The following is a 57,671-nucleotide window of genomic DNA, read 5'->3' on the forward strand; positions in this document are numbered from 1 at the left end:
ACGCGCATCCGGCGAGCTCCGGCTGAATTGACAGGGGAGAGCTGATGGCGTCCCGCCGGACCCGACCACCCCAGCCGCTGGCCCCGAACGGCCTGCCGGGGCATCTGGTCGAGTTTGTCGAAGCCCTTCGCGGTCAAGGCATCTCGGTGGGGCCGTCGGAGACCGTTGATGCCGGCCGGGTGATGACGGTGCTCGGTCTTGGCGACCGTGAGGCGCTGCGTGAGGGAATCGCCTGTGCGGTGCTGCGTCGCGCCGACCACCGTGACACCTACGACGCGATGTTCGACCTGTTCTTCCCGGCCGCGCTGGGGTCGAGGACGGTGCTGTCCGACGACGATTCGGCTGACGCGGGCGACCGTCCGGAAGGCTTGCCGCCCGATGACGTCGAAGCGATGCGGGCGGCGTTGGTCCAGCTGCTCGCGGACAACGAGGAGCTGGCGAACCTCGACGAACGCCTCGCGGCGATGATCGCGCAGATCGTCGAGGCCTACGGCCGCTACAACTCCAGCCGCGGCCCGTCGTACTCGTCATACCAGGCGTTGCGGTCCATGAGTCTGGACGATCTGGAGGGCCGCCTGCTCGCGGGGCTGCTCGCGCCGTACGGCGACGAGCCCACGCCGACCCAGGAGGAGATCGCCAAGGCGCTGGCTGCGCAGCGGATTTCTCAGCTGCGCAAGATGGTCGAAGCGGAAACCAAGCGACGCACCGCCGAGCAGCTCGGCCGTGAACACGTGCAGATGTACGGCGTGCCTGCACTGGCCGAGAACGTGGAATTCCTGCGTGCCTCGGGTGAGCAGCTGCAGCAGATGCGCCGGGTGGTGGCGCCGCTGGCGCGAACACTCGCGTCGCGCCTGGCCGCCCGCAGGCGCCGGTCGCGGGCCGGCGAGATCGACCTGCGTAAGACGCTGCGCAAGTCGATGTCGACCGGTGGGGTGCCGATCGATGTGGTGCTCAAGAAGCCGCATCCCGCGCGGCCGGAACTCGTGGTGCTCTGCGATGTGTCCGGTTCGGTGGCCGGCTTCAGTCACTTCACACTGCTGTTGGTGTCGGCGCTGCGGCAGCAGTTCTCGCGGGTCCGCGTCTTTGCTTTCATCGACACCACCGACGAGGTCACCGACCTGTTCGGCCCGGACGCCGACCTGGCGGTGGCGGTACAGCGCATCACCCGCGAAGCCGGCGTGTACACGCGTGACGGGCACTCCGACTACGGGCATGCGTTTGTCTCGTTCCTGGAGAAATATCCGAGCGTGCTCTCGCCGCGCAGCTCGTTGTTGGTGCTCGGCGACGGGCGTAACAACTACCGCAACCCGCAGAGCGAGCTGCTTGCGCACATGGTCTCCTCCAGCCGGCACGCGCACTGGCTCAACCCGGAACCCCGACATCTGTGGGGCAGCGGGGATTCCGCCGCACCGAAGTACAGCGACGTGATCGCCATGCACGAGTGCCGGTCGGCCAAACAGCTGGCCTCGGTCATCGACGGGCTGCTGCCTGCCTGAGCGGGACCGGGCCACGATTCGCGCCGGTTCAAATGCCCGTGGACGCTGCCGTAAGCTGGCTATTCGTGGCTTCTCGACGCAGGATAGGCGTGATGGGCGGGACGTTCGATCCTATCCACAACGGACACCTGGTTGCGGCCAGTGAGGTTGCCGATCTGTTCGAATTGGACGAAGTCGTGTTCGTGCCGACCGGACAGCCGTGGCAAAAGCATCACCGGCAGGTCACCGAGGCTGAGGACCGGTATCTGATGACGGTGATCGCCACGGCGGCCAATCCGCGGTTCTCGGTCAGCCGGGTCGACATCGACCGGGCCGGGCCGACCTACACCAAGGACACGCTGCGCGATCTGAGAAACCTCAACGCAGACGCTGATCTGTACTTCATCACTGGCGCCGATGCCCTGGCGTCGATTCTGTCCTGGCAGAACTGGGAGGAGCTGTTTTCGATGGCGAGATTCGTCGGCGTGAGCCGGCCCGGCTACGAGCTCGACGGTGAGCACATCGCGGCGGCCATGAAGGAACTGCCGCCCGATGCCCTGACCCTGGTCGAGGTGCCTGCGCTGGCAATCTCGTCCAGCGACTGTCGCAACCGTGCGCAGCAGGCCCGGCCCATCTGGTACCTGGTTCCCGACGGGGTGGTCCAGTACGTGACCAAGCGTGCGCTCTATACCGCGGACGCGAAGCAGAGCGTACGCAACGACCCGAGTGTTGCCCGATGACGGCGACGACGGAGGCCCTCGCGATGGCAGAAGTGGCGGCGCGTGCCGCGGCGGCCAAGCTCGCCGACGACGTGGTGGTCATCGACGTGTCCGGCCAGCTGGTCATCACCGACCTTTTTGTGATCGCATCGGCCGCCAATGAGCGCCAGGTCAACGCGGTCGTGGACGAGGTCGAGGAGAAGATGCGGGTGGCCGGATACAAACCGGCCCGTCGGGAAGGCACCCGCGAGGGGCGCTGGACGCTGCTCGACTACGTCGACATAGTGGTGCACATCCAGCATCAGGAAGAACGCAACTTTTACGCCCTGGACCGGTTGTGGCGGGACTGCCCGACGGTTCCCGTCGATCTGGGGGAGCAGGAGCCCTCCGAATGAGGGTTCGCCGGCTGGTGCTGTTGCGCCACGGTCAGACCGAGTACAACGCGGGCAACCGGATGCAGGGGCAGCTCGACACCGAACTGTCCGATCTGGGGCGTGAGCAGGCCGCCGCGGCCGCCGAGGTGCTGGCAAAACGCCAACCGTTGTTGATCGTGTCGTCGGATCTGCGTCGCGCCCTGGACACCGCGGTGACCCTGGGCGACCGCGCCGGTGTCGCCGTCCAGGTGGATGAGCGGTTGCGTGAGACCCACCTGGGGGACTGGCAGGGGTTGACCCATCTCGAGGTCGACGCGGCGGTCCCGGGGGCCCGGTTGGCTTGGCGAGACGATGCGCGGTGGGCCCCGCACGGTGGCGAGAGTCGCGTGGACGTCTTCGAACGCAGCATCCCGTTGGTGGCGGAACTCGTCGTCGGACAACATGATTGGGGCATCGATGCGCCGGAACGGCCCGTCGTTCTGGTGGCGCACGGTGGGCTGATTGCCGCATTGACGGCGGGGCTGCTCGGCCTGCCCGTGGAAAACTGGCCGGTACTGGGTGGCATGGGGAATGCCAGCTGGGTCCAGCTGTCCGGCCACTCCGAGGACGCGGGCGGTTTCGACGACATCCGGTGGCGTCTGGACGTGTGGAACGCTTCCGCGCAGGTGGCCAACGATGTCCTCTGAGGAGGCCGCCGGTCGCAAGTCGACCCTGCTGGTCTTCGCCGATTCACTGTCCTATTTCGGCCCGACGGGCGGTCTGCCGTCGGATGACCCGCGGATCTGGCCCAACATCGTCGCCGACCAGCTGGGCTGGGAGCTGGAGCTCATCGGCCGGATCGGCTGGACCTGCCGCGACGTCTGGTGGGCAGCGACCCAGGATCCCCGATCCTGGGCGGCGTTGCCCCGCGCGGGCGCGGTGATCTTCGCGACCAGCGGCATGGACTCGCTACCCTCACCGCTGCCGACCGCGCTGCGTGAATCGATCCGTTATCTCCGTCCGGCGTGGTTGCGGCGCTGGGTTCGCGACGGATACGGCTGGGTGCAACCACGACTGTCGCCGATCGCGCGCTCTGCGCTGCCGCCTCAGGTCTCGGTCGAGTATCTCGAAATGACCCGCAGTGCCATCGATTTCAACCGGCCGGGGATCCCCGTGGTGGCATCACTACCGTCGGTGCACATTGCCCAGACTTACGGGAAAGCCCATCACGGGCGCGAACCCACGGTGCGGGCGATCACGGCATGGGCCGCCGAGCGCGAGGTCCCGCTGGTGGATCTCAAGGCCGCTGTCGCCGACGAGGTGCTCAGCGGCCGCGCGAACCCCGACGGCATCCACTGGAATTTCGAGGCACATCGGGCGGTGGCCGAACTCATGATCAAGGCACTTCTGGAAGCGGGTGTATCACAAGAGAATTCGGCTCACTGAGATGGCCGTCGTGGTGGTGACCGACTCATCGTCGCGCCTTGAACCCGATCAGCGGGTGCAGTGGGCGATCCGGCAGGTGCCGCTGCACGTGCTTGACGACGGCACCGATCTCCGTGACGGCGTGGATCGGATGCCTCACGACATCCACGACCGGGCCAAAGTCACCACTGCGGGGGCGACGCCGGTGGAACTGGCCGAAACCTATCGGCAGGCATTGGTCGACAGCGATGGCGAAGGTGTTGTCGCGGTGCATATTTCCGCTGCCTTGTCGAGCACCTACAGTTCGGCGGTGCTGGCAGCCCGCGAGTTCGGTCCAGCGGTGCGGGTGGTGAACTCCCGGTCGGCGGCGATGGGGGTCGGCTTCGTGGCGCTCGCCGCGGCGAGATCCGCGCACGCCGGCGAGGGTCTGGATGCGGTCGAGACTGCGGCGCGCGCCGCGGTGCCACGTGGGCACGCGTTCATCGTGGTGCACCGGTTGGACAATCTGCGTCGCAGCGGCCGGATCGGCACCGCGGCATCCTGGTTGGGTACCGCGCTGTCACTCAAACCGCTGTTGTGCCTTGACGTCGACGGTCGTCTGGTGCTGTCCCAGCGGATCCGTACCGCATCGAAAGCCCAGGCCGCACTGATCGACCAGGTCGCCGAGGTGATCGGCGAGGGGCGCGCGGACGTGGTGGTGCATCACGTCGACAATCACGATGCGGCTGACCAGATCGGCGCGGCGCTGACGTCCCGGCTGCCGCAACTGCAGTCCCTGTCGGTCACCGAGATGGGACCGGTGCTGGGCGTGCACGTCGGCGCGGGTGCGGTCGGGGTGTGTCTGTCTGTCAGCCGCTGAAACGTCCGGTGATCGGCGGCAGGTCGGCGAGCGTGACGATGCCGGGCGGGGCGGCAACGACCGCGGGCACCGCATTGGTGACCGGCAGCGCGGTGTAGATCATTCCCAGTCCCATGAAGCCGGGCTCGGTCCAGTCTTTCGGCGGCAGGCAGTGCAGCACCGTGCGCATGTTGGGCAGCCCGAAAACCTGGACGACGTGGCCGTGCTCAAGGGGTTTGGGTGGGGTGACGTGATCGCCCATGGTCCAGTTGAACCCGACGCTGACCACATTCTTCTCGCCGACCCAGCCGCGGTGGTAGCCGTGCACACCGGCCACGGTGCCGGTCGGGATCTGCATGAACCCGAGGTCGGAATCGCCGGTGGCGGGCGTGAAGGTGACGTCGAAGGTCATCCGGTCCAGTTTGGCGCCGATCGCGTCCGCCATCATCGCCGCGGCTTCGGCAAACACCTCGCTCTCGCGGCGCACGTTCTCGGCCAGTCCGGGGGTCTCCGGTGATTGCGAAAAGCCCATTGCGGTTTGCGTTTCGGCGGACTCGTAGGTGGAGCAGTCCACCGACTCGGTGATGCGGATCTCGTCGACCCGCTCACAGGCCCCCGACAGCACCATGCCCACCAGGTTCGACATGCCGGGATGGGCACCGCTGCCGAAGATGGTGGAATTGCCTGTCTCACATGCCTTGCGGATACGCGCCAGGTCCTCGGGGGACTGCTTGCCGCCGGTGATCCAGGCGGCGCTGGAGCACACGTTCACCCCGGCAGCGAGCAACCGGGTCAGCTCGTCGATATCGGGCCACAGGGGGTTGTAGCAACACGCGTCGGGTTTGAGCGCGATCAGTTCGTCGATGGAATTCGTAGCCAGCACGCCGGTCGGCTCCGGCCTGCCTGCCAGTTCGGCGGCGTCGACACCGACCTTGTCGGCCCCGTGCGCGTACACCCCCACCAGTTCCATGTCGTCACGGCCGATGATTGCGTGCAGGGAACGCCTGCCGATGTTGCCGGTGGTCCATTGGATGACGCGGATCGGTTTATGCGCTGCGGTCATGGATCGTCTCCTCGATGAGCCTGCACTTGCGGTAGACAGTAGCGAGGATCTGTTCAGTGCTGCTGGGCGGGGCGTCGGCGCCTGTCCTGGCGGGAGTCCCTCTGGCGACGCACAATCGGAATGTGGGGTCCGCAGAGACTCCATGAATCGAGGGCAGATCATGAACATGCTCTATTCACTCGCGGTCACCGCGGCCGCCGTGTCCGCTCTGGCCTGGTTGTGGGTCGCGAACATCCGTGTGGTCAGGCAGTACGAGCGCGGTGTGGTGTTCCGCTTCGGCCGGGTCCGCAACAGTGTCCGCCAGCCCGGGCTGACGATGTTGATTCCGGTCGCGGACCGGCTGCAGAAGGTCAACATGCAGATCATCACGATGCCGATCCCGGCACAGGACGGCATCACGCGCGACAACGTGACGGTACGGGTCGATGCGGTGATCTACTTCAGCGTGGTGGACCCGGTCCGGGCCGTCGTCGACGTGCAGGACTACATGTCGGCCATCGGTCAGGTCGCACAGACGTCGCTGCGGTCGATCATCGGCAAGAGCAACCTCGACGACCTGCTGTCCAACCGCGAGCGGCTCAATCAGGGCCTGGAATTGCTGATCGACAATCCCGCGGTGGGCTGGGGCATTCACATTGACCGGGTCGAGATCAAGGACGTGGTGCTGCCGGATTCGATGAAGCGGTCGATCGCCCGCCAGGCCGAGGCCGAGCGGGAGCGGCGGGCGCGGGTGATCACCGCCGACGGCGAACTCCAGGCATCTGAGAAGCTCGCCGCGGCCGCCGATGTGATGTCGGCCGAGCCCGCGGCCCTTCAGCTTCGACTGCTGGAGACCGTCGTCGAGGTCGCCGCGGAGAAGAACTCCACGGTGGTGCTGCCGTTCCCGGTCGAATTGCTGCGGTTCCTTGAGCGGGTGACGCCCGAGCGGCCGGCCGGGACCTGATCAGGCAGGTCCTGGTCATGGAGAGTGGCACCGACCGTTCGGTGACCGGCTCGTGACGAGTTATCCCCAAACCCGCTTTTGTCCACAGCCCGGCACTGCTGCGCTGCTGGCGACCCCGAAACGTCCGCATTCCCACCTACCGTCGGGCACATGCGAACCGAACTGCCGGCGCAGCGGCTGCGCCGTCGACTCGGCGCCGAGGACGACCGCGACGACGCCGACGCCGACACCGAGATCGAGACCGACACCGACCCGTCCGAACCGGCCGACACCACGTTGTCGCGATGGCTGCCGGACACCACGACCGGTAACGGCTCCGGCTGGCTGGCGACGGTGCGGGCCGATCCCGGCCGTGCGGGGGTGCTGGCTCTGGCAGCGGTGGGCGTGTTGGCTGTGCTGGTCACGGTCTTCACGTTGATCAGGGATCAACCACCGCCGGTGAGTGCAGCGAATCTTCCTCCGGTACAGATGGTTTCATCGGCAGGCCCGACGCCGTCGGGTGCCGCCCCCGGCGGGCCTGTTGTGGTCAGTGTGGTCGGTCTGGTGCACAAGCCGGGACTGGTGACGCTCAAGGAGGGGGCCCGGATCGCCGACGCACTCGAGGCGGCAGGCGGGCCCCTCGACGGTGCGGATCTCATCGGATTGAACGCGGCCCGCCGCGTCGCCGACGGTGAACAGATCGTGGTGGGTATCGCTGCACCGCCGGGGCAGCCGACCACCATGGGAAGCTCCGTCGCCGGCGAAACCCCCGCACCGTCCGGCACCGCGCCAGCGGATGCCCCGACTGCTCCGGTGGACCTCAACGCCGCGTCCGCCGAGCAACTGGACACGCTGCCGGGGGTCGGACCGGTCACCGCCGCGGCCATCGTCGCCTGGCGGGACGCCAACGGCCGATTCGGCAGCGTCGACCAACTCGGCGAGGTCGACGGGATCGGCCCGGCACGGCTGGAGAAACTACGGGAGCTGGTCCGGGTGTGACGACGCCGCAGCCCGAGGAGGAGGGCCTCGATCTGCGTCTGGTCCCGGCGGCGCTGACCGCGTGGGCGGTCACCGCAGCCGGAATAGTGTGGTGCACAGCCGGTTCGGTCGTCACGGCACTGGTGGCGGTGATGCTGGCCGCGGTGACGGCCGCCCGGTTCAAGACGGGTTCGGGCACCCCGATCTGGGCCGCGGTACTGGCGGTGGCGGTCGTCGGTACCGGATTCGCCATCGCGGTGGGCTTGCGAACCCACCAGCTGCGCCAGCACCCGCTGACCAGCCGGTACGGCAGTACGGTCACCGTGGTGGTCGCCGCGAGTGAGAGCCCACGGGTGCTGAACGGCGGCCGGATGATGTTCCGCGGCGTGCTGGCCGAACTCGACGGCACGGCGATATCGGGGCGGGTACTGGTATTCACCCCGGCCACCGGATATGCCGACCTGACCGCTGGACGTCCGGCCCGGTTCCGGGCCGCCGTCGCCCGGCCCGCCCGCCGGGACCTCAGCGTCGCGACCCTGGCGGCGGTCGGACGGCCGGTACTGGGCGAAGCTTCGCCGGTGCAACAGGTCGCCCAGACGGTCAGGGTCGGCTTCGCCGATGCCTCGCGTGCGGCGCTGCCGGTTGACGAAGCGGCGATGTTGCCCGCGTTGGTGCTGGGGGACACCTCTACTGTGAGTGGTCAGCGCACCGCACAGTTCCGGGCCGCCGGTCTGACGCATCTGACCGCGGTTTCGGGCGCCAACGTCACCATTGTGTGCGGCGCGTTGCTGTTGGCCGCGGGGTTGGTGGGCCCGCGGATCGCGGTGGTACTGGCCGCGCTCGGACTGCTCGCGTTCGTCGTGGTCGTCGAACCGTCGGCGAGTGTGCTGCGGGCGGCGATCATGGGCGGGGTCACCCTGCTCGCCGTGCTGACGCACCGGCGGCGCCGGGCGATCCCGGCCCTGGCCGCCAGCGTCATCGTTTTGATGACCGCCGCGCCGGAGTTGGCTGTCGACGCCGGTTTCGCGTTGTCGGTGTGTGCGACAGCGGGAATCGTCGTGATCGCCCCGGTGTGGACTCGGCGTTTGGAATCGCGTGGCTGGCCGCGCCCGTTGGCGGCCGCCGTCAGCGTGGCGGTGGTCGCCCAGTTGGTCACCGCCCCTCTGGTGGCCGGGATATCGGGCACCTTCAGTGTGGTGGCGGTTGCGGCGAACCTTGCCGTCGCCCTGGTGATTCCGCCGATCACTGTGCTGGGCACCGCGGCGGCGGCGATGTCGGCGGTATGGCCGGCCGGTGCACACCTGCTGATCCGGTTCACCGGCCCCGAACTGTGGTGGCTGCTATCGGTCGCGCGGTGGGCGTCCGCGTTGCCCGGGGCTGCGGTGCCGACGCCGTCGGGGCTGCCCGGCGTGCTGCTGGTGGCCGTCGGCGGTGTCGCGTTGACGGTGATGTGGCGGCGGCGCTGGACACGTCACGGCCTGACGGGGCTGGCGGTGTGCCTGTTGGCGTGGACGGTGGCGGGTGCACTCCAAACCTGATTGCCGGTGCTGTCGGGCCGTCATGAAACGATCATGGGCGTGAGTCAACAGGCCGACGGGCTGCACCTGGTGCTCGGTGACGAAGAACTACTGGTCGAACGCGCAGTCGGAACCGTGCTGCGAGCGGTACGCAAGCAGGCCGGGGTGGACGACGTGCCGGTGGACCGGATGCGCGCCGGCGAGGTCAGCACCAGCGAGCTTGCCGAGCTGCTGAGCCCGTCGCTGTTCGCCGACGAACGCATGGTGGTGCTCGAGGCGGCGGGTGAGGCGGGTAAGGATGCCGTCGCGCTCATCGCCGCGGTCGCCGCCGATCTGCCGCCCGGCACCGTCCTCGTGGTCATCCACTCCGGTGGCGGTCGTGCAAAGGCGCTGGCCGATCAGCTCAAAAAGCTTGGCGCCCAGGTACATCCGTGTGCGCGGATCACAAAGCCCGCAGAGCGCGCCGATTTCGTGCGTCGCGAGTTTCGCAGCCTGCGGGCCAAGGTGTCCGACGACACCGTCACCGCGGTGCTCGACGCGGTCGGATCGAACATCCGCGAATTGGCCGCGGTCTGCTCGCAGCTGGTCGCCGATACCGATGGCGAGGTGAACGCCGCAGCGGTGCGGCGCTATCACAGCGGCAAAGCGGAGGTGAAGGGGTTCGACATCGCCGACAAGGCGGTCGTCGGCGACATCGCGGGCGCCGCAGAGGCGCTGCGGTGGGCGATGCTGGCCGGGGAACCCCATGTGGTGCTGGCCGATGCACTTGCCGAGGCCGTGCACACGATCGCGCGGGTCGGTCCACTCTCAGGGGATCCGTACCGGCTGGCCGGTGAGGTCGGCATGCCGCCGTGGCGAGTGCAGAAGGCACAGAAGCAGGCACGCCGATGGTCGCGTGAGTCGGTCGCCGAGGCGATGCGGGTGGTGGCCACGCTCAACGCAGACGTAAAGGGCGCAGCGGCAGATGCCGACTACGCCCTTGAGGCGGCGGTGCGCAAGGTTGCGCAGCTCGCCGCCGGGTGAGCGATCAGAGCTTGTTGAACGCCAGGGTCAGGGCCGACTTCTTGTTCGCGGCCTGGTTCTGGTGGATGACGCCCTTGCTGGCGGCCTTGTCGAGCTGACGGTTCGTCGTCGCGAGCAGCTCCGCGGCCTTGTCCTTCTCGCCGGCGTCGACGGCCTCGCGGAAGCCGCGGACGGCCGTGCGCAGCGACGACTTCACCGACTGATTGCGCAGCCGACGACGCTCGTTGGTGCGGATGCGCTTTTCCTGCGACTTGATGTTGGCCACGTAGAAGTTCCTTCTTGATTCTCTCGCTGGGGTTACGAAGTCTGTGCGCTCACCCGTACAGCGGGTAGCGACTGTTCAGGGTACCAGCGCGACGTCTCATCTCCCAAAGCGGCGGCCGGTGAATCCCTCACCTCGGACACTGTTCTACCACGTCAGCCGGGCCGCCGGCGAGATCACCCGGTGGGCTTATTGCACACGCCGGGATGGACTTCGACGCGGAGCAGGTCATCGCCCAGTTCGATCTGACGCTCGAACTCCGCGGCCGCCAGCGCCCGCCACTGGTCTTCGGTGCCGGGGGCGATGCCCGGCACATAGTGGGTGAGGATGAGGATCCCGACACCGGCCCTGGTGGCGGTTGCCGCAGCTTCACCTACCGACGAGTGGTAGTCGCAGATGTCACGGATTCGTTGCTGAGGAAGCGCTTCGATCAGGTCCTTGCGGATGACGGTGTGCACCAGTGCGCCCGCCCCTGCCGCCAGCGCGTCAAGGCTGGCACACGGCACGCTGTCGCCTGCGAGTACCACCGATGCGCCGGCATGCTCGACGCGGAACCCGATGGTGGGTGCTACCGGCCGATGATCGGTGGGGGCCACCCGGATGTGCACTCCGTCGTCGTCCCACACCACCCCGTCGGTGTATTCGTGAACCTCGACCGGTGGCGGGGCGGTCAGGTCGGCGTGGTGGGCGATCCGGTATCCGATGTCGAAGCCGAACGCCTTCAAAGTCGCGTCGACCACCGCGGCGGTCCCCGGCGGTCCGATGATCGGCAGCGGCGGCGCATCGGGGGTGAACGTGCTCACCCAACGCGAGATGATCACGTCGCCCAGATCCGCGATGTGGTCGCTGTGCAGGTGCGTGAGCAGCAGTGCCGTCAACGCATTTGCGCTCACCCCGATCGCCGCGGCCCGCTGCAGCACACCGCGGCCCGCGTCGACGAGGAACGTCTGGTTGCCGGCCCGCACCAGGGTCGACGGGCCGGCCCGGTTCGGATCGGGAATGGGGCTGCCGGTGCCGAGCAGGGTGACCTCGATCATGGCCCAGGTATACCTGGCCGGGCAGGGGCGGCGTGGTCGAATGGCGCCCCAGGGCGTCGCGTGCGAGGAGACCCCTTTCGCGCAGGCCGCCGCCGCCTTAGCCTGGTGTGAGGTGGATCACGATCGGAGGCGGCGATGCGGATCGCGGACGTGCTGAAGAACAAGGGCGCGGCGGTGACGACGATATCTCCGGAGGCCACAGTGGCCGAACTGTTGGCCGGCCTCACCGAGATGAACATCGGCGCCATGGTGGTGATCGGGCCGGGCGGGCGGCTGGCCGGCATCGTCTCGGAGCGAGACGTGGTGCGCAGACTTCACGAGCGGGGCAGCAGCCTGCTCGCCCAGCCGGTGTCGGAGATCATGTCGACGGTCCTTGCGACGTGCACACCGCGCGACACCGTGGACCACCTCAGCGTGTTGATGACCGAAAACCGGGTGCGTCACATCCCCGTGCTCGACGACGGCAGGCTCGCCGGAATCGTCAGCATCGGCGACGTGGTCAAGACCCGGATGGAGGAGCTGGAAGCCGAACAACAGCAGCTGCAGGCATACATCACGCAGGGGCGTTGACCGGAAGTACCGTTGGCGGCCATGACCATTGATGTGTCCGCTGCGCGACGAGGCGAGATCGCCTCATTGGCCGCAACGTTGGGCCGAGCCTTCTACGAGGACCCCGTCATGGTGTGGATGATGCCCGGCGACGCGCGTCGCGGACGCGGGCTGTCCCGGATGTTCGCCACCATGACGCGGCACCATTTCCTGGCCGCCGGGGCCGCCGAGGTGGCCCACCGGGACGGTGCGCTGGGAGCGGCGGCGTTGTGGGACCCGCCGGGACGCTGGAAGCACACGCGACTCGAAGAGCTGTTGATGATGCCGGGTTTCGTACGTGCACTCGGGCGCCGGGTCACCCGTGGTCAGCGGCTTGCCGAGCTGATGAAGGAGCACCACCCCGAGGAGCCGCACTGGTATCTGTCGGTGATCGGCAGTGATCCCTCGGTGCGTGGCGGCGGGTTCGCGCAGGCGCTGCTGCATTCGCGCCTCGACCGGGTCGATGCCGAGCACGCACCGGCCTACCTGGAATCGAGCAATCCCGACAACGTCGGGTACTACCAGCGGTTCGGCTTCGAGGTGACTGGTGAGATCGCTGTGCCCGACGGGGGACCCCTCATGACGGCGATGTGGCGGCAGCCACGGTAGGGCAGATGTGGCGGCAGCCAGCGGTGATCTGCCCTAACCGAACACTCCCGACATATTGAGGATGAGCAGCACGCCCGTCGCGACGAAGAGCACAACGAGCACTGCGAGGGCGACCAGGCCCGTGACCGATGTCGGCGTGAGCTTTCGTCTCGGGCGGGGTTCGGGCTCCCCAAGTCCCGAAGTCTGCCCGGAGTCCGGTGGCGTGGCACCGGGTGCAACGCCACCGCCGGGCTCCAGGTCTGGAGTATTAGCGGGGTCGGGATCGGGTGGCACAGCGGTCATGGGCTAGGGATGCCCGATCGTGCCGAATTAATGCCACCCGCCGGCTCAACTCCAGGCGTATTCGGCCCGCAGTCGCGCCGCGACCACTTCGAACCGGTCGCGGGCCAGGATCGCGCCTTCGCGGCGGATCCCCTCCTCGGGCACGTCCAGCACCCGGTCCAGCCGCACCCAACTAGGCCGGGCGTCGTAGTCCCAGTCGCCGCTGCCGATGCCGACCCAGTCGGGATCCATGTGGTGGTAGTCCTGGCTGGACAGCATCAGCCCGAGCAGGGTGTCGTGGTCGCGGCCGACCACAAGCACCGGGCGGTCCTTGCCCCTGGTCGGGTCGTCTTCGTAGACGACCCAGGTCCACACAATCTCCCCGGGATCGGCACGACCGTCCAGGTCAGGGGCGTACACGAGCTTGCGGGCCCGGTGAGCGGTGGGCACGCTGTGCTCTGAGACGGGCCGACCGGCAGTGATCGCCGGGGTGGTGTTGGCAGGTCCACCGGCCAGGACCTCGAAACCCAGCTTGATGCCTTGTTGAATGCCCTGCTGCACGGTGCGCGGCATGTTCTCCGGCTTCTGCAGTTGGCGGACGAACTTCGGCGCCTCGTTGAAGACGAGGTTCTCCGCGAAGCGCTGGAACGCCTTCCACTGCGACGCCATGTGACGAGCATATGTCAGCGCCCCACCCGGCGATTGTGTCGCGACGGTCCACCCTGGATACCCTGGAGTCGCACAACACGTGCGCGCCACACACGCTCACCAGGAGATTCCCATCAGCAGTTTCGCCGACAAGACCTTCACTGCGCCGGCGCAGATTCGGAACTTCTGCATCATCGCGCACATCGACCACGGCAAGTCGACGCTGGCCGACCGGATGCTGGGCATCACCGGCGTCGTCGCCGACCGTGACATGCGGGCCCAGTACCTGGACCGGATGGACATCGAGCGCGAACGCGGCATCACCATCAAGGCGCAGAACGTGCGGCTGCCGTGGCGGGTCGGCGACGAGGAGTTCGTGCTGCACCTGATCGACACCCCGGGCCACGTCGACTTCACCTATGAGGTCTCCCGCGCCTTGGAGGCCTGCGAGGGGGCGGTGCTGCTGGTGGATGCCGCGCAGGGCATCGAGGCGCAGACGCTGGCGAACCTGTACCTGGCGCTGGACCGCGACCTGACGATCATCCCGGTGCTCAACAAGATCGACCTGCCTGCCGCCGATCCGGACCGGTACGCGGGCGAGATCGCGCACATCATCGGCTGTGAACCGTCCGACGTGCTGCGGGTGTCGGGCAAGACGGGCGTCGGTGTGCGCGAGCTGCTCGACGAGGTGGTGCGGCTGATTCCGGCACCGGTCGGCGATGCCGACGCGCCCGCGCGGGCGATGATCTTCGACTCGGTCTACGACATCTACCGCGGCGTGGTGACCTATGTCCGCGTGGTCGACGGCAAGCTCAACCCGCGCGAGAAGATCAAGATGATGTCCACCGGCGCCACCCACGAGTTGCTGGAGGTCGGCATCGTCTCGCCCGACCCGAAGGCCTCCGACGGGCTGGGTGTCGGCGAGGTCGGCTACCTGATCACCGGGGTGAAAGACGTCCGTCAGTCCAAGGTCGGCGACACCGTGACGACCGCGCGCCACGGCGCCGCCGAGGCGCTGACGGGCTACCGCGAGCCCAGGCCGATGGTGTATTCGGGTCTGTACCCGGTCGACGGCTCGGACTATCCCGTGCTGCGCGAGGCTCTTGACAAGTTGCAGCTCAACGACGCCGCCCTGACCTATGAACCTGAGACTTCGGTGGCGCTGGGGTTCGGGTTCCGCTGTGGCTTCCTCGGGCTGCTGCACATGGAGATCACGCGGGAACGCCTGGAGCGCGAGTTCAACCTCGACCTGATCTCCACGGCACCCAACGTCGTCTACCGGGTGATCAAAGAAGACAATTCGGAGATGACGGTGACCAATCCGTCGGACTGGCCGGAAGGCAAGATCCGCGCCGTTTTCGAGCCCGTGGTGAAGACGACCGTCATCGCGCCCAGCGAGTTCATCGGCACCATCATGGAGTTGTGCCAGAGCCGCCGCGGTGAACTCGGCGGAATGGACTACCTGTCGCCTGAACGCGTCGAGCTGCGCTACACGTTGCCGCTGGGCGAGATCATCTTCGACTTCTTCGACTCGCTGAAATCGCGCACCCGCGGCTACGCCAGCCTGGACTACGAGGAGGCAGGCGAGCAGGAGGCCGACCTGGTCAAGGTGGACATCCTGCTGCAGAGCGAGGCTGTCGACGCATTCTCGGCCATCGTCCACAAGGACGGTGCGGCAGCGTACGGCAACAAGATGACCACCAAGCTCAAGGAACTCATTCCGCGACAGCAGTTCGAGGTGCCGATTCAGGCGGCGGTCGGATCGAGAATCATTGCACGGGAGAACATTCGGGCCATCCGTAAGGATGTGCTCTCGAAGTGCTACGGCGGTGATATCACCCGTAAGCGCAAGCTGCTGGAGAAGCAGAAAGAGGGCAAGAAGCGCATGAAGACCATTGGCCGCGTCGATGTTCCGCAGGAAGCGTTCGTCGCCGCGCTGTCCACCGATGCCACCGCGGACAAACCCAAGAAGTAGCCGTCAGCACGCGGTGGCCGAGGCAACCGGCCGTGGCCGCCGCAACAGTTCGCCCCAGGCGACACAGGTTTCGGTGTGCTGCGGTGAAGGACGGCCTGCGGCCAGCGCGACCAGAGCCGAGGCGGTGGTGCCGATGCCGACTCCGGTCTGTTTGACCACGTCGACCAGTTCCTCGAACGCCTCGCCTTCCGAGCAGCCCTGCAACCCGACGAGGATGCCGATTGCGACGTCGATGACGCGGCGTGAGGTGTCGGGCCCGGTGTGGTGGCTCATCGATTCTCCTTGGGGGTGAAAGGGTGTGATGAGCCCTGGATACACCGTGAAGCTGAGACTTGGCTTGGTGTGGCGGTCAGCCGACGCGCAGCACCGCCTTGCCCGCGACCTTGCGGTTCAGCAGGGCCTCGGCGGCGGCGGAGATGTTCTCCCACGAGTCGCGCAATCCGATCTGCGGGTCGAGTTCGCCATCGGCGAGTAGACCCAGCAGGTAGCGCAGGTCGTCGTGAAAGGGTGCCCGAACGGTGAACGGTTCCAGGCGCTTTCGCCTGCCGAGCCGACGTTCCTGTTCGAAATTGATCGTGGTGGGTTCATTGGAGGCCATGCCGATCGACTGCACCGATCCACCGTCATCGACCAGGCTGAAGGCCTGTGCCAATAGTTTTCCGCCGACGTTGTCGAGCACGCCGAACACCGGGTCGGTCACGTCGTCGAGCCCGACGAGGACTTCCGCGGCACCCAACTCTGCCAGGCCCTCGCCCCGGGCGGGACTGCCGACTGCGGCGAGCACGTGCGCACCGGCCCGGGCCGCAAGCTGAACGGCGAAACGTCCGACCCCACCGGATGCGCCGGTGACCAACACCCGACGCCCGACGACGGGACCGAGGGCCCGCAGCGCCTGCAGGGCGGTGACCCCCGCGACAGGAAGGGCCGCGGCTTCATCGAATTCGACGAACTCGGGCAGTTCCACCAGATTCTCGGTGGACACGGCGCGCCGTTCGGCCCAGCCGGCCTCACCGCTGAAGCCGACCACCCGGGTGCCTGCGCACGGACCGGATCCGTCGGCCGCGGCCTGCGCGACGATCCCCGCGCTGTCCCAACCCGGCACCTCACCGGGCCGGCGCATGTGTTCGATGAAGTGCAGCTCGCCGAAATTGAGAGCGATGGCATGCACGTCGATCAACGCTTGCGACTCGGCCACGGGCGGTTCGGCCACCTCGTCGAATCGCACATTGGCACGGGCTTGCGGGTCGTAGACGATGGCACGCATGCCCTGGCAAACCTCCGCGGCCCTCGGGCCTATTCCCGGCGCTCACAATTTTCGTAAGGTGCGGTGGTGAGCCTGCAGGATCGGATCGACTGGGATGCGACGTATCGGGCGCGCCCGCCGGCCGCGGGCGATGGGCCGCCACGCAGTTTTGCGCCGCATGCGGGCGCCTTCCCGGTGGCGGGAACAGCGCTCGACGTGGCCTGCGGGCAGGGTCAGGCTTCGGTGTGGCTGGCCAAACGTGGCCTGCAGGTCTGGGGTGTCGACGTGTCGCCCGTGGCCGTCGAACAGGCTGCGGCGCTGGCCGCCCGCGAGGCGGTCGCCGATCGCTGCCGTTTCGACGTGGTCGAACTCGACGAGGGCCTGCCGCCGGGACCGTCGGCCGACGTCGTCCTGTGCAATCGATTCCGTGACCGGAGGCTGGACGGCGCACTCGTCGAGCGCCTCGCCCCGGGCGGTGTCCTGGCGATCTGTGTCCTCAGTGAGGTCGGCGGCCCGGTGGGACGGTTCCGCGCCGCGCCCGGTGAGCTGGCCACCGCCTTCGCCGGACTCACGGTGATCGCGGCCGACGAAGGCGCCGGCGAGGCCTGGCTGCTGGCACGAAAGTAGCCGCCCCGAGCCGACCCCGCGCTACATCGGGGCGTTGGCGGGCTGGAAGATGCCGGTGCTGTCGGCCTCCTCTTCGGCGCGGATGACGTGCACCACGGCGTTGATCAGCGCCAGGTGGGTGAACGCCTGCGGGAAGTTGCCCAGGTGGCGCCCGGTGCGCGGTTCGATTTCCTCGGCGTAGAGGTGCAGTGGGCTGGCGAACGACAACAACCGCTCGCACAGCCGCTTGGCGCGGCTCACCTCGCCGATCTCGACCAGCGCAGAAACCAGCCAGAACGAACAGATCGTGAAGGTGCCCTCTTCGCCGGCCAGCCCGTCGTCGGTCTCCTGGACGCGGTAGCGCAGTACGAGACCGTCCTCGGTGAGCTCATCGGCGATGGCCAGCACGGTGGCCCGCACGCGCGGGTCATTGGCAGGCAGGAACCGGGTCAGCACGGCCAGCAGCAGTGACGCATCGAGCGCGTCGTCGCCGTAGCGCTGGGTCAGCACACCGCGCGAGTCCACTCCGCGGGCCAGAATGTCGGCCCTGATCTCCTCGGCGATCGCCCGCCACTGTTGGGCGTAGCTCTTCTCACCCTGCAGCTCGGCCAGCTTCGAGCCGCGGTCCAGCGCCACCCAGCACATGATCTTGCTGGAGGTGAAGTGCTGCGGTTCGCCGCGCACCTCCCAGATTCCGCGGTCGGGTTCCTTCCAGTGTTTGATGGCCTCCTCGACCTGATTCTTGAGCACCGGCCACAGTGCATCGGGAATCTGCTCGCGCGACTTGGCATGCAGGTACACCGAATCCAGCATGGTGCCCCAGATATCGTGCTGGCGCTGGTTGTAGGCGCCGTTGCCGATGCGCACCGGGCGGGCGTTGTCGTAACCCGACAGGTGCAGCAACTCCTCCTCGACCAGGCTGCGCTCGCCACCGACCGCATACATCACCTGGAGCGGGTGCCGCTCACCGTTGTTGGCACCCGACACATCGGCGATGAACGAGAAGAAATCGTCGGCCTCGCGGTCCAGCCCGAGCGTGTAGAGACCCCACAGTGCGAATGTCGAGTCCCGGATCCACGAGTAGCGGTAGTCCCAGTTGCGTTCGCCCTGCGGGGTTTCCGGCAGTGAAGTGGTGGGTGCGGCCAGCAGCGCGCCGGTCGGGGAGTAGGTCAGGCCCTTCAGGGTCAGGGCGCTGCGCTGCAGGTATGACCGCCACGGGTGATCGGGGAAGTCACCGACGTTGATCCACTGGCGCCACGACTCACTGGCCTGCCACATCTTGTCGGCCGCCTCGTCGAAGGTCTGCGGCGCGGGATGCTTGGACCAACTGAGCGCGACGAAGACGTTGTCGCCCTCTTTGAGGCGGGTCCTGGCCCGCGCTTCGCGGCCCTCCAGGCCGATGCGCAGGTTCGTGGTGAGGCGCAGCGTCGGATGCGAGTCGGGATTCTTGCTGGCACGGGCGATGGCCTCGCCGTAGGCCGGGCCCGAGTACTCCCAGGTCGCGCTGGCCCGGTGGTAGTCGAACGCCGGTTCGCAGTTCATCACCATCTCGACGGTGCCGCTGACGCACTTCACGGTGCGCAGCAGGATGTGCTCGGCATCCCAGTCCATCGGGGTGCGCCGGTGCGTGCGCGACCGGGTTTCGATGTCATGCCAGGGGCCCATCACCAACGCGTCCCGCACGATCACCCAACCCGTGTGGGTTTGCCAGGTGGTTTCCAGAATCAGGCTGCCCGGCAGGTATCGCCGCGCGGCAGGCACGCTCACCCCGTACGGCCCCAGCCGGAAGTGACCTGCGCCGCGGTCGAGGATCGACCCGAACACGCTGGGCGAGTCCGGTCGCGGCACGCACATCCATTCCACCGAACCCGCCGACGAAATGAGGCAGGTGTTCTCGCAGTCGGACAGGAACGCATAGTCGGCGATCGGCGGGAAGGGGTTTCTCAGCGAGCTGATCGGCGTGTACGCCGGCGCTGTGACGGTCAGCGGAGTCTTCGACTCCGATTCGGCCTGACCGGACGCGCCGTCGGTGGTCTCAGTTTGTTGCAGAACCATGCGCACATCATCAACTGCCGGTGCGTCCTGCGTCTACCCGGCGGGAGCGTGTCGAACGTTACCGGTCACCGGGGATGAATTCGGCCCCGTCGCCTAGGCTGACCAGGTGGGCGGAATCCTGAGCTGGTGGGACGGGGTCGAGCTGTGGCTGACCGGGCTGCCGTTCGTGGTCCAGACCGCGGTGGTGATGCCCGTGGTGCTGATGCTGGCCTACGGCAGCGCGCTGCTGCTCGACGGCGCGCTGGGGCGTGGCATCAACGGCATCCGTCTGCTGCGCGGGGCCGGCGCCGACGGGCAACCCGACGAAGTGCCGGCCTTTGTGGACGCAGAATGACCGGTATGCCCCGTTCACGTGTCACATTGGTCTTGCTGCTGTTGGTGGTGCTTGTCATCGTGATGTGGTTGCTGACCCGCTGACCCGATCGCTGCGGAGGTGAGGACACCAGACTCTGTTATTCTTCGCGCTGTGTACGCAGCGTCCGGCAGCACGGGTAGCCACATCCTGGCACTCCTCGCCGTGGGTTCATGCGCTGTTGCTGACGTCGACTGTTGTCGCTGACTCCAACCCGTCCGCGGTTTGGTGTCGGTAGCGGCCATTCGTGTGCCCGATTATTGATCCATCGCCTTCCCGCCTGACGGACCACCACTGTCCGCATGTCTTAAGGAAAGGTCATCAATGCCACGCTTTGGGCCCAACACCATCGGCAAGTTCTGGAGAAACGCCGCCCTCCTGGCGACGACTGGAGTGCTGGCCGTCGGCTGCGGTGGCGGCGCCAGTGACGTCGTCGGTGGTGGCGATGCGACCGGCGGCGCGGACACCAAGCTGACGCTGGTGGCCTACGCGGTACCGGAGCCGGGATGGAGCAAGATCCTTCCGGCGTTCGCCGCCACCGAGGAAGGCAAAGGCGTCGGCGTGACCGCGTCCTACGGCGCCTCCGGCGACCAGTCACGGGCCGTCGTCGACGGTAAACCCGCCGATATCGTCAACTTCTCCGTCGAACCCGACATCACCCGGCTGGTCAAGGCGGGCAAGGTGGCCGAGGATTGGAATGCCGGTAACACCAAGGGCATTCCGTTCGGTTCGGTGGTATCGCTGGTTGTCCGACAGGGAAATCCGAAGGGCATCAAGGATTGGGACGATCTGCTGCAGCCCGGCCTCGAAGTGGTCACCCCGAGCCCGCTGAGTTCAGGCTCGGCCAAGTGGAATCTGCTGGCGCCGTACGCGGCGAAGAGCAACGGCGGCAAGGATTCGGCGGCCGGCCTCGATTTCGTCGACAAGCTGGTGACCGAACACGTCAAGACCCGCCCGGGTTCTGGACGGGAAGCCACCGACGTGTTCTTGCAGGGCACCGGTGACGTGCTGATCAGCTACGAGAACGAGGCGATCAACGTCGAGCGGCAGGGCAAGCCCGTCGAGCACATCAATCCGCCGCAGACCTTCAAGATCGAGAATCCGGTGGCGGTGGTCGACACGAGCCCGCACGCCGCGGCGGCGCAGGCACTGGAGAACTATCTCTACACGCCCGAGGGGCAGAAGTTGTGGGCCGAAGCGGGATTCCGGCCGGTCGATCCGGCGGTGGCGGCGGACTTCGCCAAAGACTTCCCGACACCGGAGAAGCTGTGGACGATCGACGACCTGGGTGGCTGGAGTGATGTCGACCCCGCGTTGTTCGACAAAGACCACGGTTCGGTCACCGAGATCTACAAGAAGGCGACTGGATGACCGCACCCGCGGAGACTTCGCCCGCGCCTGCCGCGGTGTTTCCCGGCGCGGGGCACAACCGCTACGGCGGCAGCTCGTTGCGTGTCGGCGCCGCGTCCATCTGGTTGAGCGTGATCGTGTTGCTGCCGTTGGCCGCCATCGTGTGGCAGGCCGCGGGCGGGGGATGGGACGCGTTCTGGGCAGCGGTGACATCCAACGCCGCACTGGACTCGTTTCGGGTCACGTTGACCATCTCGGCCGGGGTCACCGTGATCAACGCGGTGTTCGGCCTGCTGGTCGCGTGGGTACTGACGCGCGACGAGTTCCCGGGTAAGCGCCTGGTGGATTCCGTGATCGACCTGCCGTTCGCGTTACCGACAATAGTGGCCAGCCTGGTGATGCTGGCGCTGTACGGGCCGGCGAGCCCGATCGAACTGCATCTGCAGCACACCAAATGGGGTGTCGGGATCGCGCTGTTGTTCGTCACGTTGCCGTTTGTGGTGCGGTCGGTGCAGCCGGTGCTGCTCGAACTCGACCGGGAAACCGAGGAAGCGGCGGCCTCGCTGGGGGCCAGCAACCGGGTCATCTTCACCAGAGTGGTGCTGCCCGCACTGCTGCCCGCTCTGCTGTCCGGCGGCGGGCTGGCGTTCTCGCGGGCGATCGGCGAATTCGGTTCGGTGGTGCTGATCGGCGGCGCGGTACCCGGTGAGACCGAAGTGTCGTCGCAGTGGATCCGCACCCTGATCGAGAACGATGACCGAACCGGTGCGGCCGCGATCTCGATTGTGCTGCTGCTTATTTCGTTCCTGGTGCTTTTCGTGCTGCGGGCGGTGGGATCGCGCGTGGCCAAACGTCAGGAGCTGGAGGCGTGACACTCTCACCGTGGGCGCGCAACCTCGCCCGGTACGTGGCGCTGGCCTACATCACCGTCCTCGTGGTCGTGCCGGTCGGCTTGATCCTGTGGCGCACATTCGCCCCCGGTCTCGGCGCTTTCTTCGCCTCGGTCAGCACACCGGCGGCGATTTCGGCGCTGCACCTGTCGCTGCTGGTGGTGGCGATCGTGGTGCCGCTCAACGTGCTGTTCGGGGTGCCGACGGCGCTGGTGCTGGCACGCAACCGGTTCCGCGGTAAGAGCGCGCTGCAGGCCGTCATCGATTTGCCGTTCGCGGTCTCACCGGTGGTGGTGGGTGTTGCGTTGATCCTGCTGTGGGGATCAGCCGGGCTGTTCGGCTTCGTGGAGAACAACCTGGGTCTGAAGATCATCTTCGGCTTTCCCGGCATCGTGCTGGCCAGCATCTTCGTGACCATTCCGTTTGTGATCCGCGAGGTCGAACCCGTTCTGCACGAGATCGGCACCGACCAGGAGGAGGCCGCCGCCACGCTGGGTTCCAGCTGGTGGCAGACGTTCTGGCGGATCACCCTGCCCTCGATCCGGTGGGGGTTGACCTACGGGATCGTGCTGACCGTCGCCAGGACCCTCGGCGAGTTCGGCGCCGTGATCATGGTGTCGTCGAACTTGCCGGGCGCGTCTCAGACGCTCACGCTGTTGGTGGCCGACCGTTACAACCGCGGCACCGCCGAGTCGGTGTACGGCGCGTACGCCATCTCGACATTGTTGATGGTCGTCGCAGTGGTTGTCCTGGTCGTCCAGGTGGTCCTCGACCGGCGCCGTGGCCGGGCGCAGCAGTAGGCCGCGAGAAGGAGTTAGAGGTATGACTGACGCGATCGTGGTGCGGGGCGCCAACAAGCATTACGGCGAGTTCGCCGCACTCGACAACATCGACTTCGAAGTGCCGTCGGGATCGCTGACCGCGCTGCTCGGGCCTAGTGGTTCCGGCAAGTCGACACTGCTGCGGGCCATCGCCGGACTGGACCAGCCCGACACCGGGACCGTGACGATCAATGGCCGCGACGTCACCGGGGTCCCGCCGCAACGGCGCGGCATCGGATTTGTGTTCCAGCACTACGCGGCCTTCAAGCACCTGACCGTGCGCGACAATGTCGCGTTCGGCCTGCGGATCCGCAAGCGGCCCAAGGCCGAGGTTGCCGAGAAGGTGGACAATCTCCTGGAAGTGGTCGGCCTCAGCGGTTTTCAGACCCGTTATCCGAATCAACTGTCCGGCGGCCAACGCCAGCGCATGGCGTTGGCGCGCGCGCTGGCGGTCGATCCGCAGGTGCTGCTGCTCGATGAGCCGTTCGGTGCCCTTGACGCCAAGGTGCGCGACGACCTGCGGACCTGGTTACGTCGTTTGCATGACGAGGTTCACGTCACCACGGTGCTGGTGACCCACGATCAGGCCGAGGCGCTCGACGTCGCCGACCGCATCGCGGTGCTCAACAAGGGCCGTATCGAGCAGATCGGTTCGCCGACGGAGGTGTACGACGCACCGGCCAACGCGTTCGTCATGTCCTTCCTCGGTGCGGTCTCGGAACTCAACGGAATCCTGGTGCGCCCGCACGACATCCGGGTGGGCCGCAACCCCGAGATGGCTATCGCCGCCGACGACGGCACCGCGCAGGTCACCGGGGTGCTGCGGGCAGCCATCGCGCGCATCGTGATGTTGGGTTTCGAGGTGCGGGTGGAGCTGATCAGTGCCACCAACGGGCAACCGTTCACCGCCCAGATCACCCGCGGTGATGCCGAGGCGCTCGGCCTGAAAGAAGGCGACACCGTTTACGTGCGGGCCACGCGGGTGCCGCCGATCGCGGGCGCCCGCCAAGATGAGCGGGCTCACGCGCCCGACGCGGTGACCGTCACCTGACGCCGACCGTCGGGGTAGTCAGGCCAGCGCCAGGAACAGCTTCTCCAGTTCGGCGACGTCCATCGGTTCGGCGCCTTCACCGGTGACACATTCCCGTAGACCCGTTGCCACGATCTTGAATCCGGCACGGTCGAGCGCGCGCGAGACCGCGGCAAGTTGGGTCACGACATCCTTGCAGTCGCGGCCCTGCTCGATCATCGATATCACTCCCGCGAGCTGGCCCTGTGCCCGGCGCAGCCGGTTGAGGACAGCGGCGATGGCCTCCTGGTCACCAACCATCATGTGTGCCTTTCGAAGCCGAAGTCGTTGTCACTTGAGATTGTACCCATGGGGGTATCTGGTCCGGGTCAGGCGAGTTGGCCCGCGGATGCCCAGGCTCCATAGCCGCCCAGGATGTCGCTCACATCGGTGAATCCGTGCCGGCGCAGCAGGCTGGCCGCCACCGAGGAGCGGTACCCGCCGGCGCAGTACACGACGGTCGGCAGGTTCGGATCGAGCTCGCCCACCCGCTCCGGGAGCAGGCCCACCGGAATGGTGAGTGCACCGGGGATCGTTCCGCCGCTGGTCTCGCCGGGATTACGCACGTCCACGATCTGAAGGTCGGTGATGTCGGTGGCCCGTTGCGTGAAGGCCTCGGCGGTCAGCCGGGATGCCACCTGAACGTCATCGCGATGCTCGAACATCGTCTGTTCCGGCGCATCGAGATAGCCGACGACACGGTCGAATCCGATGCGGGCGAGCCGATTCCTGCCCTCGATCTCCTGACCCGGGTCCGTGACCAGGACGATGTCCGTCTCTGGCTTGACCACCGAGCCCGCGAACTCCGCGTACCGTCCGCCCAACCCGATATTGAGCGCATCGCGCAGATGTCCCAGCGCGAACGCTTCGGGACTGCGGCCGTCGAGTAGCACTGCGCCGGCGGCGACCGCGTCGGTGGCCTGGCGGTAATTCATGGCGGGCGGCGCGACATCCTCGTCGAGCAGTGCGCGGTCTTTGCGGTTCAGGATCGCGTCGTATACGAAATAGCTTGGGGCAGGCTGTTGCCCGGCGGTAACGAGATCGACGAACGACTGTTTGTCCGGTGCCTGCAATGCGTAGTTGGTTCGCTTCTGCTCACCCATGGTCGACCACAAGTCGGTGGAGAGGTTCTTGCCACACGCCGAGCCTGCGCCGTGTGCGGGATACACCCGGGTTGGATCGGGGAGCGTCATCAGCTTCTCGTGCAGCGAGTGGAACAGCTTGTCGGCCAACTCGTCGCGGGTGAATCCGATCGAAGCCAACAGGTCGGGCCTGCCGACGTCGCCGATGAACAGGGTGTCCCCGGTGAGGACACCGTAGGGCACGGCATCGCCGGCGTGCTCGTAGACCACGATGCTCACCGATTCGGGGGTGTGGCCGGGGGTATGCCGGAATTCGAGGGTGACCTCGCCCAGTGAATAGCGTTGGCCGTCCTCGACACCCATGAAATCGAACTCAGGCTGGGCCACGGAGGAGTACACGATCGTCGCACCGGTTGCCTCGGCCAGTTCGAGGTGGCCAGAGACAAAGTCGGCGTGAAAGTGGGTCTCGATGACCAGTTCGATCCGCAGGCCGAGATTCGCGGCATCGGCCACGTACTCCGAAACGTCGCGTTGCGGGTCGACGACGACCGCACGCCCGGTCGTTTCGTCGCCGACCAGGTACGACGCGTGTGACAGACAGTCCAGGTAGTACTGGATGAACTTCATGTCGGCTCCTTTGCCTTGCGCAGAGATATACCCGAGGGGGTATATGCAGGATTCCAATATACCCCCATGGGTATATCCGTCAAGGTAGGTCACCATGCGCGAGCAGACAGCTAGGTACCGGAAAAAGCGTGCTGGGGGGTACCTAGCTGTCTGCTCGCGGGGGAAATCAGGCGGCGAAACCGGCGCTGCGCGCCGCGATCGCATCTTCGTAGCGATCGAGCACTGTGGCTGCGACCAGTCGGTGCGGGCCCAGTGGCTCGGTCATCGGAATGCCTGCGGCCCGGGCGAATTCGGCAACCCGGTCGGTGATCCTGCCGTGTGCCAGGAACCACGGTGCGATCACCAGTCGTTCGGCGCCGTTGGCGCGCAACCGTTCGACGGCCTCGGGAACCGAGGGGGTCTGGCCGGTCGCGAACGCGACCTGCACACCGGCCCAGCGGGTCCCCTCGGCCAGAGTGTCCGCCAGCGCGGCAGTACGGGCATTGGCGTCCGGATGTGACGAACCCACGCTGGTGAGCACCACACCCAGCCCGGCGTCGAATCGCGAGACTCCCTGCGCCGCCAGTCGTTCCCGTATCACCTGCAGTAGGCGGGGGTCTTCGCCGAGCACGTCGGCCTGGCACACCTCGGCCCCGGATTCGGTGATCAGCCCGGGGATGTCCGTCCGCGCGTGGTAGGCACTTGCCAGCAAGAGCGGCGTCACCACCGAACCGGCCGGGGCCTCTGCGAGCACGTCAGCCAGATTCGGTGTGTTCTGCTCACAGAACGCGACCCGCACCTCGGTCTCCGGCAGCAGCCGCCGCAGATGTCCTGCGATGGCATGCGCATTCGCCGACGAGCGCGGGTCCGCGCTGCCGTGTGCGGTGAGAATCAGTGCCACCGGAACCTCACGAGGCGTGCAAACCGCATTCGGTCTTGGCCTGGCCGGCCCACCGACCGCTGCGCGGGTCGGCGCCCTCGATCGGCTTGCTGGTGCACGGCGCGCATCCGATGGACGGATATCCCTCGTAGACAAGGGGATTCACCAGGATGTCGTTCGCGTCGATGTAGGCCTGCATCTCTTCATCGGTCCACGCGGCGATCGGGTTGATCTTCACCAGACCGAAGGCGGCGTCCCAGCTGATCAGCGGTGCATTGGCACGCGTCGGCGCTTCCACCCGGCGGATACCGGTCACCCAGGCCGAATACTCCTTGAGTGCCTTGCCCAACGGCTCAACCTTGCGCATCCTGCAGCACTCGGCGGCCTTGCTGGCGAACAGGTTCTTGCCGTGCAGTTCATCCTGCCTGGCGACGCTGTTCTCCGGAGTGACGTTCACCACGCGCACGTCGTAGACCGCCTCCACCGCGTCACGGGTGCCGATGGTCTCGGCGAAGTGGTAGCCGGTGTCGAGGAACAGCACGTCCACGCCCGGGCGCACCTTGGCGGCCATCTCGACCAGCACGGCGTCCTGCATGTTCGACGCCACCACGTACTCAGGTCGATTGGCCGGCCCGCCGGCGCCACCGAAGTGCTCATCCGTCCAGCGCAACAACTCTTCTGCGCCGGCCCCTTCCAGTTCGGCAGCTCCACGCTCCGCCAGTTCGCGAAGGTCGGACTCCATCTGCAGATCAGTCACCAGCTCACCTCAAATCGGCTTCATCGGCCCGCACGGCCCACTGGGCGAAACGCTCATCGGCGTCGCGTTGTTTCACGAAGTTGCGAACCACACGTTCGATGTAGTCGCCGAGCTCGGTGGCCAGCACCTTGTGCTGGCGCAACTTGCGTCCGAAACCGCTGTCCAGGCCGAGGCTGCCGCCCAGATGGACCTGGAATCCTTCCTCGGGTCCGTTGCCGTCGTCGACCATCTGGCCCTTGAACCCGATATCGGCGACCTGGATGCGTGCGCACGAGTTCGGGCAGCCGTTGATGTTGACCGTGACCGGAACGTCAAGTTCGGAGTTGAGGTCACCCAGCCGGGCCTCGAGTTCGGGCACCAGTACCTGAGCCCGGCCCCTGGTGTCGGCGAAGGACAGCTTGCAGTATTCGATGCCGGTGCAGGCCATCAGGTTTCGGTGCCAGTGCGACGGTCGGGTGTTCAGCCCCAGTGCCGCCAGGCCGTCGCGCAACGCGTCCAGCTTGTCGTCGGGCACATCGAGCACGATCAGCTTCTGATAGGCGGTGAACCGTGCCCGGTCCGAACCCGCGGCCTCCATCAGATCGGCCACCTTGGTCAGGATGCTGCCCGACACCCGACCGGCGATCGCGCTGGCGCCCACGGCGTTGAGCCCGTTCTTGGTCTTCTGCACGCCGACGTGGTCGACGGTGTGCGGCACCTTTTCGGGCGCGGGACCGTCCAGCAGGGGGCGCTTCAGGTATTCCTGCTCGAGAATTTCCCTGAACTTTTCCACGCCCCAGTCCTTGACCAGGAACTTCAGCCGCGCCTTCGACCGGAGCCTGCGGTAGCCGTAATCCCGGAAGACCGATGTGATGCCTTCCCACACCTCGGCCACCTCGTCCAGCGGTACCCAGGCACCGAGCCGCTGGGCCAGCATCGGGTTGGTGGACAGGCCACCACCCACCCACACGTCCAGGCCGGGCCCGTGTTCGGGGTGATTGACCCCGATGAACGACACGTCGTTGATCTCGTGGGCGACATCCTGCAGGCCCGAGATCGCCGTCTTGTACTTGCGGGGCAGGTTGGAGAACTCCGGGTTGCCGATGTAGCGCTGCTCGATTGCGCGCAGCGCCGGCGTCGGGTCGAGCACCTCGACCAGTGAGTCGCCGGCCAGCGGGGAACCCAGCATGCCGCGCGGGCAGTCGCCGCAGGCCTCCATGGTCTGCAGGCCGACCTCGTCGAGGCGGCGCCAGATCTCGGGGATGTCCTCGATTCGCAGCCAGTGGTACTGCAGGTTCTCCCGGTCGGTGATGTCGGCACTGTCCCGTGCGAAGTCGACGGAGATCTGGCCGAGGGTGCGGACGGCCTGGGCTGACATGGCTTTGCCGTCGGTGCGCACCCGCATCATGAAGTACTCGGCCTCCAGCAGATCGGCGTTGTCGTCGCCGGTCCAGGTGCCGTCGTAGCCTTCGGTGCGTTGGGTGTAGAGACCCATCCAGCGGAAACGGCCGCGCAGATCATCCTTGGCGATGCTGTCGAAGCCCTGCTTGGAGTAGACGTCGATGATGCGGTCGCGGACGTTGAGTGCGTCGTCTTCCTGCTTGAACGTCTCAGGATGGTTCAGCGGCGCGCGGTTGCCCAGCGCCCACTGACCTTCATCGCGGGGACGCTTGGCCGGCCGCTCGGGCTTGGTGGATGCCTCGGGAGTGGACACTGTTGGTGCTCCTTCGCGGAGGAGCTGGCGTGAGGACCGCGCTAATCACCGGTGGGGCTGTCCGGCGGCGCAGATCCGGCGGCCAGCTGAGATTACAGGTGGGCAGGTCTACGGCGTCAAGGCAGACAGCAACAGCTACAAACACGCTTGAAATCGACATGCCGCCGGGCCACCAGCATTACGCGGGTGGTGCTGTTGCGGGCGGAGGTCACGCCTGACATTCTGCCACGACTGGCGCCACCAGCCCTAACCGGGCCAGATTTGCGCTCGCGGTGAGTAAAAGTCTCCGCTGGACAGTGGAGGCAAAATGAATCTTATGACCACCCGCACCGCGCCCGCAGGCCAGCCCGATCTGGCCCCGGTGCCGGGGCGTCCCTTCGGTATCTACATTCATGTCCCGTTCTGTGCCACCCGGTGCGGGTACTGCGACTTCAACACGTACACCCCCGCCGAACTCGGGGGCGCCAATCCCGACGGCTGGCTGGCCGCGCTGCGCGTCGAACTGAGCCTGGCGGCCGAACGCGTGGGCGCGGTTCCGGTGCAGACGGTGTTCGTCGGCGGCGGCACGCCGTCGCTGCTCGGTGGTGCGGGCCTGTCCGCCGTGCTCGACGCGGTCCGTGAGCACTTCGATCTGGCCGCTGACGCCGAGGTGACCACCGAGGCCAATCCGGAGTCCACCTCACCAGCGTTTTTCGCGACCCTGCGCGAGGCCGGCTACACCCGGGTGTCACTCGGCATGCAGTCGTCGGCGCCGCAGGTGCTGGCGGTGCTGGACCGTACTCATTCTCCCGGCCGTGCCCCGGCGGCGGCCGCGGAGGCCGGTGCGGCCGGGTTCGAGCACGTGAGCATCGACCTGATCTATGGCACCCCTGGGGAGACCGACGACGACCTGCGACGGTCGATCGACATCGCGGTGGGTGCCGGCGTCGACCACGTGTCGGCGTACTCGCTGATCGTCGAGGACGGCACGGCCCTGGCCCGGCGGGTGCGCCGCGGCGAGATCGACCGGCCCGACGACGATGTGCTCGCGCAGCGTTACGAGCTGCTCGACTCCCAGCTGTCGGCGGCAGGATTCGGCTGGTACGAGGTGTCGAACTGGAGCCGCCCCGGCGGTGAATGCCGGCACAATCTCGGCTATTGGGACGGCGGTGAATGGTGGGGTGCGGGCCCGGGGGCCCACGGCTTCCTCGGCACTACGCGATGGTGGAATGTCAAGCACCCCAACGCCTATGCCGAATCGCTGGCGGACGGGAACCTGCCGGTGGCGGATTTTGAGGAACTCGACTCCGCGGCACGCCACACCGAAGAGGTGATGCTGCGGCTGCGGTTGCGGAGCGGTTTGGCGAGCCGTGATCTGAGCGCGGCGGAGGTCTCCCGGGTGCCCGCGCTGGTCGATGACGGGCTGCTCGGGATGCGCGACGAGCGGCTGGTGCTGACCGACCGGGGCCGGTTGTTGGCCGACGGTGTGGTGCGGTCGCTGCTGGCATAACGCGCATCACACCCGCAGCTCGGGGCGTAGTCCGCCCAGTTTAGCTAGGTTAGGCTACATTTACTTTCCGTGCCGAAGGTGAGTTTCGAGACTACGTCCCAAGATGCCGAGTCGATCGTGCTTTTGTTGCCGCCCGGCGTGAACCCTGTCGACCTGGTAGCCGAGCTGGCCCAGGCGCTTCCCGAACGTGACGGCGAGGACTACGTCGTCTACGAGCGCGACCGCGAGTGGACGCTGGCGCTCGGAGTGCAGGGGGTCATCGAACTGGACTCCGACGAGCTGCGGGTGATCCAGGACGGTGTGGTGCAGCGCCAGCTCTGGACCGGCCGACCCGGCGCCGCGCTCGGCGAAGCCGTGGACCGGTTGCTGCTGGAGACCGACAGCCTCTTCGGCTGGGTGGCCTTCGAGTTCGGCACCTACCGATTCGGCTTGCAGCAGCGGTTGCAGCCGGGCACCCCGCTGGCCCGCATTCTCTGGCCCCGTACGCGATTCGTAATCTCCGAGACCCATATCCAGCTGATCGGAGCCGATGACCGGCAGATCGAGACGCTGCGCGGGGTGCTCTCCGATGGCGTCGGGCAGGCCGCGCCGGCCACCGCCGTCGACGTTCGCGACGACACCAGTGACTACCGCGATCGGGTCGCCGCCGCGATCGCCGAGATCGTCAGTGGCCGCTACCAGAAGGTGATCCTGTCGCGTCGGCTCGACGTGCCGTTCCCGGTCGACTTCCCGTCGTCATACCGGGTTGGCCGACACAACAACACTCCCGCCCGGTCGTTTCTGCTGCACCTCGGCGGGATCCGGGCGCTCGGCTACAGCCCGGAGCTGGTGGCGGCGGTGCGTGCCGACGGCACGGTGCTGACCGAGCCGCTGGCAGGTACCAGGGCGCTCGGGCGTGGGGCCGACCGCGACCGTGCCGCCCGCATCGATCTCGAGTCGAATCCGAAAGAGATCGTCGAACACGCTATTTCGGTCCGCACCTCAGTGCAGGAGATCAACGAGGTGGCCGAATCGGGCACCGCGGTGGTGACGGACTTCATGACCGTGCGCGAGCGCGGCAGCGTCCAGCACCTCGGCTCCACGGTGGGCGGACAGTTGCATCCGTCGAAGGACCGCATCGACGCGCTGGAAGCCTTGTTCCCCGCCGTTACCGCCTCGGGCATTCCCAAGGCTGAGAGCGTCGATGCCATCCTGCGTCTCGACGAGTCGCCGCGCGGTTTGTATTCCGGTGCGGTGGTCACGTTTTCCGCTGACGGCGGGATGGACGCGGCCCTGACACTGCGTGCGGCCTACGAATCCGGCGACAAGACCTGGCTGCGGGCCGGCGCAGGCATCATCGCCGAGTCCACGCCGGACCGCGAATTCGAGGAGACCTGCGAGAAGCTCACCACGCTCGCGCCCCATCTGGTGCCGCGCGGCTGAGGTTCCCCACGCCGAGAGCAACGAAATGGCTGCTGCGACAACGGTGATTGCAGCCATTTCGTTGCTCTCGCGTTAGAGCTCACACGGTGAGCTGCGCCAGGATCGCCTTTTTGTCGACCTTCCCGACCGCGGTCATGGGCAGCGTCGCCATCGGCACCAACACGTCGGGCCGCGCATGGGCGGCCACACCACGCTGCTCGAGATGGCTGTGCAGATCGGCAAGTGCGACCGGTGCGCCACTGAAAACTACTGCAATGCAGATCTTTTCACCGAGATACTCATCGGGTAGCGGCACCGCCGCGGCCGACCAGACCGACGGGTGGGTGTGCAGATGCTCCTCCAGGTCCAGCGCCGAGACGTTCTCGCCACCGCGCACGATCACGTCCTTGACCCGTCCTGTGACCTCGATGTAGCCGGCCCGTGGGCCATCGGCGAACCGTCGTACCCGGTCACCGCTGCGGTAGAAGCCGTCCGGGCTGAAGGAGCGCTCATTGGCGCTCGCGGCGTTGAAGTACCCGTTGATCGTGTAGGGCCCACGCACCAGTAACTCACCCTCCACACCGGGTGCGACGTCGGTGCCGTCCTCGTCGACGATGCGGACCTCGTCCTCGGCCGACAGTGGCCGGCCCTGGGTGGATTCGAGCACCTCGGCCGGATCGCCGATCCTGGTGTAATTCAGCAGGCCCTCGGCCATGCCGAACACCTGCTGCAGGCCCGGTGTCAGCGCAGTCCGCACCAGCCGGGCGTCGTCGGCGCCCAACTTCGCGCCGCCAACCTGAAGCAACCGCAGCGACTTCGGCGCCAGGGGCTCCCAGTCGCAGGCCTGCGCCCACAGCTTGGCCAGTGCGGGCACGAGGGCGACGACGGTGACGCCGTGGCGGTCGATGGTGGCGAACGCCGCCTCCGGGCTGGGATCGACGGTGAACACCGTGGTGGCACCGACGCTCAACGCGCCCAGCAGCCCGGGGCAGGCCAGTGGGAAGTTGTGGGCCGCGGGCAGCGCGACCAGGTACACGTCGTCGCCGGTGAGCTCGCACAGGGCGGCACTGGCCGTGCAGTTGTAGAGGTAGTCCTGGTGCGTGCGGGGGATGAGCTTGGGGGCCCCGGTGGTGCCACCGGACACGAGCAGCAGCGCCGGGGAAGCCGGATCGGGGTCGATCTGCGGGAGCTGCCCCGACGTATCGCGTGACACCGCCGACCACGGCTGGAATTCCTCCGGATCTCCGTCGACCAACACGTAGCGCAGCGCGGGATGGGCAGCGACCAGCTCACGCGCCATCGGCCGATAGTCGAACCCGCCTGCGGTATCGGCGATCACCAACGCGACCGCGCCGCTGACCGCGGCGAAATGGGTGAGTTCGGCGAGACGGTGCCCGGGCAGGCACATCACCGGGACGGCCCCGGCGCGCAGCAGGGCGAACAGGGCGATGGCGAACTCGCACGAGTTGGGCAGCTGAACCAGCACCCGGTCACCGGGGCGGATGCCGAGACCGGCGAGACCGGCCGATGCACGGTCGGCCAGCGTGTCCAGTTCGGCGAAGGTGTGCCTGCTTCCGGCGTCGACGACAGCAACGTGGTCGGGCCACCGGGTGGCGGCCTGCCGCAACACCGAGTCCAGTCGCTGATCAGTCCAGTAGCCGGCGTGGCGGTAGGCCTCCGCGCGGTCGGCGGGAAAACCGGTGAAGCCCTGCTGCAAGGTCGATTGAGCTGGGGATTCGGTTGACTGTCCAGTGGGCAGAGTCACGGCGGGCACCTCGGGGTAGGCGTATTCGGTCACCCGAATATAGGGTAGCCTCCACGAAGTTAGGACAGCCTGTGCTAATCGTTCGGGAGGCCATTGTGAGCGATATCGCAATCGCGAATTCGCAGACCATTCACGAGGAAGTGGCGGATCTTCTCGGTGTCAGCAGCGACACCCTCGATCCGCACGCCGATCTGATCGGCCAGGGTCTGGACTCCATCCGCATGATGTCACTCGCCGGACGCTGGCGTCGGGAAGGAATCGACGTCGACTTCGCCGCACTGGCCGCCGCGCCGACGTTGTCGGCATGGTCGGAGCTGGTGTCCTCGCGCACCGGAGGGGCGGCGAGCCTGGCTGCGGCGCAGACTGATTCGTCGTCCCCGTCGCCCGAGGACGCCGACGACGAGCCGTTTCCCTTGGCGCCGATGCAACACGCGATGTGGGTGGGCCGCGAGGGCGACCAGCAACTCGGCGGGGTGGCGGGACACCTGTATGTCGAATTCGACGGTCGCGACGTCGATCCCGAGAGACTGCAGCGCGCGGCCACCGCACTGGCCGACCGGCATCCGATGCTGCGCGTGGAATTCCTGCCCGACGGCACCCAGCGCATCGCCGCGCCGGCACCTCAGTACCCGGTCACCGTCGAGGATCTTCGCGACATGGCCCCCGAGCAGGTGCGTGAGCGGCTCTCCCTCATTCAGCACGCCAAGTCGCATCAGCAACTCCACGGTGAAGTCTTCGAACTGACCCTGTCACTGCTGCCCGGCGGAGCCACCCGGTTGCACGTCGATCTGGACATGCAGGCCGCCGACGCGATGAGCTACCGCACCCTGATGGCAGACCTGGCGGCCCTCTATGCCGGATCCGAGCTGCCACCGCTCGGCTACACCTACCGCGAATACCGGCTGCGGACACCCGTGGGCAGTGCTACCCACGAAGCCGACCGGAAGTGGTGGGCCGAGCGGATCGCCGACCTGCCCGACCCGCCGCGGCTGCCATTGGTCCCCGCGGCCGAACAGACGGACCCGCACCACACCACGCGGCGTCACCACTGGCTAAACCCGCAGACACGCGACGCCCTGTTCGCCGCGGCGCGCAAGCGCGGCATCACCCCGGCCATGGCGCTGGCCGCGTCGTTCGCGGACACCTTGGCCGGATGGTCGGCAGATTCGCGGTTCCTGTTGAACGTGCCGATGTTCGGCCGGGAACAGCGCCACCGCGACGTCGACAAGCTCGTCGGTGACTTCACCTCGTCGCTACTGCTGGGCATCGACCTGGCGGGCACCGCCAGTGCGACCGAGCGGGCCAGAGCCGTGCAGGACACGTTCCACGCCGCCGCCGGCCACGCGAACTACCCCGGACTGTCGGTGCTCCGCGATCTGGGTCGCCACCGCGGCACGCAGGTGCTGGCGCCGGTGGTCTACACCAGTGCGCTGGGCCTCGGCGAACTGTTCACCACCGAGGTGACCGATACGTTCGGCAAGCCGGTGTGGATCAATTCCCAAGGGCCGCAGGTGCTGCTGGATGCGCAGGTCACCGAATTCGACGGCGGGGTGCTCGTGAACTGGGACGTGCGCGAGGACGCGTTCCGGCCCGGCGTCATCGATGCGATGTTCGAGCGCCACATCGGCGAACTGCAGCGGCTCGCCACCGACGACACCGCGTGGGAGGCCTCGCCGCAACCGCTGCTGACCGAGTCGCAGCGCGCAGTGCGTGACGCCGCGAACGCGAAAACGGCTGCACCGAGCGGCTATGCGCTGCACGGGGGTTTCTTCGCCCAAGCCGCTGCCCGTCCCGACGCAGTCGCGGTGATCGGGTCCAACGGACAGCTCACCTATGCCCAACTGCGCGAGCAGGTGCTCGCTGTCGCGGCCGCGCTCAAAGTCGCGGGCATCCGCACCGGCGAAAGCGTCGCGGTGATGGGGCCCAAGGGTCCCGACCAGATCACCGCACTGCTGGCGATCCTGGCCGCCGGCGCCGTGTACGTGCCGGTCGGTGTGGACCAGCCCGCCGAGCGGGCCGAGCGGATGCTCAAAAATGGCGACGTCCGCATGGCGTTGTTCTGCGGCGACGGGCCACCGACCTGGCTGCCCGCTCTGACGGTCTCCGAGGCGATCCGCGTCGGCTCCCGCGCGGGCGCGACCGAGCCTGCGGCAACCGCTCCCGACGAACTTGCCTACATCCTGTTCACCTCAGGCTCCACCGGTGAACCGAAGGGCGTCGAGGTCACCCATGACGCCGCGATGAACACGATCGAGGCACTCAACACCTACTTCGGTGTCGGCCCGGCCGACAGCGTGCTCGCGTTGTCGCATCTGGAATGTGATCTGTCGGTGCTCGATGTGTTCGGCACGCTGACGGCGGGCGCCACGATCGTGGTGGTCGACGAGGCCGACCGCCGCAATCCGGATCACTGGGTGGCCGAGATCAACGCGCACGGCATCACGGTGCTGAACTTCCTGCCGGGATGGCTGGAGATGCTCGTCGAGGTCGCCGGATCGGCAGGCGGTGGGCTGCCGTCGGTGCGTGCGGTGCCCACCGGCGGAGACTGGGTCCGCACCACGATGGTGCGCAAGTTGCAGGCGCTGGCCCCGGGCGTGCGTTTGACCGGGCTCGGTGGTGCGACGGAGACCGCGGTTCACGCAACGCTTTTCGAGGCAGGTGCGCTGCCCGACGAATGGGCGGCGGTGCCTTACGGCACGCCGTTCACCAACAACGCCTGCCGCGTGGTCAACGCTGCCGGTGACGACTGCCCGGACTGGGTGCCCGGTGAGCTGTGGTTCGCGGGACGCGGTCTGGCGCGCGGATACCGCGGCAGGCCCGATCTGACCGCCGACCGTTTCGTGTCGTATTGCGGCCGGACGTGGTACCGCAGCGGAGATCTGGCCCGTTACCGGCCGGACGGGACGTTGGAGTTCGTCGGTCGCGCCGATCACCGCGTCAAGATCAGCGGTTACCGCATCGAACTCGGTGACATCGAGGCCGCGTTGCAGCGCCTGCCCGGCGTACACGCCGCGGTCGCAGCCATCGTCCCGGTGTCCGGTGGGGACATGCTGGCCGCGGTCGTCGGACTCGACGGGGCGAGCGCAGCGACGGGAAAAATCACGGTGGCCGACCTGCGCGCCGGAATCGCGGAACTCGTTCCACCGCACATGGTTCCGCGGCACTTCGAGCTGCTTGACGCGATCCCGTTCACCGTCGGCGGCAAGACGGACCGGCGCGCGGTGGCCAGGATTCTGACCGCGGCTGTCGAAGGCGGGCAGCGCATCGGTAGGCGGGCACCGGCGACGGCGCTGGAGCGGGCGCTGATCACGATCATGAGTGAGTTGCTCGCCGTGGACGAGCTCGGTGTCGACGATGACTTTTTCGAGCTGGGAGGTGATTCGGTGCAGGCGACCGCGGCCGTCGCGCGTATCCGGGACTGGTTGGACACCCCGACGGTGATGGTGCCCGACGTGTTCGCGACCAGAACGGTCGAGAAGCTCGCGATCCGGCTGACCGCGCGGGAGGCCGGTAGCGGCCGCCTCGAGCAGGTCGCCGAGCTGTACCTGGAAGTCACGGAGATGGACGACGACACCGTGATGTCAGCTCTCGACACCGCCTCGGCATCGTGACCGGATCGGGCACGCAGCTCACCTTGAAACCCTGGATCAAGAGGTATCCGGCGCAGGCTCACGACGCCAAACCGACGCTGGTGTTCCCGCACGCCGGCGGCGCCGCGCTGGCGTACCGAAACCTCGGGATGGGTTTGGCCGCAGCTGGATCCGACGCCTACGTGATGCAGTATCCGCAACGCGGCGATCGGTTGACCCATCCCGCGCCGGTCACCGTCGGCGACCTGGCAAGAGACCTGTTCGAAGCGGGGGACTGGTCCGGGGTCGGCCCGTTGCGCCTGTTCGGGCATTGCATGGGTGCCGTGGTGGCCTTCGAATTCGCCCGGATCGCCGAGCGTCGCGGTGTCGAGATCAGCGCCCTGTGGGTGTCGGCAAGCGAAGCGCCGGCGACGGTCGCGGCCTCGCCGGATCTGCCGACCGCCGAGTCCGAGATCATCGCCGAAATGGTGGACCTCGGCGGCACTGATCCACAGTTGCTTGCCGACGAGGACTTCGTCGAGCTGCTGCTCATGGCGGTGCGCGCCGATTACGAGGCCTTCAACCGCTATGCGTGCGACGCGGAGGTGACGATCGCCGCCGACATCTACGCGCTCGGCGGCCGGTCCGATCACCGGGTCAGCGAGGGCATGTTGCGCCGCTGGGAAGCTCACACCGACGGTGTGTTCACGTGCTCGATGTTCGACGGCGGCCACTTTTACGTCAACGACCACATCGCGGACGTCGCGGAGTTGGTCAATGAGTTCTAGCGGGCCTCGACCCCATCCGGACGCCACCGATCCCGTGGTGATCGTCGGGATGGCGCTGGAGGCGCCCGGCGGTGTCGACACCGCCGACGGCTACTGGTCGCTGCTGTCCGAACAGCGCGAGGGTTTGGGACACTTTCCCGCCGACCGCGGATGGTCGGTGCGCGACCTCCTTGAGGGCTCGCGGCGTGATGGCTTCAAACGGATCCATGACCTGGGCGGGTTCCTCTCCAGCGCAGCCTCATTCGATCCGGCGTTCTTCGGGATCTCGCCACGGGAGGCCGTCGCGATGGACCCGCAGCAGCGCGTCGGGCTGCGCATCGCGTGGCGTGCACTGGAGAACAGCGGCATCAACCCAGACGACCTCGCCGGCCACGATGTCGGCTGCTACGTCGGGGCCTCCGGCCTGGAGTACGGGCCGGAGCTCTCCGAATTCTCAAACCACAGTGGTCATCTGATCACCGGCACATCGCTCGGGGTCATCTCCGGGCGCATCGCCTACACCCTGGACCTCGCCGGTCCGGCCCTGACCATCGACACCTCCTGCTCATCGGCGCTGACCGCGTTCCACACCGCGGTCGGTGCGGTGCGGGCCGGGGATTGCGATATGGCGTTGACCGGTGGGGTCTGCGTGATGGGTACGCCCGGTTACTTCGTCGAGTTCTCCAAGCAGCACGCGCTCTCCGATGACGGGCACTGCAGGCCGTACAGCGCGCACGCGAGCGGCACGGTATGGGCCGAGGGTGCGGCAATATTCGTGCTGCAACGCCGATCGGCCGCGGTGCGCGACGGGCGGCGCATTCTGGCCGAGGTCCGCGCCACGGCGGTCAATCAGGATGGCCGGACCACCGGCCTCACCGCCCCCAGCGGTACGGCCCAGCAGCGGCTGTTCCGGCGGGCCATCGAGCAGGCCGGGGTGCGGCCCGAAGACGTCGGGATGATCGAGGGACACGGCACCGGAACGCGTCTCGGTGACCGGACCGAACTACGGGCTCTGGCCCAGACATACGGCGCCGCCGCGTCGGGTGCCGGTGCCTGGCTGGGTTCGGTGAAGTCCAATGTCGGCCATGCCCAGGCCGCCGCAGGCGCGCTGGGGCTGGCAAAAGTGCTCATCGCCGCCGAGCGGGCCGCCGTGCCGGCCACCCTGCATGTCGACGAGGCGAGCCGCGAGATCGACTGGGAGAAACAAGGGTTGCGGTTGGCCACCAAGCTGACGCACTGGCCCGCGGTCAACGGCCGCCGGATCGGTGCGGTGTCCGCATTCGGCATGAGTGGTACCAACGCGCATGCGATCGTGGCGATCCCCGACGATGGGGAAGCCGCATGACCGTCCCCAACCACTTGCCCGACCGACGCATTCCGGTCCTGCTCAGCGCGCACGCCGAGGATCTGGCCGGTCAGGATGCCGCGGCAATCCTGCGGTACCTGGATCGGCATGCCGACGCCGAGGTGTCCGAGGTGGCGCAGACGGTCGCGCAGACCCGCCGGCTGCGCCGTCACCGCGCGCTGATCCGGGCCGCCGACCGCAGCGAGCTGACCGCGGCCCTGAAGGCACTGGCGGCAGGCGACGAACATCCGCTGCTCACCCGGTCCTCGGGAAGCTCCCCGTACCAGCCGAGCTCAGCGCCCCGCATCGCGTTCGTGTTCCCCGGTCAGGGCAGTCAGTGGCCGTCGATGGGCGCCGAAGCCTACGACCGGTTGCCCGAGTACCGCACCGAGGTCGACAAGTGTGCCGCAGAGTTCGGTGCCGCCGGTGCAGCGTCACCCTTGGACTATCTGTTGGCCGATCCTGACTCCGCGGTCACCACCAACGATTTCTCGCAGGTCCAGGTCCAGGGTGCGCAGTTCATCCACGGGGTGGCGCTGGCCCGGGTGTGGCGGTCGGCCGGAGTGCTGCCCGACATCACGGTCGGGCACAGCCTCGGCGAAATCGGTGCGGCCTATGTGGCGGGCAGTATCACGCTGAGCGCGGCGGTCGGGGTGGTCATCGCCCGGGCCACCGTGTTGGACGCCCTCACCGGTCCGTACCGCGTTGCCGTGCTGGGCATCACCGCCGACGAGGCGCTGGCGGTGATCGCCGAGACCCCCGGGTGGGCCGAGCTGTCGGTGGTGAACTCGCAATCCTCCGTGGCGATCTCGGGTGATGCCGATGCGGTGGCTGCCGCGGTGCGGACCGTCAAGGGGCGCGGGGCGTTCGCCAAGGAGATCGAGATGTGGTTCCCGGCGCACACCACCGCGCTGGATCAGGTGCGGCCCCAACTCGAATCGCTGCTCCCCGCCGGACAGTTCGCCGAATCGCCGGTGCAGCTCATCGGCTCGGCCACCGCCGACGTGGTGGCTCCGGACACCCAGTTCGCCGACTACTGGTACACCAATCTGCGCAGCACCGTCCGGTTCGACCGGGCCATCGGTGCGGCGGTGGGTCGCGGAGCGCGCATCTTCGTGGAACTGTCCGCGCACCCGGCACTGTTGTTGGCCATGGCGGACCTGCTCGACGACGCCGCAGAGCTCACCGGTGGCCCCGCGGTGATGGTGGGATCCGGGCGGCGTGACGAGCCGCTCGCCGACCGCCTGTCGGCCAACATCGCCTCGGTGGCGCTGGCCGACCCCGGGTACCGCTGGAGCGATCTGCTCGGTGAACCACGAACGGCCCTGCGGAACTTCCCCTTTGCCCCGATGCGTGCCGATCATCATTGGGCGCGCGCGGAACCACTGCCGCCCGTGGTGGGCCTGACCATGGCGGTCGAGCACTGGGTGCAGGTGGAGGCTGCCCCGGTCAGCGCTGCGCACCGGGTTGCGATCCTCGACCTCGGGCCCGACTCCGACGGACAGCTGGCAGCGGGCCTACGTGCCGCCATCGACGGCCACGACGGCGTGACCGCGACCGAACCCGCAGGCGCCGAACTGCTGTTGGTGGTGGCGCCGGACAGCGACCGCGCCGACGCGGTCGGTGCGGCCGAGGAACTGAGTCGCCGGATCGATGACGGGTTGCTCACCTACGTCGAGGCGATAACGGCGAAGACCCGCGAGGTCTGGCTGATCACCGTGGGAGGGGAGCGGGTCACCGGCGCGGATCCCGGTCCACTGCCCGCCCACACCGCGCTGGCCGCGATGCACCGCAGCATCGGCTTCGAACACCCCGACCAGAATTTCCGGCATCTCGACCTACCATCGGGCGGGGTCGATTCGGCCGGCGCGGCCATGGCCATCACGGCGATCGTCGGTGCCACAGAGGATGTCGCGCTGCGTGACACCGCTTCCGGGCCGGCGCTGTATCGACGGGCCATGTGTGACCTGCAGTCACCGGCGCCCATGTGGACTGCCGATTCCGAGATCCTCGACGAGGTCGTCATCACCGGTGGCGCCGGTGCGGTGGGTGTGCACTACGCGCGTCAGCTGGCCGAACTGGGTGCCAGGCGCATCGTGCTGCTCAGCCGCAGCGGGGCCGACCCGGGCCTGCTGGCCGAGCTCAGTCAGCGTCACGGTGCCGAGATCGTCTCGGCCCGCTGTGACATCACCGACGCCGCCCAGGTATCGGCGGCCGCGGCCGACTTCGCCGGTGCGGGCGCCTCCCTGGTGATCCATGCCGCCGCCGCGGCCACCATCGCGCCGGGACGCGAGCTGACCGGTGCCGCGGCGCGGAACACATTCGCGGCCAAGGTGGCCGGCCTCGGACACCTCACCCGAGCCTGGCCGCTGCGACCGGACGCCCGGATTGTGTTGTGCTCGTCGGTATCGGGACTCTGGGGCGGGCACGGCCACGCCGCGTACTCGGCGGCCAACCGGCTGCTCGATGTGATGGCCGCCGCGCTGCGCGCCGAGGGACGGCAATGCACCTCGGTGCGCTGGGGCCTCTGGCAGGGTGCCGGAATCATCGATGATGACGAGATCGCCCGCGTCGAACGGTCGGGTCTGCGGGCGATGGCGCCAGATCAGGCTGTGGAGGCGGGCCTCCGTGACCACGGGTGCGATCCACTGGTGTTCTCCGCGGACACCGCGCGATTGCAGACATTCCTGGGCACCGACGAAAGCCCCGTTGTTCCGGGCGCTGCCGAGCCGGACGCAGCGGATCTGGACACCACCGGCACGGTACGAATCGCCTTGGGGTCGGTGCTGAAGCTGTCCGACACGACGGGACTTGATCTCGACGCGTCCCTGTTGGACCTCGGCGTCGATTCGCTGCTGGCACTCGACCTACGTAAGAAGCTCAAGAAGGCCACCGGGCAATCCGTGCCACTGGCCACGATTCTCGGCGGCGTCACCGCCACCGAGTTGATCGAGCACCTGGAAAGAACCTGAGAAGAGGGCATTTACGCGTGACCGATACCGCAGACGCCACCCGCACCTCCGATGCGCGCCTGGAGCTGATGAAGCGCAGGCTCGCCGAGCGCGGCCTGGCGTCGGCAGCGCGGCGCACCGGGGACGGCGAAGCCGCCGCCACGCCGATCGATCCCACCGCGCTCTCGGACGGGCAGCGCCGGATGTGGTTCGTGCACAGCTTCGACACGAGCGGGGTACTGCTCAATGTCAGCCTGTCCTACCGGTTGACGGGTGCGGTGGACGCCGCCCGCCTGCACTCCGCGTTGAACGCGGTCGCGCACCGTCACCCGATTCTGCGAACCACCTATCACGCGGATGAAAACGGCGAACCACGGGCAACGGTCCACGACGATCTCCTGCCGACGTGGGCCGAGCACGATCTGTCCGACAAGTCCGAACGCGCCCGTCATCTCCGGCTCGAAGTGCTGGCCCAGCGTGAGTTCGGCACACCATTCGAGCTCAGCAGCGACGCGCCGTTGCGCATCACGCTGATCAGAACCGGCCCGGCCGAACACGTGATGTTGCTTGTCGCACACCACATTGCTTGGGATGACGGATCCTGGCGGGTGTTCTTCGCCGACCTGACCCGGGCATACTCCGGTGCCGACCTGCCCCCGACGCCGCGGCCGACCTCGATTGCGGCCGACACCGCAGAAGAGGATCTGACGTACTGGCGCGGCGTCCTGTCCGACCCGCCGGAACCGCTTGAGCTTCCCGGTCCCATGGGCTCGGCGGTGCCGACCAGTTTCCGGTCCCAGCGCAGCACGCTGCGGTTGTCCGCGGAGACCGTCGAGAAAGTCGCGACGCTGGCCCGCGACACCGGCTCCACTCCGTACATGGTGCTGCTGGCCGGATTCGGCGCACTCATCCACCGCTACACCCACACCGATGACTTCCTCGTCGCCACGCCGGTGATCAACCGCGAAACCGACGAGACCATCGGGTATTACGGCAATACCGTGGCGATGCGGATGCGGCCCCAGCGGTCGGCCGGGTTCCGCGACCTGGTCACCGCAACCCGCGACACCGCGCTCGGCGCGTTCGCCCACCAACGGGTGAACCTGGACCGGGTGGTGCGCGAACTGAACCCCGACCGGCGCCATGGGGCTGAGCGGATGACGCGGATCAGCTTCGGCTTCCGCGAACCCGACGGCGGCGGGTTCAGCCCCGACGGTGTCACCTGCGAACGCGCCGATCTTCGCGGCCACGTCACGCAGCTGCCGCTGGGTTTCATGGTCGAGTGGGACGCCACGGATACCGGGCAGGCCATTGTGGAGGCCGAGCATCTCACCGAGATCATCGACGCCGACCTGGCCGCCCAGATGCTGCGTCACTTCGCGGTGTTGCTGGAAGCCGCTCTCGCCGACCCCGACCGGGCACTGGCGCGCCTGGACCTGTTCTCCACCGAGGACACGCAGTGGATGCGCACGGTGGCCGCCGGTGAGCAGTTCGACACTCCGGCCACCACCCTGACCGCGCTGGTCTCCGAGCAGGCCGCCCGCACCCCGGATGCCACCGCGGTGGTCTACGAGGGGCGGCACTACAGCTACCACGAGATCAACGAATCGGCGAACCGGTTGGCGCACTGGCTGATCGGCCAGGGCATCGGCACCGAAGACCGGGTGGCGGTGTTGCTCGACAAGTCGCCCGAGTTGGTCGTCACCGCATTGGCCATCGTCAAGGCCGGTGCGGTGTACCTGCCGGTCGACCCGAGCTACCCCGAGGACCGTCTCACCTACATCCTCACCGACTCCGACCCGAAAGTGGTGTTGCGCGAGCCGGTTACCGGACTCGACGACTATCCCGCGACCGATCCGACCGATGCTGACCGTATCCGCCCGCTGCTCCCGGACAACACCGCCTACCTGATCTACACCTCGGGCTCCACCGGCCTGCCCAAGGGCGTCCCCGTGCCGCACCGCCCGATCGCGGAGTACTTCGTGTGGTTCGGCGACGACTATGGCGTGACCGAGCAGGATCGGCTACTGCAGGTCGCCTCACAGAGCTTCGACGTGTCCATCGGTGAGATCTTCGGCATGCTCTCCGCCGGTGCCCGGCTGGTGATTCCGCGGCCGGGAGGGCTCGGGGACATCGGCTACCTCACCGACCTGCTGCGCGACGAGGGCATCACCTCGATGCACTTCGTACCGTCGCTGCTCGGTCTGTTCCTGTCGTTGCCGGGCGTCAATGAGTGGCGCACGCTCGAACGGGTGCCGATCGGTGGCGAGGCGCTGCCCGGCGAGATCGCCGACAAGTTCCACGCCACGTTCGACTCCCTGTTGCACAACTTCTACGGCCCCACCGAAACGGTGCTCAACTGCACGCGATACAAGGTCGAGGGCAAACAGGGTGCGCGCATCGTGCCTATCGGCACCCCGAAGATCAACACCACGATTCATCTGCTCGACGACGCACTACAACCGGTGCCCGTCGGCGTGATCGGCGAGATCTACATCGGTGGAACACATGTCGCACCCGGTTACCATCGGCGTCCCGGCCTGACCGCGGAGCGGTTCGTCGCCGACCCGTTCACCACCGGGGGGCGGCTGTACCGATCTGGTGACCTGGCCCGGCGAAACGCCGATGGCGACATCGAGTTCGTCGGACGTGCCGACGAGCAGGTCAAGGTGCGGGGTTTCCGCATCGAACTCGGCGAGGTGGCCGCCGCGATCTCCGTCGACCCGTCGGTCGGACAGGCGGTGGTGGTGGTCAGTGACCTGCCCACGCTCGGTCGCAGCCTCGTCGCCTACGTCACGCCGGCCGCCGGTGCGGACCAGGCCGAAATCGACCGCATCCGCGCCAGGGTGTCGGCGGCGTTGCCTGAGTTCATGATCCCCGCGGCGTATGTCGCGCTCGAAGAGATCCCGATCACCGCGCACGGCAAGATCGATCGCAAGGCGCTTCCTGAGCCGGAGATCACGTCCGCCACCGAGTTCCGCGAGCCGACGACCGAAACCGAACAGCTGATGGCGGGCCTGTTTGCCGAACTGCTGGACCGTGACCGGGTGGGTGCCGACGACTCGTTCTTCGACCTCGGCGGGCACTCTCTGCTGGCCACCAAACTGGTCGCGGCGGTGCGGGCCCGCTGCGGCGTCGATGTCGGTGTGCAGGACGTTTTCGAACACGCCACGGTGTCGGGGCTGGCCGCCCACGTCGAGACCCTGCTGGCCGCGGGCGGCACGACCCGCAGGCCAGCCATCGTCGCTGTCGCCCACGACGGTCCGCTGCAGATGTCGGCCGCTCAGCTGCGGCAGTGGTTCCAGTTCCGCATCGATGGACCCAACCCGGTCAACAATGTGCCGTTCGCTGCGCGCATGACCGGCCCGGTCGATGTCGATGCACTGGTGGCCGCGGTCAACGATGTGGTCGACCGCCATGAGATCCTGCGCACCACCTACCGGGAAATCGACGGCGCGCCATTCCAGGTCGTCCATCCCAGCGCTGTTCTGTCCGTCCGGCGGGCCCGTGGTGACGGTGAGGAATGGTTGCAGCGCGAACTCGACACCGAGCGCAGGTACTGCTTCGACTTGGAAAACGACTGGCCCATCCGGGCCGCCGTGCTGTCCGCCCCAGGAGCGCACGTGCTGTCACTGGTGGTGCACCACATCGCATCCGATCACTGGTCGGCCGGTGTGCTGTTCACCGACCTGCTGAGTGCCTACCGAGCGCGACGGTCGGGTCAGCCGGTGGCGCTGCCGCCGCTGCCGGTGCAGTACGCCGACTTTGCGGCGTGGCAGGCCGAGCTGCTTGCCGACCGCGACACCGGCGCGAACAGCACTGACGCGCAGCGGGACTACTGGACCACGCAACTCGCCGGTATCGCCGAGGACAACGGGCTGCGGCCGGACTTTCCACGGCCGCCGGTGCCGACCGGCGAGGGCGATGCGCTGGAGTTCGCGATCGACGCCGGGACCCGCACCCGGCTGGTCGAGTTGACCCGTGAACTCGGGGTGACCGAGTTCATGCTGTTGCAGGCTGCTGTCGCGATCGCCTTGCACAAAGCCGGTGAGGGCACTGATATCCCGCTGGGCACTCCGGTCGCCGGGCGGACCGCACCTGAACTCGACGCGCTGATCGGGTTCTTCATCAACATCGTGGTGCTGCGCAACGACCTGTCCGGGAACCCGACACTCCGTGAGGTGCTGCGCCGGTCGCGAGAGATGGCGCTGGCCGCGTACAAGCACCAGGACCTGCCCTTCGACCGGGTCGTCGACGCGGTCAGCCCGGTGCGGTCGCTCTCGCGTAATCCGCTGTTCGGTGTGGTGGTGCACGTGCGCGAGGAACTTCCGGCCGACGTGGTGATCGACGGCGCGACTGATTCCCGTGCCGACGGTGAAACACGCTTCACCGCAATGGAGCCCACATTCGACGTGGCGCATGCGGACCTGTCGCTGAACTTCTTCGCAGAGGCCGGCGGTGGCTACAAGGGCACCGTCATCTACCGCACCGAGCTGTACGAGCGGGCCACCGCGCATCGGCTGGTGTCCTGGTTCCACCACATCATCGACGCCTTCGCAGGCAATGCGGACCAGACGTTGCGCGACATCACCGTCATCGACGGCGAAGAACGCACGCGCGTCGTCGAGGACTGGAGCCGCAAGGCGGTGCCGCCCGCGGGCCTGCCCCAGACCGACGGCGCCACGCGCGTCTACGTCCTCGACGAGTGGCTCGACCCGGTGGCCATCGGTGTCACCGGCGAGGTGTACTACGCCGGGGGTGCGGTGGACGCGGCTGCGCACCACTCCACCGGCGTGGCCGCACAGCGCTTCGTGCCCAACCCATTCGGTGCCGGGCACCTGTACCGCACGGGGGAGCGGGCCCGTTGGACCGCCGATGGGCGACTGGAGCCGATCGTCACCGGGGACGCGCGTCTGCAAGCAGAGTTGGAGACGGTGGCAGGCGTCGCCGCAGCGGCCACCCGGATCTGGGAAGTCCGGGCCGGGACGATTCTGGCCGGCTACGTGGTTCCCGAACCCGGTGTCGAGAACCTCGACACATTCGTGGAGTCGATCCGGTCCGCACTGCCTGCCGACTTCGCCGACGTGGCGATCACCGTGGTCGACGACGTCACGCCGAACACCTTGGCCCGACCCAAGATGAATGTCTCGGCGCCGAGCGAACCACCGAGCACCCCGACCGAACTGGCCCTGGCCGACATGCTCATCGAACTGCTGAGTGTCACCGAGGTCGGTCGCCACGACGACTTCTTCACCCTCGGCGGAGACAGCATCCTGGCCGTGCAGCTCGCCGCCCGCGCCAGGGACGCCGGTGTGGCGATGACCGCGCGGATGGTCTTCGAGCATCCCGAACTCGCCGAGCTTGCCGCAGCCATCGATGCCCGGGTAGGCAACGCGGACGCCGCGGCCGATACCCGTCATGCCCCGATGGCCGCGTCCGGGCTGTCGCCCGACGAACTGGCGTCACTGGCCGCGGGGTGGGGACAGACCCAGGACGAGGCACCATGACGGCAACCGGAGCACCCCCCGGCGTCGAGGACGTGCTGGCGCTGAGCCCGCTGCAACAGGGGCTGTACTCGCTGGCCGGACTGACCGAAGGCGATGACGGCGCCGATCCCTACGTCATCGCGATGGCCGCCGACATCGAGGGCGCACTCGATTCCGGGCTGCTGCGTGCCTGCGCGGAAGCGATGCTGGTGCGCCATCCGAACCTGCGCGCCAGCTTCTTTCAGGGAAACCTGAGCCGACCCGTGGCCGTCGTCCCGGTTGCCGTGGACCTGCCGTGGCGGCAGGTGAGCGCGTCCGCCGCCGACGCCGTCGCGATAGAGGCCGACGAGCGCAGCAGACGCTTCGATCTGGGCCGCGGGCCGCTGATCAGATTCCTGCTCATCGAGCAGCCCGAGCTGCGGTGGCGGCTGGTCGTGGTCGCTCACCACATCGCGATCGACGGGTGGTCGTTGCCGGTCTTCGTCGGTGAGCTCATCGCGCTGTACGGGGCCAAGGGTGATCCCACGGCGCTGCCAGGCTCGCCCCGCCCGTACCGGGACTACATCGGCTGGCTGGCCGCCAGGGACAGCGGTGCGAGCCGGGCCCGCTGGACCGCACATCTGGACGGGCTGGACACCCCGACGCTGCTGTCTCCGGCGTTGGCCGGCCGCGAAGCCCAGCCCGGACTGCCCGAGCGCACCGAGGTGACTCTCGACGAGCAGGCCTCCGCCGACATCTTCGACGCGGCCCGGTCACGCGGCGTCACGGTGAACACGCTTTTTCAGATGGCTTGGGCGGCAATCCTTTCTGCGTTCACCGACCGTACTGATGTGGTTTACGGCGTCACGGTGTCCGGCCGCCCCGACGAGTTGTCCGGCGTGGAGTCGATGGTCGGCCTGTTCATCAACACCGTCCCGTTGCGGGTTCGGCTCGACCCATCGGGACGGGTCGGGCAGCAGTGTCTTGCGCTGCAACGCGAAGCTGCAGAACTGCGCGACCACAGCTATCTCAGCCACACCGAGTTGCGGTCGCTCGGCGGGATCGGCGAGCTGTACGACACGCTGCTGGTGTACGAGAACTTCCCGCCCGGCGGCTTGGTGGGCAGCGACGAATTCGCCTTGGACGGAGCCGTATTGCGCCCGGCGGCGCTGGAGAGCCTGTCGCACTTCCCGATCACCATCGCCGCACACCCCACCCACGGCAAGCTCACCGTGCTGGTCGAAACACTCGACGGCGCACTGGGGATGCTCGACCCCGGGGCACTCGGACGGCGGGTGCTGACCGTGGTGCGACGCCTCCTGACGGCGTGGGACCGACCGCTGCGCGACGTCGCTGTCACCCTCGACGACGAGCCGGCACCCGCGGTCGCCGCCGACGTGGCGAAGCAGCGGGGCGGATTCCACACGGCCTACACCGAAAGCGCGGCAAACCGTCTGGGTTCCATCGCACTGAGTTGGGACGGTGGACGGCTCAGCTACCGCGAGCTCGACGAAGCGGCCGACCTCCTGGCGGCCGAGCTGAATCGCCGTGGAGTGCACACCGAGACGCCGGTACCGATCCGGTTACGCCGCGGACCCGACTACGTCGTGGCGATGCTCGCGGTGCTCAAGGCCGGCGGCCTGATCGTCCCGCTCGATCCGGACATGCCCGGCGAGCGCGTGGACGAGATCGTGCGGCAGACCGGCGCGACGCTCATCGTCGACGATGAGCTGTTGGCCTCTCTGCCCGCCGAGCTACCGGTTGATTACCGTCCGGCGCAGGTGCTTGAGGGCCAGGGCGCCTACATTGTCTTCACCTCGGGCACCACCGGAAAACCCAAGGGCGTCATCGGAACCCATGAGGCGTTGCTGGCCTACGGCGCAGACCACGCCCGTCAGGTGCTACGTCCGGCGGCCAAACGGCTGGGGCGGCCACTGCGCGTCGCGCACGCCTGGTCATTCACCTTCGACGCGGCGTGGCAACCGTTGGTGGCCCTGCTCGACGGGCACAGCGTGCACATCATCGGCGATGACGTCCAGCGCGACGCCGAAACTCTGGTCGAGACGATCGGGCGCTACGCGATCGACATGATCGACACCACGCCGTCGATGTTCGCGCAACTGCGCGCCGCGGGGCTGCTCTCGACCGTCCCGCTGGCCGTGCTGGCGCTGGGCGGGGAAGCCATCGACAACGCGGCCTGGCAGGGGATCCGGGCGGAGTGCGAGCGCACCTGGATGTCCGCCCACAACTGCTACGGTCCCACGGAGACCACTGTCGAGGCCGTCGTTGCGGCGATCGCCGAACACGATCGGCCGTGCATCGGCAGGCCCACCGATTCCACCTCCGCCTACGTCCTCGACGCGTGGCTGCGGCCGGTCCCCGACGGCGTCGCCGGTGAGCTGTACCTGGCCGGCGGGCAATTGACACGCGGCTACCTCGGCAGACCCGGCGAGACGGCCGGTCGGTTCGTCGCCGATCCGTTCGCCGCAGGCGCACGGATGTACCGCACCGGCGACGTGGTGCGGCGTACGCCTGCCGGGGCGATCGAATTCCTCGGCCGCAGCGACGATCAGGTCAAGATCCGCGGCTTCCGGGTGGAGCCCGGTGAGGTGGCCGCGGCGCTGCACCGGCATCCCGGTGTGCGGCACGCTCACGTCGCGGTGCGGCGCCACCACAGCGGGCCGCGGCTGCAGGCGTATGTGGTGACCGACGCTTCGGTCGCCGAACTGCGCCGCCTGCTCACCGCGACACTGCCCAGATACCTGGTGCCGCATCACATTTTCGTGATCGACGAGATTCCGCTGACCATCAACGGCAAGGTGGACGACGCTGCACTGGCCGCCATGGGCGCCGGCAGGCAGGCCGAGCGGGCCGAAGGTCCCGCAACCGACACCGAAGCCGTCCTCGCCGAGGTGCTCGCCGATGTCCTCGATGCCGGTGATCCGGAACACCTCGACGTCACCGCCGATTTCCTCGACCTCGGACTGGACAGCATCGTCGCGCTCTCGGTCGTGCAGGCGGTACGGCGCCGCGGAATTGCGCTGCGCGCACGGTTGATGCTGGACTGCTCGACCGTCCGCGAGCTCGCCGCCGCAATCGACTCCGACGAATCGGTCGGCGACGACCGGTTCGAGGAAGAGTCGGGTCCGATACCGTTGCTGCCCAACGGACGCTGGCTCTACCAGTACGGTGACCCGCGCCGGTTGGCCCAGACCGAGGCTTTCCGCCTGCCCGCAGGGACCACCCGCGAACACCTGGAAGCCGTGCTGCGCAACGTGGTCGACGGCCACGAGGTGCTGCGCAGTCGCCTGGACCGGGTCACCATGACGTTCATCGCGCACCCGGTGGGCGAGGTTCTCTCCGAAGTGGCGGTGTCGGGAGATCTGACCGCCGCGGTGTCCGAGCAGGCCGGCCACTCGGTGGAACGTATCGACCCACAACGGGGTTCGATGCTGGACGTGGTGTGGCTGCGGCACGCCGACGGAACCGACGTGCTGATCCTGACCGCTCATGTGTTGGCCCTGGATCCGGCGTCGTGGCGGATCGTGGTCGGGGAGCTGGAAACCGGTTGGCATGCAGTGACGGCCGGTAGGAACGCCACGCCCGTGCGGGAACACACGTCACTGCGGCAGTGGTCGCGTCTGCTTTCCGAGCGTGCGCTCAAGCTTGACACCTGCGATTTCTGGGAGCGCCAGTTCGAAGGTGCGGACCCCGATATCGGTGCCAGGCGCATCGACCCGGTCATAGACCGGATGGGCGATGTGACGGTCGAGATGGCCTTTGCGGATCCCGACGTCACCGCCAGGCTGCTGACCGGCCCGGTGCCCGTGACAGAGGTGCTCGCCGCGGCGACCGCCCGCGCACTGACGGGCTGGCGCAGACGCCGCGACCAGCAGACGCCTGCGGCGTTGCTGGCGTTGGAGACCTACGGCCGGGCCGACGCCGTGGTGTCAGCCGGGTTGGGCGATGACGCCCGCGAGGTCGATACCGGGGATACCGCCGGGTTGCTCAGCGTCATCTACCCGCTGCGGTTGACCGCTGATGATGCGCGCGGTGTGGCCGGTCAGGTGGCCGCGATACCCGGTGATGCGATCGACTACGGGCTGCTGCGTCATCTCCGCGAGGACACCGCCGAACGCCTTGCCGTGCACCGGGATCCGCAGGTGTTGCTGAACTACCTGGGCCGTATCGAGCTCGACGCGGGGGAGCATGCGCTGCAGCAGGACCGGGACCTGCTCGCCGGTGTGACACCCGTGCCCGAGCCCAACGTCGCAGTACGCCACGAACTCACGATCATGGCTGCGGTGATCGACCGGGACGGATCGGCGGTGCTGGGTACCCAGTGGCGCACCCTGCCCGCCATTCTGTCCGCCGCCGATGTCGCCGCATTCCAGGCGATCTGGTTGGACGCATTGCGAGAGGTAACCGAGTGAGCAGCACTGGAACACTGGCCGTCATCGGCGCCGGACCCAAGGCCATCGCGGTCGCGGCCAAGGCCGCCGAGTTGCGGGCCATGGGCGCACCCGCACCCGACGTCGTGGTCGTCGAGCGCTCCGGCGTCGCGGCCAACTGGCAGGCCGTCGGCGGCTGGACCGATGGGCAACACCGTCTGGGGACCAGTCCCGAGAAAGACGTCGGCTTCCCCTACCGCTCCGCGTTGGTGTCGCGGCGCAACGCCGAACTCGACGACCGCATGGTGCGGCACAGTTGGCAGTCGTACCTCATCGCCATCGGGCAGTTCGCCGAGTGGGTCGACCGGGGTCGGCCCGCGCCCACCCATCGTCGGTGGAGTCAGTACCTGAACTGGGTGGCCGACGGCATCGGCATGTCCGTCGTTTCCGACGAGGTCACCGAGATCGGTGTCGACGACACCCACCGATCGTGGGTATTGCGCACGCATGAGACGACGGTGCAGGCTGACGCCGTCATGGTGACCGGCCCGGGTCAGGCCGAGAGAGCCATCCTGCCCGGCAATCCGCGGGTGCTCTCGATCGCGCAGTTCTGGCATCGCGCGGCCGCCCAGGAGCTGATCTCAGCTGAGCGGGTGGCCGTGGTCGGCGGTGGCGAAACGGCGGCGACCATGCTCAACGAACTGTTCCGTCACCGGGTTTCGACCATCACCGTGATCTCCCCGCAGGTCACCCTGTTCACCCGCGGTGAGGGCTTCTTCGAGAACACCCTCTACTCCGATCCCACGCACTGGGCGGGGTTGACGCCGGCCGAGCGACGCGATGCCATGAACCGCACCGACCGTGGCGTCTTCTCGGCCCGGGTGCAGGAGGCGTTGCTCGCCGACGACCGCATCCGCCATCTGCGTGGCCGGGTCGCGCACGCGGTTGCCCGTGACGAGAAGATCCGGTTGACGCTGCAAACCGAAAGGGGCAGTGAACGTTCTGAGACCGTTCACGGATTCGACCTGGTGATCGACGGATCGGGCGCCGACGCACTGTGGTTCGTGCCGTTGCTGGCTCAGGACGCACTGGACATGCTCGAACTCGGACTCGGATCCCCCTTGACCGGTGAGCGCCTGCAGGAGTCGATCGGCTACGACCTCGCGGTGAGCGGTGTGACGCCCAAACTTTTCCTGCCGGGCCTGGCCGGTTTGAACCAGGGCCCCGGTTTTCCCAATCTCAGCTGCCTCGGACTCCTGTCGGACCGGGTGCTGGGTGCAGATCTGACGAACGACCCGACGAGGAGGCTCGATGAGTACCACCAATCCGTTCGATGACGAGAACGGAGTTTTCGTGGTCCTCGTCAACGACGAGGACCAGTACAGCCTGTGGCCGGTGTTCGCCGACGTGCCCACCGCCTGGCGGGTGGTCTTCGGGGAGAGCAGCCGCGCGGACTGCCTTGACTACATCGAGCAGAACTGGACCGACCTACGGCCCAGGAGTCTGCGGGCTGCTATGTCGCTGAACTGAGCTGTCCCTGAACTGAGCTGTCCCCGAACTGACACGGCCGGTCACGCCTACAGGGGCAGGGCGGAGTCCATGTCGAACAACCGGGCGTGCAGAATCGTGCGATTTCGCAGCGCGGCACGCACCGCCCGGTGCAGCCCGTCCTCCAGGTAGATGTCACCGTGCCACCTGACCGCGTGGGGGAACAGGTCGCCGTAGAACGTCGAATCTTCGGAGAGCAGGCGATCCAGGGCGAGCACGGTCGTCGTGGTGACCAGTTCGTCCAGTCGCAGCTGGCGGGGCGGGATACGCGACCAGTCCCGGTAGCTCAGCCCGTGCTCCGGATACGGTTTGCCCTCCATGACACCCTTGAAGATCATTACCCGACCGGCTCCGAGGGACCTGTGGGAGGTTCGACCATCGGCATAGTTGCCCAGGCTAATACTTGCCGGACTGGTTGCGATCGGTCGCCCTGAGAAACTGGTAGGCACGCGGTCGGTAAACATCCTGCTGGTCACCGTAAAATGGACGCCAAACAGGCGAGAAGGGCAGGTGAACACGTGGGTAGTGCCGATGACCGCCGCTTCGAGGTGTTGCAGGCCATCGTCGCCGATTTCGTGGCCACGCAGGAACCCATCGGTTCCAAGACCCTCGTCGAGCGGCACAACCTGGGGGTTTCCAGTGCCACCGTGCGCAACGACATGGCGGTGCTGGAGGCCGAGGGCTACATCACCCAGCCCCATACGAGTTCGGGGCGGGTGCCCACGGAGAAGGGCTACCGCGAGTTCGTCGACCGCATCGACAACGTCAAGCCGCTGTCGACCCCGGAGCGACGGGCGATTCTCAATTTCCTCGAGACCGGCGTCGACCTCGACGATGTGCTGCGCCGTGCGGTGCGTCTGCTTGCACAGTTGACCCGCCAGGTGGCCATCGTCCAGTACCCGACGCTGACCACCTCGACCGTGCGTCATCTCGAGGTCGTCGCGCTGACGCCGGCCCGCCTGCTGCTGGTGGTGATCAACGACACCGGCCGGGTCGATCAGCGCATCGTGGAACTCGGCGACGCCATCGACGAACATGAACTGGCGAAACTGCGGGAGATGCTCGGCCAGGCGCTGGAGGGCAAACCGTTGACGACGGCCTCGATCGCCGTGTCGGATCTGGCCAGCCACCTCAACGGCACCGGCGGCCTGGCCGACGCCATCGGTCGCTCTGCCACAGTGCTGGTCGAGACGTTGGTCGAGCACACCGAGGAACGGCTGCTGCTGGGCGGCACCGCGAACCTGACCCGAAACACGGCCGATTTCGGCGGCTCGCTGCGTTCGGTGTTGGAGGCGCTCGAGGAGCAGGTGGTCGTGTTGCGACTGTTGGCGGTCCAGCAGGAAGCCGGCAAAGTCACGGTCCGCATCGGACACGAAACCGAGGCCGAGCAGATGGCGGGCACATCGGTGGTCAGCACCACCTACGGGAGTTCAGGCAAGGTGTATGGCGGAATGGGTGTGGTAGGCCCCACTCGGATGGACTATCCGGGAACTATCGCTAATGTCGCTGCGGTTGCTCTCTACATAGGTGAAGTCCTAGGTAGCCGATGAGCACAGCGAAGAGGACGAACAGCAACCGCCGCTGAGCGGCATTCGAAAGGTCTGGCGTGGCACGCGATTATTACGGCTTGCTCGGAGTGAGCAACGGCGCGAGTGATTCGGAGATCAAACGCGCATATCGACGACTGGCGCGGGAACTGCATCCCGACGTCAATCCCGATGCGCAAGCCCAGGCTCGGTTCACCGAGATCCAGGTCGCCTACGAGGTGCTCAGTGATCCGGAGAAGCGCCGGATCGTGGACATGGGTGGCGATCCGATGGAGTCGGTGGGCGGTGCGCCCAACGGGTTCAGCGGGTTCGGCGGCCTCGGAGATGTGTTCGAGGCGTTCTTCGGTGGCGGTCCGTCGGCCCGCGGGCCGATCGGGCGGGTGCGGCCCGGAGCGGATTCACTCCTGCGGATGCGTCTCGACCTGGAGGAGTGCGCGACCGGTGTGACCAAGCAGGTGACCGTCGACACCGCGGTGCTGTGCGACCTGTGTCAGGGCAAGGGCACCAACGGCAATTCGGCGCCGGCCACCTGCGATACGTGCGACGGCCGGGGTGAGATCCAGACCGTGCAGCGTTCGCTGCTCGGTCAGGTGATGACGTCACGGCCCTGCCCGGTCTGCGGCGGCGTGGGCGAAGTGATCCCCGACCCGTGCCACCGCTGCGGTGGTGACGGCCGGGTACGGGCCCGCCGCGAGATCAGCGTCAAGATCCCGGCAGGTGTCGGCGACGGCATGCGGGTGCGGCTGGCCGCACAGGGCGAGGTGGGTCCCGGTGGCGGACCGGCGGGCGACCTGTACGTCGAGGTGCACGAGAAGCAGCACCCCACCTTTGTCCGCGATGGCGACGACCTGCACTGCACGGTCTCGGTACCGATGGTCGACGCCGCGTTGGGCACCACGGTCACGGTCGAGGGGATCCTCGAAGGCGAGACCGACATCGTCGTCGCCGCAGGCACCCAGCCCGGTTCGGTGACCACCTTGCGCGGGCACGGGATGCCGCATCTGCGTTCGGGTGTGCGGGGTGACCTGCACGCCCACATCGACGTGGTGGTGCCGTCACGGCTCGATCACGCCGATGTCGAACTGCTGACCAAGCTCAAGGAGAACCGCGCCCGCGACGTCGCCGAGGTGCGATCGACTCAGGCCGCGGCCGGGCCGGGTGGCCTGTTCAGCCGGTTGCGCGAGACCTTCTCCGGCCGCTGACGGCCGTGAGCGCAGCGCTTTTCTACGTCGACGCGCTGCCCGGCGCCGGCGAACTGGTGACGGTCGACGGCGACGAAGGATTCCACGCCGCCAATGTCCGGCGAATTCGCATCGGTGAGGAGATCGATCTCAGCGACGGTGCGGGCCGGCTCGCCCACTGCGTGGTCGAGGACACCGGAAAAGGCAGGCTGTCGGCGCGCATACACACCGTCGGCACCGTGGCACCGGCTGTCCCGCCCGTGACGGTGGTGCAGGCGCTCCCGAAGTCGGATCGCTCGGAATTGGCCGTCGAACTGGCCACCGAGGCCGGTGCCGATGTCTTCGTGGCGTGGCAGGCCGCGCGCTGCGTGGCCCGGTGGGACGGCCCGAAGGTGGACAAGGGGCTGCGCCGTTGGGGAGCGGTGGCCCGGTCGGCGGCCCGCCAATCCCGCCGCGCATACATTCCGACCATCGACGGGGTGGTGTCGACGACGGAGCTCGTGCGGTGGACCGCTGATTCCGTGGCGGCCGGCGCGGTGGTGCTGGCGTTGCACGAATCGGCGACGGAGCCGATCACTGAGCTTCCGTTGACCCAGGCTGACTCCCTGACTCTGATCGTCGGCCCCGAAGGCGGCATCGCCGATGCGGAGATCACCGCGCTGACCGGGGCGGGGGCGCGGTCGGTGCGGCTGGGGCCGACGGTGCTGCGGACATCGACCGCAGCAGCGGTCGCCCTGGGCGCGATCGGTGCGCTGACACCGCGATGGGGGCGGTAGGCCCGCGTGTTGGGTTAACCATTGGGACGTGTTACTGACCAGCGGTAAACTGGGAGCAACTTCGTCAAAAGAGCACAGAAAGCAGGCAAGAAGCCCCACGTGACGCCCCGCGAGACGACCGCTGACTCGTCGGCCCCTACCTCCGTATCGGTCCGCAGCAGCATCACTGTTCCGCCCGATATCATCGTGGGCCTGCTTGGTTCGGCCGACGAGAATTTACGAACACTCGAGCGGGTCCTGACCGCCGACATCCACGTGCGTGGCAATGAGGTGACCCTGTCCGGGGCGGCTGCCGATGTGGCCCTCGCCGAACGGGCGGTCACCGAATTGATCGCCGTGGCCTCCAGTGGGCAGTCGGTGACCCCCGATGCCGTGCGGC

51 protein-coding genes (2 of these 51 cut by a window edge) are annotated in these 57,671 nt (G+C 67.6%); 35 read left to right on the top strand and 16 right to left on the bottom strand.

Features of this window, described 5'->3' with window-relative positions:
- The 7 genes in view from M1247_RS25410 to M1247_RS25440 are tightly spaced (at most 32 nt apart) and all read left to right on the top strand, a layout consistent with a single transcriptional unit that may run on beyond the window.
- Positions 1-31, top strand: the final stretch of a protein-coding gene (locus M1247_RS25410) for an AAA family ATPase (protein WP_317159180.1). 854 nt of this gene lie to the left of the window's left edge; the window shows 31 of its 885 coding nt (coding positions 855-885); its start codon lies beyond the left edge, outside the window; it ends in the stop codon at positions 29-31.
- Between the two features lie 13 nt (positions 32-44).
- Complete coding sequence (locus M1247_RS25415; protein ID WP_317159181.1) at positions 45-1,496, top strand: vWA domain-containing protein; 1,452 nt, start codon at positions 45-47, stop codon at positions 1,494-1,496.
- A 32-nt stretch (positions 1,497-1,528) separates the two neighbouring features.
- On the top strand, positions 1,529-2,215 hold the full coding sequence (gene nadD, locus M1247_RS25420) for a nicotinate-nucleotide adenylyltransferase (RefSeq protein ID WP_317159182.1): 687 nt from the start codon (positions 1,529-1,531) through the stop codon (positions 2,213-2,215).
- Positions 2,212-2,589 (top strand): ribosome silencing factor, encoded by a 378-nt coding sequence (gene rsfS, locus M1247_RS25425; RefSeq protein ID WP_317159183.1) that lies wholly within the window; start codon positions 2,212-2,214, stop codon positions 2,587-2,589. Before nadD ends, rsfS begins: the two co-directional genes overlap by 4 nt.
- Positions 2,586-3,254: a glucosyl-3-phosphoglycerate phosphatase gene (gene gpgP / locus M1247_RS25430; protein WP_317159184.1), complete on the top strand. Its 669-nt coding sequence runs from the start codon at positions 2,586-2,588 to the stop codon at positions 3,252-3,254. The genes rsfS and gpgP overlap by 4 nt, the downstream gene beginning before the upstream one ends.
- Positions 3,244-3,993 (top strand): diglucosylglycerate octanoyltransferase, encoded by a 750-nt coding sequence (gene octT, locus M1247_RS25435; protein WP_317159185.1) that lies wholly within the window; start codon positions 3,244-3,246, stop codon positions 3,991-3,993. The genes gpgP and octT overlap by 11 nt, the downstream gene beginning before the upstream one ends.
- Before the next feature lies 1 nt (position 3,994).
- Positions 3,995-4,831: a DegV family protein gene (locus tag M1247_RS25440; RefSeq protein ID WP_317159186.1), complete on the top strand. Its 837-nt coding sequence runs from the start codon at positions 3,995-3,997 to the stop codon at positions 4,829-4,831.
- Here the strand turns inward: M1247_RS25440 and M1247_RS25445 are convergent.
- Positions 4,821-5,873, bottom strand: coding sequence for an NAD(P)H-dependent amine dehydrogenase family protein (locus tag M1247_RS25445; RefSeq protein WP_317159187.1), 1,053 nt, complete (start codon positions 5,871-5,873; stop codon positions 4,821-4,823). The two genes, M1247_RS25440 and M1247_RS25445, sit on opposite strands and share 11 nt — an antisense overlap.
- A 160-nt stretch (positions 5,874-6,033) precedes the next feature.
- Here M1247_RS25445 and M1247_RS25450 point away from each other — a divergent pair, with 160 nt between their 5' ends.
- The 4 genes from M1247_RS25450 (at position 6,034) to holA (ending at position 10,313) form a co-directional block, all read left to right on the top strand.
- On the top strand, positions 6,034-6,816 hold the full coding sequence (locus M1247_RS25450) for an SPFH domain-containing protein (RefSeq protein WP_317159188.1): 783 nt from the start codon (positions 6,034-6,036) through the stop codon (positions 6,814-6,816).
- Positions 6,817-6,966: 150 nt separating this feature from the next.
- Positions 6,967-7,794 (top strand): helix-hairpin-helix domain-containing protein, encoded by an 828-nt coding sequence (locus M1247_RS25455; RefSeq protein ID WP_317159189.1) that lies wholly within the window; start codon positions 6,967-6,969, stop codon positions 7,792-7,794.
- Complete coding sequence (locus M1247_RS25460; protein WP_410506938.1) at positions 7,791-9,311, top strand: ComEC/Rec2 family competence protein; 1,521 nt, start codon at positions 7,791-7,793, stop codon at positions 9,309-9,311. Before M1247_RS25455 ends, M1247_RS25460 begins: the two co-directional genes overlap by 4 nt.
- A gap of 33 nt (positions 9,312-9,344) precedes the next feature.
- Positions 9,345-10,313, top strand: a complete 969-nt coding sequence (holA, locus tag M1247_RS25465; protein ID WP_317159190.1) for a DNA polymerase III subunit delta — start codon at positions 9,345-9,347, stop codon at positions 10,311-10,313.
- A 4-nt stretch (positions 10,314-10,317) separates the two neighbouring features.
- On the opposite strand, the gene rpsT is transcribed toward holA, so the two are convergent.
- Both rpsT and M1247_RS25475 read right to left on the bottom strand, forming a co-directional pair.
- Positions 10,318-10,578 (bottom strand): 30S ribosomal protein S20, encoded by a 261-nt coding sequence (gene rpsT / locus M1247_RS25470; RefSeq protein WP_317159191.1) that lies wholly within the window; start codon positions 10,576-10,578, stop codon positions 10,318-10,320.
- A gap of 173 nt (positions 10,579-10,751) precedes the next feature.
- A complete protein-coding gene (locus tag M1247_RS25475; RefSeq protein ID WP_317159192.1) occupies positions 10,752-11,612 on the bottom strand; it encodes a ribonuclease Z in 861 nt (286 codons plus the stop codon).
- Between the two features lie 135 nt (positions 11,613-11,747).
- Here M1247_RS25475 and M1247_RS25480 point away from each other — a divergent pair, with 135 nt between their 5' ends.
- Both M1247_RS25480 and M1247_RS25485 read left to right on the top strand, forming a co-directional pair.
- A complete protein-coding gene (locus M1247_RS25480) occupies positions 11,748-12,182 on the top strand; it encodes a CBS domain-containing protein (RefSeq protein WP_317159193.1) in 435 nt (144 codons plus the stop codon).
- 21 nt (positions 12,183-12,203) lie between these two features.
- On the top strand, positions 12,204-12,809 hold the full coding sequence (locus M1247_RS25485; protein WP_317159194.1) for a GNAT family N-acetyltransferase: 606 nt from the start codon (positions 12,204-12,206) through the stop codon (positions 12,807-12,809).
- A gap of 33 nt (positions 12,810-12,842) precedes the next feature.
- Here the strand turns inward: M1247_RS25485 and M1247_RS25490 are convergent, their stop codons facing one another.
- Together M1247_RS25490 and M1247_RS25495 are read right to left on the bottom strand one after the other, a co-directional pair.
- Positions 12,843-13,091 carry a DUF6480 family protein gene (locus M1247_RS25490; protein WP_317159195.1) on the bottom strand — a complete coding sequence of 83 codons (249 nt, stop codon included), beginning with the start codon at positions 13,089-13,091 and terminating at the stop codon, positions 12,843-12,845.
- Between the two features lie 45 nt (positions 13,092-13,136).
- Positions 13,137-13,739 carry a type II toxin-antitoxin system PemK/MazF family toxin gene (locus M1247_RS25495; RefSeq protein WP_317159196.1) on the bottom strand — a complete coding sequence of 201 codons (603 nt, stop codon included), beginning with the start codon at positions 13,737-13,739 and terminating at the stop codon, positions 13,137-13,139.
- 79 nt (positions 13,740-13,818) lie between these two features.
- Between M1247_RS25495 and lepA the strand changes: the two genes are divergently transcribed.
- On the top strand, positions 13,819-15,693 hold the full coding sequence (lepA, locus tag M1247_RS25500; protein ID WP_317159197.1) for a translation elongation factor 4: 1,875 nt from the start codon (positions 13,819-13,821) through the stop codon (positions 15,691-15,693).
- Positions 15,694-15,696: 3 nt separating this feature from the next.
- Here the strand turns inward: lepA and M1247_RS25505 are convergent, their stop codons facing one another.
- Both M1247_RS25505 and M1247_RS25510 read right to left on the bottom strand, forming a co-directional pair.
- Positions 15,697-15,966, bottom strand: a complete 270-nt coding sequence (locus tag M1247_RS25505) for an ANTAR domain-containing protein (RefSeq protein WP_317159198.1) — start codon at positions 15,964-15,966, stop codon at positions 15,697-15,699.
- A 76-nt stretch (positions 15,967-16,042) separates the two neighbouring features.
- The gene (locus M1247_RS25510; RefSeq protein WP_317159199.1) at positions 16,043-16,957 is read right to left on the bottom strand and encodes a zinc-binding dehydrogenase; all 915 of its coding nucleotides are present in this window, start codon (positions 16,955-16,957) and stop codon (positions 16,043-16,045) included.
- Between the two features lie 66 nt (positions 16,958-17,023).
- On the opposite strand from M1247_RS25510, the gene M1247_RS25515 reads away from it, so the two are divergent.
- A complete protein-coding gene (locus M1247_RS25515; RefSeq protein WP_317159200.1) occupies positions 17,024-17,563 on the top strand; it encodes a class I SAM-dependent methyltransferase in 540 nt (179 codons plus the stop codon).
- 21 nt (positions 17,564-17,584) lie between these two features.
- Here M1247_RS25515 and M1247_RS25520 read toward each other — a convergent pair whose 3' ends face one another.
- Positions 17,585-19,597, bottom strand: coding sequence for a glycoside hydrolase family 15 protein (locus tag M1247_RS25520; RefSeq protein WP_410506939.1), 2,013 nt, complete (start codon positions 19,595-19,597; stop codon positions 17,585-17,587).
- A 106-nt stretch (positions 19,598-19,703) separates the two neighbouring features.
- Here M1247_RS25520 and M1247_RS25525 point away from each other — a divergent pair, with 106 nt between their 5' ends.
- From M1247_RS25525 to M1247_RS25545, 6 genes are all read left to right on the top strand, one after another.
- Positions 19,704-19,931: a hypothetical protein gene (locus M1247_RS25525; RefSeq protein WP_317159201.1), complete on the top strand. Its 228-nt coding sequence runs from the start codon at positions 19,704-19,706 to the stop codon at positions 19,929-19,931.
- A 132-nt stretch (positions 19,932-20,063) separates the two neighbouring features.
- The gene (locus tag M1247_RS36455) at positions 20,064-20,156 is read left to right on the top strand and encodes an Ms4533A family Cys-rich leader peptide (RefSeq protein ID WP_410506940.1); all 93 of its coding nucleotides are present in this window, start codon (positions 20,064-20,066) and stop codon (positions 20,154-20,156) included.
- A 117-nt stretch (positions 20,157-20,273) separates the two neighbouring features.
- Positions 20,274-21,320 carry a sulfate ABC transporter substrate-binding protein gene (locus M1247_RS25530; RefSeq protein WP_317159202.1) on the top strand — a complete coding sequence of 349 codons (1,047 nt, stop codon included), beginning with the start codon at positions 20,274-20,276 and terminating at the stop codon, positions 21,318-21,320.
- A complete protein-coding gene (gene cysT / locus M1247_RS25535; protein WP_317159203.1) occupies positions 21,317-22,171 on the top strand; it encodes a sulfate ABC transporter permease subunit CysT in 855 nt (284 codons plus the stop codon). The genes M1247_RS25530 and cysT overlap by 4 nt, the downstream gene beginning before the upstream one ends.
- Positions 22,168-22,989, top strand: coding sequence for a sulfate ABC transporter permease subunit CysW (gene cysW / locus M1247_RS25540; protein WP_317159204.1), 822 nt, complete (start codon positions 22,168-22,170; stop codon positions 22,987-22,989). The genes cysT and cysW overlap by 4 nt, the downstream gene beginning before the upstream one ends.
- A 22-nt stretch (positions 22,990-23,011) precedes the next feature.
- Positions 23,012-24,061 (top strand): sulfate/molybdate ABC transporter ATP-binding protein, encoded by a 1,050-nt coding sequence (locus tag M1247_RS25545; protein WP_317159205.1) that lies wholly within the window; start codon positions 23,012-23,014, stop codon positions 24,059-24,061.
- Positions 24,062-24,079: 18 nt separating this feature from the next.
- Here the strand turns inward: M1247_RS25545 and M1247_RS25550 are convergent, their stop codons facing one another.
- The 6 genes from M1247_RS25550 to M1247_RS36460 all read right to left on the bottom strand — a co-directional run bounded on the left by M1247_RS25550 (position 24,080) and on the right by M1247_RS36460 (position 29,318).
- The gene (locus M1247_RS25550; RefSeq protein WP_317159363.1) at positions 24,080-24,340 is read right to left on the bottom strand and encodes a metal-sensitive transcriptional regulator; all 261 of its coding nucleotides are present in this window, start codon (positions 24,338-24,340) and stop codon (positions 24,080-24,082) included.
- A gap of 68 nt (positions 24,341-24,408) precedes the next feature.
- Complete coding sequence (locus M1247_RS25555) at positions 24,409-25,788, bottom strand: MBL fold metallo-hydrolase (RefSeq protein ID WP_317159206.1); 1,380 nt, start codon at positions 25,786-25,788, stop codon at positions 24,409-24,411.
- 166 nt (positions 25,789-25,954) lie between these two features.
- Positions 25,955-26,668 (bottom strand): sirohydrochlorin chelatase, encoded by a 714-nt coding sequence (locus tag M1247_RS25560; protein WP_317159207.1) that lies wholly within the window; start codon positions 26,666-26,668, stop codon positions 25,955-25,957.
- Between the two features lie 7 nt (positions 26,669-26,675).
- A complete protein-coding gene (locus tag M1247_RS25565) occupies positions 26,676-27,389 on the bottom strand; it encodes a phosphoadenylyl-sulfate reductase (RefSeq protein WP_410506944.1) in 714 nt (237 codons plus the stop codon).
- Positions 27,390-27,408: 19 nt separating this feature from the next.
- Positions 27,409-29,097, bottom strand: a complete 1,689-nt coding sequence (locus M1247_RS25570; RefSeq protein WP_317159209.1) for a nitrite/sulfite reductase — start codon at positions 29,095-29,097, stop codon at positions 27,409-27,411.
- 116 nt (positions 29,098-29,213) lie between these two features.
- Positions 29,214-29,318 carry an Ms4527A family Cys-rich leader peptide gene (locus M1247_RS36460; RefSeq protein ID WP_410506941.1) on the bottom strand — a complete coding sequence of 35 codons (105 nt, stop codon included), beginning with the start codon at positions 29,316-29,318 and terminating at the stop codon, positions 29,214-29,216.
- Positions 29,319-29,413: 95 nt separating this feature from the next.
- Between M1247_RS36460 and hemW the strand changes: the two genes are divergently transcribed.
- Positions 29,414-30,586, top strand: a complete 1,173-nt coding sequence (gene hemW / locus M1247_RS25575) for a radical SAM family heme chaperone HemW (RefSeq protein WP_317159210.1) — start codon at positions 29,414-29,416, stop codon at positions 30,584-30,586.
- A gap of 69 nt (positions 30,587-30,655) precedes the next feature.
- Positions 30,656-32,008: a salicylate synthase gene (locus M1247_RS25580; RefSeq protein ID WP_317159211.1), complete on the top strand. Its 1,353-nt coding sequence runs from the start codon at positions 30,656-30,658 to the stop codon at positions 32,006-32,008.
- Positions 32,009-32,087: 79 nt separating this feature from the next.
- Here the strand turns inward: M1247_RS25580 and M1247_RS25585 are convergent, their stop codons facing one another.
- Positions 32,088-33,746 carry a (2,3-dihydroxybenzoyl)adenylate synthase gene (locus tag M1247_RS25585; protein WP_410506945.1) on the bottom strand — a complete coding sequence of 553 codons (1,659 nt, stop codon included), beginning with the start codon at positions 33,744-33,746 and terminating at the stop codon, positions 32,088-32,090.
- 101 nt (positions 33,747-33,847) lie between these two features.
- On the opposite strand from M1247_RS25585, the gene M1247_RS25590 reads away from it, so the two are divergent.
- Genes M1247_RS25590 through M1247_RS25625 form a run of 8 tightly spaced genes read left to right on the top strand, consistent with a single transcriptional unit; the run spans position 33,848 to position 53,770 of the window.
- The gene (locus M1247_RS25590; protein WP_410506942.1) at positions 33,848-37,363 is read left to right on the top strand and encodes a non-ribosomal peptide synthetase; all 3,516 of its coding nucleotides are present in this window, start codon (positions 33,848-33,850) and stop codon (positions 37,361-37,363) included.
- Entirely contained in the window at positions 37,360-38,109 is a 750-nt protein-coding gene (locus M1247_RS25595) for a thioesterase II family protein (protein WP_317159212.1), read from the top strand. The genes M1247_RS25590 and M1247_RS25595 overlap by 4 nt, the downstream gene beginning before the upstream one ends.
- Positions 38,099-39,433, top strand: coding sequence for a beta-ketoacyl [acyl carrier protein] synthase domain-containing protein (locus M1247_RS25600; protein WP_317159213.1), 1,335 nt, complete (start codon positions 38,099-38,101; stop codon positions 39,431-39,433). Before M1247_RS25595 ends, M1247_RS25600 begins: the two co-directional genes overlap by 11 nt.
- Complete coding sequence (gene mbtD / locus M1247_RS25605; RefSeq protein WP_317159214.1) at positions 39,430-42,405, top strand: mycobactin polyketide synthase MbtD; 2,976 nt, start codon at positions 39,430-39,432, stop codon at positions 42,403-42,405. The genes M1247_RS25600 and mbtD overlap by 4 nt, the downstream gene beginning before the upstream one ends.
- A gap of 17 nt (positions 42,406-42,422) precedes the next feature.
- On the top strand, positions 42,423-47,891 hold the full coding sequence (locus M1247_RS25610; protein ID WP_317159215.1) for a non-ribosomal peptide synthetase: 5,469 nt from the start codon (positions 42,423-42,425) through the stop codon (positions 47,889-47,891).
- Positions 47,888-52,282, top strand: coding sequence for a non-ribosomal peptide synthetase (locus M1247_RS25615; RefSeq protein WP_317159216.1), 4,395 nt, complete (start codon positions 47,888-47,890; stop codon positions 52,280-52,282). The genes M1247_RS25610 and M1247_RS25615 overlap by 4 nt, the downstream gene beginning before the upstream one ends.
- Positions 52,279-53,577: an NADPH-dependent L-lysine N(6)-monooxygenase MbtG gene (mbtG, locus tag M1247_RS25620; protein WP_317159217.1), complete on the top strand. Its 1,299-nt coding sequence runs from the start codon at positions 52,279-52,281 to the stop codon at positions 53,575-53,577. Before M1247_RS25615 ends, mbtG begins: the two co-directional genes overlap by 4 nt.
- Positions 53,552-53,770 carry an MbtH family protein gene (locus tag M1247_RS25625; RefSeq protein WP_317159218.1) on the top strand — a complete coding sequence of 73 codons (219 nt, stop codon included), beginning with the start codon at positions 53,552-53,554 and terminating at the stop codon, positions 53,768-53,770. The genes mbtG and M1247_RS25625 overlap by 26 nt, the downstream gene beginning before the upstream one ends.
- Positions 53,771-53,817: 47 nt before the next feature.
- On the opposite strand, the gene M1247_RS25630 is transcribed toward M1247_RS25625, so the two are convergent.
- Positions 53,818-54,126 (bottom strand): type II toxin-antitoxin system VapB family antitoxin, encoded by a 309-nt coding sequence (locus M1247_RS25630; protein WP_317159219.1) that lies wholly within the window; start codon positions 54,124-54,126, stop codon positions 53,818-53,820.
- 180 nt (positions 54,127-54,306) lie between these two features.
- Between M1247_RS25630 and hrcA the strand changes: the two genes are divergently transcribed.
- From hrcA to M1247_RS25650, 4 genes are all read left to right on the top strand, one after another.
- Complete coding sequence (gene hrcA / locus M1247_RS25635) at positions 54,307-55,338, top strand: heat-inducible transcriptional repressor HrcA (protein WP_317159220.1); 1,032 nt, start codon at positions 54,307-54,309, stop codon at positions 55,336-55,338.
- Between the two features lie 56 nt (positions 55,339-55,394).
- Positions 55,395-56,537, top strand: coding sequence for a molecular chaperone DnaJ (gene dnaJ, locus M1247_RS25640; protein WP_317159221.1), 1,143 nt, complete (start codon positions 55,395-55,397; stop codon positions 56,535-56,537).
- A gap of 5 nt (positions 56,538-56,542) precedes the next feature.
- Positions 56,543-57,292, top strand: coding sequence for a 16S rRNA (uracil(1498)-N(3))-methyltransferase (locus tag M1247_RS25645; protein WP_317159222.1), 750 nt, complete (start codon positions 56,543-56,545; stop codon positions 57,290-57,292).
- A gap of 99 nt (positions 57,293-57,391) precedes the next feature.
- Positions 57,392-57,671, top strand: partial view of a PhoH family protein gene (locus M1247_RS25650; protein ID WP_317159223.1) — the 5' portion only. 767 nt of this gene lie beyond the right edge of the window; the window shows 280 of its 1,047 coding nt (coding positions 1-280); it begins with the start codon at positions 57,392-57,394; its stop codon lies beyond the right edge, outside the window.

Origin of the sequence: Mycobacterium appelbergii (assembly GCF_032883035.1) — a bacterium.
GTDB classification, from domain to species: Bacteria; Actinomycetota; Actinomycetes; order Mycobacteriales; family Mycobacteriaceae; genus Mycobacterium; species Mycobacterium appelbergii.

What these genes read in the sequence shown, in the direction of transcription:
- mbtD (WP_317159214.1), top strand. Translation starts at nt 39,430, where the DNA reads ATGACCGTCCCCAACCACTTGCCCGACCGACGCATTCCGGTCCTGCTC.
- M1247_RS25615 (WP_317159216.1), top strand. Translation starts at nt 47,888, where the DNA reads ATGACGGCAACCGGAGCACCCCCCGGCGTCGAGGACGTGCTGGCGCTG.
- nadD (WP_317159182.1), top strand. Translation starts at nt 1,529, where the DNA reads ATGCCCGTGGACGCTGCCGTAAGCTGGCTATTCGTGGCTTCTCGACGC.
- M1247_RS36460 (WP_410506941.1), bottom strand. Translation starts at nt 29,318, where the DNA reads ATGTCAGGCGTGACCTCCGCCCGCAACAGCACCACCCGCGTAATGCTG.
- M1247_RS25510 (WP_317159199.1), bottom strand. Translation starts at nt 16,957, where the DNA reads ATGCGTGCCATCGTCTACGACCCGCAAGCCCGTGCCAATGTGCGATTC.
- M1247_RS25630 (WP_317159219.1), bottom strand. Translation starts at nt 54,126, where the DNA reads ATGATCTTCAAGGGTGTCATGGAGGGCAAACCGTATCCGGAGCACGGG.
- M1247_RS25490 (WP_317159195.1), bottom strand. Translation starts at nt 13,091, where the DNA reads ATGACCGCTGTGCCACCCGATCCCGACCCCGCTAATACTCCAGACCTG.
- M1247_RS25505 (WP_317159198.1), bottom strand. Translation starts at nt 15,966, where the DNA reads ATGAGCCACCACACCGGGCCCGACACCTCACGCCGCGTCATCGACGTC.
- M1247_RS25440 (WP_317159186.1), top strand. Translation starts at nt 3,995, where the DNA reads ATGGCCGTCGTGGTGGTGACCGACTCATCGTCGCGCCTTGAACCCGAT.
- M1247_RS25485 (WP_317159194.1), top strand. Translation starts at nt 12,204, where the DNA reads ATGACCATTGATGTGTCCGCTGCGCGACGAGGCGAGATCGCCTCATTG.
- hemW (WP_317159210.1), top strand. Translation starts at nt 29,414, where the DNA reads ATGACCACCCGCACCGCGCCCGCAGGCCAGCCCGATCTGGCCCCGGTG.
- M1247_RS25600 (WP_317159213.1), top strand. Translation starts at nt 38,099, where the DNA reads ATGAGTTCTAGCGGGCCTCGACCCCATCCGGACGCCACCGATCCCGTG.
- rsfS (WP_317159183.1), top strand. Translation starts at nt 2,212, where the DNA reads ATGACGGCGACGACGGAGGCCCTCGCGATGGCAGAAGTGGCGGCGCGT.
- M1247_RS25475 (WP_317159192.1), bottom strand. Translation starts at nt 11,612, where the DNA reads ATGATCGAGGTCACCCTGCTCGGCACCGGCAGCCCCATTCCCGATCCG.
- M1247_RS25555 (WP_317159206.1), bottom strand. Translation starts at nt 25,788, where the DNA reads ATGAAGTTCATCCAGTACTACCTGGACTGTCTGTCACACGCGTCGTAC.
- M1247_RS25455 (WP_317159189.1), top strand. Translation starts at nt 6,967, where the DNA reads ATGCGAACCGAACTGCCGGCGCAGCGGCTGCGCCGTCGACTCGGCGCC.
- M1247_RS25480 (WP_317159193.1), top strand. Translation starts at nt 11,748, where the DNA reads ATGCGGATCGCGGACGTGCTGAAGAACAAGGGCGCGGCGGTGACGACG.
- M1247_RS25625 (WP_317159218.1), top strand. Translation starts at nt 53,552, where the DNA reads ATGAGTACCACCAATCCGTTCGATGACGAGAACGGAGTTTTCGTGGTC.
- cysT (WP_317159203.1), top strand. Translation starts at nt 21,317, where the DNA reads ATGACCGCACCCGCGGAGACTTCGCCCGCGCCTGCCGCGGTGTTTCCC.
- gpgP (WP_317159184.1), top strand. Translation starts at nt 2,586, where the DNA reads ATGAGGGTTCGCCGGCTGGTGCTGTTGCGCCACGGTCAGACCGAGTAC.
- M1247_RS25565 (WP_410506944.1), bottom strand. Translation starts at nt 27,389, where the DNA reads ATGGAGTCCGACCTTCGCGAACTGGCGGAGCGTGGAGCTGCCGAACTG.
- M1247_RS25450 (WP_317159188.1), top strand. Translation starts at nt 6,034, where the DNA reads ATGAACATGCTCTATTCACTCGCGGTCACCGCGGCCGCCGTGTCCGCT.
- octT (WP_317159185.1), top strand. Translation starts at nt 3,244, where the DNA reads ATGTCCTCTGAGGAGGCCGCCGGTCGCAAGTCGACCCTGCTGGTCTTC.
- M1247_RS25545 (WP_317159205.1), top strand. Translation starts at nt 23,012, where the DNA reads ATGACTGACGCGATCGTGGTGCGGGGCGCCAACAAGCATTACGGCGAG.
- M1247_RS25520 (WP_410506939.1), bottom strand. Translation starts at nt 19,597, where the DNA reads ATGGTTCTGCAACAAACTGAGACCACCGACGGCGCGTCCGGTCAGGCC.
- M1247_RS25530 (WP_317159202.1), top strand. Translation starts at nt 20,274, where the DNA reads ATGCCACGCTTTGGGCCCAACACCATCGGCAAGTTCTGGAGAAACGCC.
- M1247_RS25445 (WP_317159187.1), bottom strand. Translation starts at nt 5,873, where the DNA reads ATGACCGCAGCGCATAAACCGATCCGCGTCATCCAATGGACCACCGGC.
- M1247_RS25495 (WP_317159196.1), bottom strand. Translation starts at nt 13,739, where the DNA reads ATGGCGTCGCAGTGGAAGGCGTTCCAGCGCTTCGCGGAGAACCTCGTC.
- M1247_RS25550 (WP_317159363.1), bottom strand. Translation starts at nt 24,340, where the DNA reads ATGGTTGGTGACCAGGAGGCCATCGCCGCTGTCCTCAACCGGCTGCGC.
- holA (WP_317159190.1), top strand. Translation starts at nt 9,345, where the DNA reads ATGGGCGTGAGTCAACAGGCCGACGGGCTGCACCTGGTGCTCGGTGAC.
- M1247_RS25415 (WP_317159181.1), top strand. Translation starts at nt 45, where the DNA reads ATGGCGTCCCGCCGGACCCGACCACCCCAGCCGCTGGCCCCGAACGGC.